The organism is Mesorhizobium sp. BR1-1-6, from assembly GCF_020165355.1.
In the GTDB taxonomy this organism is placed as follows: domain Bacteria; phylum Pseudomonadota; class Alphaproteobacteria; order Rhizobiales; family Rhizobiaceae; genus Mesorhizobium.
Genome location: NZ_JAIUHZ010000001.1, coordinates 1,007,829 through 1,064,722 on the forward strand (window position 1 = coordinate 1,007,829; position 56,894 = coordinate 1,064,722).

General features: G+C 64.2%; 51 protein-coding genes and 2 pseudogenes (1 of these 53 only partly in view). 32 read left to right on the plus strand and 21 right to left on the minus strand.

The features are described 5' to 3' along the window. Positions 1-302, minus strand: the start of a protein-coding gene (locus LB545_RS04960) for a phosphoenolpyruvate carboxykinase (RefSeq protein ID WP_224704548.1). It extends 1,309 nt beyond the left edge of the window; the window shows 302 of its 1,611 coding nt (coding positions 1-302); the start codon lies at positions 300-302; its stop codon lies beyond the left edge, outside the window. Positions 303-645: 343 nt separating this feature from the next. On the opposite strand from LB545_RS04960, the gene LB545_RS04965 reads away from it, so the two are divergent. From LB545_RS04965 to LB545_RS05035, 15 genes and pseudogenes are all read left to right on the plus strand, one after another. Further along, entirely contained in the window at positions 646-1,347 is a 702-nt protein-coding gene (locus tag LB545_RS04965) for a response regulator transcription factor (protein WP_010912942.1), read from the plus strand. A gap of 143 nt (positions 1,348-1,490) precedes the next feature. After that, positions 1,491-3,275, plus strand: coding sequence for a sensor histidine kinase (locus tag LB545_RS04970; protein ID WP_140491185.1), 1,785 nt, complete (start codon positions 1,491-1,493; stop codon positions 3,273-3,275). Between the two features lie 210 nt (positions 3,276-3,485). Beyond that, positions 3,486-3,932 (plus strand): HPr kinase/phosphorylase, encoded by a 447-nt coding sequence (locus LB545_RS04975; RefSeq protein ID WP_140524428.1) that lies wholly within the window; start codon positions 3,486-3,488, stop codon positions 3,930-3,932. A gap of 163 nt (positions 3,933-4,095) precedes the next feature. Continuing rightward, positions 4,096-4,497, plus strand: coding sequence for a PTS sugar transporter subunit IIA (locus LB545_RS04980; protein WP_140628767.1), 402 nt, complete (start codon positions 4,096-4,098; stop codon positions 4,495-4,497). Continuing rightward, positions 4,494-4,790: an HPr family phosphocarrier protein gene (locus LB545_RS04985; RefSeq protein WP_140491179.1), complete on the plus strand. Its 297-nt coding sequence runs from the start codon at positions 4,494-4,496 to the stop codon at positions 4,788-4,790. Before LB545_RS04980 ends, LB545_RS04985 begins: the two co-directional genes overlap by 4 nt. A gap of 173 nt (positions 4,791-4,963) precedes the next feature. Further along, on the plus strand, positions 4,964-6,364 hold the full coding sequence (gene ahcY, locus LB545_RS04990; protein ID WP_140491177.1) for an adenosylhomocysteinase: 1,401 nt from the start codon (positions 4,964-4,966) through the stop codon (positions 6,362-6,364). A gap of 187 nt (positions 6,365-6,551) precedes the next feature. Next, on the plus strand, positions 6,552-9,107 hold the full coding sequence (locus LB545_RS04995) for a sensor histidine kinase (RefSeq protein ID WP_140491175.1): 2,556 nt from the start codon (positions 6,552-6,554) through the stop codon (positions 9,105-9,107). 8 nt (positions 9,108-9,115) lie between these two features. Next, positions 9,116-10,627 carry a tRNA (adenosine(37)-N6)-threonylcarbamoyltransferase complex ATPase subunit type 1 TsaE gene (tsaE, locus tag LB545_RS05000; RefSeq protein WP_140625502.1) on the plus strand — a complete coding sequence of 504 codons (1,512 nt, stop codon included), beginning with the start codon at positions 9,116-9,118 and terminating at the stop codon, positions 10,625-10,627. Beyond that, positions 10,624-11,370, plus strand: a complete 747-nt coding sequence (locus tag LB545_RS05005) for a nucleotidyltransferase family protein (protein WP_281406004.1) — start codon at positions 10,624-10,626, stop codon at positions 11,368-11,370. The genes tsaE and LB545_RS05005 overlap by 4 nt, the downstream gene beginning before the upstream one ends. Further along, on the plus strand, positions 11,367-14,501 hold the full coding sequence (addB, locus tag LB545_RS05010; RefSeq protein WP_224704549.1) for a double-strand break repair protein AddB: 3,135 nt from the start codon (positions 11,367-11,369) through the stop codon (positions 14,499-14,501). The genes LB545_RS05005 and addB overlap by 4 nt, the downstream gene beginning before the upstream one ends. After that, positions 14,498-18,019 carry a double-strand break repair helicase AddA gene (gene addA / locus LB545_RS05015; protein ID WP_224704550.1) on the plus strand — a complete coding sequence of 1,174 codons (3,522 nt, stop codon included), beginning with the start codon at positions 14,498-14,500 and terminating at the stop codon, positions 18,017-18,019. The genes addB and addA overlap by 4 nt, the downstream gene beginning before the upstream one ends. Positions 18,020-18,093: 74 nt before the next feature. After that, on the plus strand, positions 18,094-18,417 hold the full coding sequence (gene trxA, locus LB545_RS05020; RefSeq protein WP_140491167.1) for a thioredoxin: 324 nt from the start codon (positions 18,094-18,096) through the stop codon (positions 18,415-18,417). A 134-nt stretch (positions 18,418-18,551) separates the two neighbouring features. Continuing rightward, on the plus strand, positions 18,552-18,833 hold the full coding sequence (locus tag LB545_RS05025) for a cupin domain-containing protein (protein ID WP_140524093.1): 282 nt from the start codon (positions 18,552-18,554) through the stop codon (positions 18,831-18,833). Positions 18,834-18,897: 64 nt separating this feature from the next. Then, a complete protein-coding gene (locus tag LB545_RS05030) occupies positions 18,898-19,146 on the plus strand; it encodes a type II toxin-antitoxin system VapB family antitoxin (protein WP_224704551.1) in 249 nt (82 codons plus the stop codon). After that, positions 19,143-19,551 (plus strand): annotated as a pseudogene (locus tag LB545_RS05035) (PIN domain-containing protein). The gene LB545_RS05030 and the pseudogene LB545_RS05035 overlap by 4 nt, the downstream one beginning before the upstream one ends. 110 nt (positions 19,552-19,661) lie before the next feature. On the opposite strand, the gene LB545_RS05040 reads toward LB545_RS05035, so the two are convergent. The 5 genes from LB545_RS05040 to LB545_RS05060 form a co-directional block, all read right to left on the minus strand. Continuing rightward, the gene (locus LB545_RS05040; protein ID WP_140517758.1) at positions 19,662-20,987 is read right to left on the minus strand and encodes a bifunctional folylpolyglutamate synthase/dihydrofolate synthase; all 1,326 of its coding nucleotides are present in this window, start codon (positions 20,985-20,987) and stop codon (positions 19,662-19,664) included. Between the two features lie 62 nt (positions 20,988-21,049). Further along, on the minus strand, positions 21,050-21,976 hold the full coding sequence (gene accD, locus LB545_RS05045; protein ID WP_140491161.1) for an acetyl-CoA carboxylase, carboxyltransferase subunit beta: 927 nt from the start codon (positions 21,974-21,976) through the stop codon (positions 21,050-21,052). A gap of 181 nt (positions 21,977-22,157) precedes the next feature. Further along, positions 22,158-22,997, minus strand: coding sequence for a tryptophan synthase subunit alpha (gene trpA / locus LB545_RS05050; RefSeq protein WP_140554555.1), 840 nt, complete (start codon positions 22,995-22,997; stop codon positions 22,158-22,160). Between the two features lie 2 nt (positions 22,998-22,999). Next, positions 23,000-24,250 carry a tryptophan synthase subunit beta gene (gene trpB, locus LB545_RS05055; RefSeq protein ID WP_224681955.1) on the minus strand — a complete coding sequence of 417 codons (1,251 nt, stop codon included), beginning with the start codon at positions 24,248-24,250 and terminating at the stop codon, positions 23,000-23,002. A gap of 89 nt (positions 24,251-24,339) precedes the next feature. After that, positions 24,340-24,999 carry a phosphoribosylanthranilate isomerase gene (locus tag LB545_RS05060; RefSeq protein WP_140554553.1) on the minus strand — a complete coding sequence of 220 codons (660 nt, stop codon included), beginning with the start codon at positions 24,997-24,999 and terminating at the stop codon, positions 24,340-24,342. A gap of 111 nt (positions 25,000-25,110) precedes the next feature. Here LB545_RS05060 and LB545_RS05065 point away from each other — a divergent pair, with 111 nt between their 5' ends. Further along, positions 25,111-25,329: a hypothetical protein gene (locus LB545_RS05065; protein ID WP_140491152.1), complete on the plus strand. Its 219-nt coding sequence runs from the start codon at positions 25,111-25,113 to the stop codon at positions 25,327-25,329. A 100-nt stretch (positions 25,330-25,429) separates the two neighbouring features. On the opposite strand, the gene LB545_RS05070 is transcribed toward LB545_RS05065, so the two are convergent. The 4 genes from LB545_RS05070 to LB545_RS05085 all read right to left on the minus strand — a co-directional run bounded on the left by LB545_RS05070 (position 25,430) and on the right by LB545_RS05085 (position 28,798). After that, the gene (locus tag LB545_RS05070) at positions 25,430-26,188 is read right to left on the minus strand and encodes a M48 family metallopeptidase (protein WP_224704553.1); all 759 of its coding nucleotides are present in this window, start codon (positions 26,186-26,188) and stop codon (positions 25,430-25,432) included. Positions 26,189-26,288: 100 nt separating this feature from the next. After that, positions 26,289-26,771, minus strand: coding sequence for a DUF2852 domain-containing protein (locus LB545_RS05075; RefSeq protein ID WP_140491148.1), 483 nt, complete (start codon positions 26,769-26,771; stop codon positions 26,289-26,291). A 117-nt stretch (positions 26,772-26,888) separates the two neighbouring features. Next, positions 26,889-28,031 (minus strand): benzoate/H(+) symporter BenE family transporter, encoded by a 1,143-nt coding sequence (locus tag LB545_RS05080; protein ID WP_140517760.1) that lies wholly within the window; start codon positions 28,029-28,031, stop codon positions 26,889-26,891. A gap of 2 nt (positions 28,032-28,033) precedes the next feature. Then, positions 28,034-28,798 (minus strand): alpha/beta hydrolase, encoded by a 765-nt coding sequence (locus LB545_RS05085; protein WP_140491144.1) that lies wholly within the window; start codon positions 28,796-28,798, stop codon positions 28,034-28,036. A gap of 218 nt (positions 28,799-29,016) precedes the next feature. Here LB545_RS05085 and infC point away from each other — a divergent pair, with 218 nt between their 5' ends. From infC to LB545_RS05125, 8 genes are all read left to right on the plus strand, one after another. Next, on the plus strand, positions 29,017-29,553 hold the full coding sequence (gene infC / locus LB545_RS05090) for a translation initiation factor IF-3 (protein ID WP_140491142.1): 537 nt from the start codon (positions 29,017-29,019) through the stop codon (positions 29,551-29,553). A gap of 140 nt (positions 29,554-29,693) precedes the next feature. Then, positions 29,694-30,320: a methyltransferase family protein gene (locus tag LB545_RS05095; protein ID WP_140517762.1), complete on the plus strand. Its 627-nt coding sequence runs from the start codon at positions 29,694-29,696 to the stop codon at positions 30,318-30,320. 206 nt (positions 30,321-30,526) lie between these two features. Then, positions 30,527-30,730 (plus strand): 50S ribosomal protein L35, encoded by a 204-nt coding sequence (gene rpmI / locus LB545_RS05100; protein WP_006201248.1) that lies wholly within the window; start codon positions 30,527-30,529, stop codon positions 30,728-30,730. Between the two features lie 91 nt (positions 30,731-30,821). Further along, positions 30,822-31,223, plus strand: a complete 402-nt coding sequence (rplT, locus tag LB545_RS05105) for a 50S ribosomal protein L20 (RefSeq protein WP_006201247.1) — start codon at positions 30,822-30,824, stop codon at positions 31,221-31,223. Between the two features lie 142 nt (positions 31,224-31,365). After that, positions 31,366-32,463: a phenylalanine--tRNA ligase subunit alpha gene (gene pheS / locus LB545_RS05110; RefSeq protein ID WP_140491135.1), complete on the plus strand. Its 1,098-nt coding sequence runs from the start codon at positions 31,366-31,368 to the stop codon at positions 32,461-32,463. Next, positions 32,460-32,882, plus strand: coding sequence for a GFA family protein (locus LB545_RS05115; protein ID WP_140517763.1), 423 nt, complete (start codon positions 32,460-32,462; stop codon positions 32,880-32,882). The genes pheS and LB545_RS05115 overlap by 4 nt, the downstream gene beginning before the upstream one ends. Continuing rightward, positions 32,879-35,287 carry a phenylalanine--tRNA ligase subunit beta gene (pheT, locus tag LB545_RS05120; protein ID WP_224704555.1) on the plus strand — a complete coding sequence of 803 codons (2,409 nt, stop codon included), beginning with the start codon at positions 32,879-32,881 and terminating at the stop codon, positions 35,285-35,287. Before LB545_RS05115 ends, pheT begins: the two co-directional genes overlap by 4 nt. A 48-nt stretch (positions 35,288-35,335) precedes the next feature. Continuing rightward, the gene (locus LB545_RS05125) at positions 35,336-35,932 is read left to right on the plus strand and encodes a nucleotidyltransferase family protein (RefSeq protein ID WP_140554549.1); all 597 of its coding nucleotides are present in this window, start codon (positions 35,336-35,338) and stop codon (positions 35,930-35,932) included. A 280-nt stretch (positions 35,933-36,212) separates the two neighbouring features. Here the strand turns inward: LB545_RS05125 and LB545_RS05130 are convergent, their stop codons facing one another. Then, on the minus strand, positions 36,213-37,208 hold the full coding sequence (locus tag LB545_RS05130; RefSeq protein WP_140525803.1) for an aldo/keto reductase: 996 nt from the start codon (positions 37,206-37,208) through the stop codon (positions 36,213-36,215). Positions 37,209-37,304: 96 nt separating this feature from the next. On the opposite strand from LB545_RS05130, the gene LB545_RS05135 reads away from it, so the two are divergent. The 5 genes from LB545_RS05135 (at position 37,305) to LB545_RS05155 (ending at position 42,279) form a co-directional block, all read left to right on the plus strand. Beyond that, the gene (locus LB545_RS05135) at positions 37,305-38,195 is read left to right on the plus strand and encodes a LysR family transcriptional regulator (protein WP_224704557.1); all 891 of its coding nucleotides are present in this window, start codon (positions 37,305-37,307) and stop codon (positions 38,193-38,195) included. Positions 38,196-38,254: 59 nt separating this feature from the next. Then, positions 38,255-38,827 carry a cytochrome b gene (locus tag LB545_RS05140; protein ID WP_224704558.1) on the plus strand — a complete coding sequence of 191 codons (573 nt, stop codon included), beginning with the start codon at positions 38,255-38,257 and terminating at the stop codon, positions 38,825-38,827. A gap of 67 nt (positions 38,828-38,894) precedes the next feature. Next, on the plus strand, positions 38,895-39,470 hold the full coding sequence (locus LB545_RS05145; RefSeq protein WP_140491123.1) for a YceI family protein: 576 nt from the start codon (positions 38,895-38,897) through the stop codon (positions 39,468-39,470). Positions 39,471-39,573: 103 nt separating this feature from the next. Next, positions 39,574-40,560 (plus strand): Gfo/Idh/MocA family protein, encoded by a 987-nt coding sequence (locus LB545_RS05150; RefSeq protein WP_140561808.1) that lies wholly within the window; start codon positions 39,574-39,576, stop codon positions 40,558-40,560. A gap of 60 nt (positions 40,561-40,620) precedes the next feature. Then, on the plus strand, positions 40,621-42,279 hold the full coding sequence (locus LB545_RS05155; protein ID WP_224704560.1) for an FAD-binding dehydrogenase: 1,659 nt from the start codon (positions 40,621-40,623) through the stop codon (positions 42,277-42,279). Positions 42,280-42,343: 64 nt separating this feature from the next. On the opposite strand, the gene LB545_RS05160 is transcribed toward LB545_RS05155, so the two are convergent. From LB545_RS05160 to LB545_RS05190, 7 genes are all read right to left on the minus strand, one after another. After that, positions 42,344-43,282, minus strand: a complete 939-nt coding sequence (locus LB545_RS05160) for an alpha/beta hydrolase (protein ID WP_224704562.1) — start codon at positions 43,280-43,282, stop codon at positions 42,344-42,346. A gap of 213 nt (positions 43,283-43,495) precedes the next feature. After that, positions 43,496-44,278 carry a carnitinyl-CoA dehydratase gene (locus LB545_RS05165; RefSeq protein WP_224704564.1) on the minus strand — a complete coding sequence of 261 codons (783 nt, stop codon included), beginning with the start codon at positions 44,276-44,278 and terminating at the stop codon, positions 43,496-43,498. Then, positions 44,271-46,349, minus strand: a complete 2,079-nt coding sequence (locus LB545_RS05170) for an acetate--CoA ligase family protein (RefSeq protein ID WP_224704565.1) — start codon at positions 46,347-46,349, stop codon at positions 44,271-44,273. Before LB545_RS05170 ends, LB545_RS05165 begins: the two co-directional genes overlap by 8 nt. Positions 46,350-46,352: 3 nt before the next feature. Continuing rightward, entirely contained in the window at positions 46,353-47,516 is a 1,164-nt protein-coding gene (locus LB545_RS05175) for an acyl-CoA dehydrogenase family protein (protein ID WP_140491110.1), read from the minus strand. Between the two features lie 4 nt (positions 47,517-47,520). Next, positions 47,521-48,615, minus strand: a complete 1,095-nt coding sequence (locus LB545_RS05180) for a carnitine 3-dehydrogenase (RefSeq protein WP_140561815.1) — start codon at positions 48,613-48,615, stop codon at positions 47,521-47,523. A 2-nt stretch (positions 48,616-48,617) separates the two neighbouring features. After that, positions 48,618-49,241: an HD domain-containing protein gene (locus tag LB545_RS05185; protein ID WP_224704566.1), complete on the minus strand. Its 624-nt coding sequence runs from the start codon at positions 49,239-49,241 to the stop codon at positions 48,618-48,620. A gap of 15 nt (positions 49,242-49,256) precedes the next feature. Further along, entirely contained in the window at positions 49,257-50,174 is a 918-nt protein-coding gene (locus LB545_RS05190) for a 3-keto-5-aminohexanoate cleavage protein (protein WP_140491102.1), read from the minus strand. Positions 50,175-50,253: 79 nt separating this feature from the next. Here LB545_RS05190 and LB545_RS05195 point away from each other — a divergent pair, with 79 nt between their 5' ends. Beyond that, complete coding sequence (locus tag LB545_RS05195; RefSeq protein ID WP_140491100.1) at positions 50,254-51,234, plus strand: GlxA family transcriptional regulator; 981 nt, start codon at positions 50,254-50,256, stop codon at positions 51,232-51,234. Between the two features lie 32 nt (positions 51,235-51,266). Here LB545_RS05195 and LB545_RS05200 read toward each other — a convergent pair whose 3' ends face one another. Both LB545_RS05200 and xylA read right to left on the minus strand, forming a co-directional pair. Next, positions 51,267-51,476: a hypothetical protein gene (locus LB545_RS05200; RefSeq protein WP_140491096.1), complete on the minus strand. Its 210-nt coding sequence runs from the start codon at positions 51,474-51,476 to the stop codon at positions 51,267-51,269. A gap of 308 nt (positions 51,477-51,784) precedes the next feature. Further along, positions 51,785-53,110, minus strand: coding sequence for a xylose isomerase (gene xylA, locus LB545_RS05205; protein ID WP_140491093.1), 1,326 nt, complete (start codon positions 53,108-53,110; stop codon positions 51,785-51,787). 110 nt (positions 53,111-53,220) lie between these two features. Here xylA and LB545_RS05210 point away from each other — a divergent pair, with 110 nt between their 5' ends. Next, on the plus strand, positions 53,221-53,583 hold the full coding sequence (locus LB545_RS05210) for a nuclear transport factor 2 family protein (RefSeq protein WP_140525794.1): 363 nt from the start codon (positions 53,221-53,223) through the stop codon (positions 53,581-53,583). A gap of 197 nt (positions 53,584-53,780) precedes the next feature. Here the strand turns inward: LB545_RS05210 and xylB are convergent, their stop codons facing one another. Next, the gene (gene xylB / locus LB545_RS05215) at positions 53,781-55,235 is read right to left on the minus strand and encodes a xylulokinase (protein WP_224704581.1); all 1,455 of its coding nucleotides are present in this window, start codon (positions 55,233-55,235) and stop codon (positions 53,781-53,783) included. 440 nt (positions 55,236-55,675) lie between these two features. Between xylB and LB545_RS05220 the strand changes: the two are divergent. After that, a pseudogene (locus LB545_RS05220) lies at positions 55,676-56,894 on the plus strand (autotransporter outer membrane beta-barrel domain-containing protein); the annotation flags it as partial.

Sequence of the window (56,894 nt, forward strand, 5' to 3'; positions counted from 1 at the left end):
TGCGCCCGGAACTCTTCGAACAGCGTCTCGAACTGCTCCGGCGAGATCGCCTTGTTGTTGTCCCACCAGATGTCATGCTCGGTGGCGCCGTCGCGGACGACGAACTTGTCCTTGGGCGAACGGCCGGTGTGCTGGCCTGTTTCGGCGACCAGCGCGCCGTGCGCGGTCAGCCGCGCTTCGCCGCGCCTGATCGATTCCTCGTAGAGGGCGGCCGCCCCGAAATTGTAGCGCACCAGGCCAGAGATTCTGAGACCGATACGATCGATCGCGCAGGCAGGATTGCGTTTGCCGACTTCCGACATGGGTGACCCTTCTCCGATTTGCCGCATCTTTGCCGGCGCCTTTCCGGCACGCCCACTACGCGAGCTTAGATGGTCAGAACCAGAAAAGCCGAATGATATCAAATCATTAATCGATTTAAATATTTTGAAAGTTGTTTAAATCGTTTATATGTGCAAAAAGTTTCGTGGTTGCCCAAAGGATTGGCGGCGCTGGTTCGTCCAATCCATATCGAGGTGCGATCGTGGCCGCCGGCATGCCGCCCGTGACAGCGGCGAAGGCCTATGCCACATTTTGTACCTAATTTGTCCTGCAAAAGCCCCTTCTCTACCAAAGAAGGGACAGCTCATGAGGGAGCCGCTTGAAATGGCAACAATCGCGCTTGTCGATGACGACCGCAACATTCTGACCTCGGTGTCGATCGCCCTCGAATCGGAAGGCTATCGCGTCGAAACCTACACGGATGGTGCGTCCGCGCTGGAAGGCCTGGCGGCGCGCCCGCCGAATCTCGCCATCCTCGACATCAAGATGCCGCGCATGGACGGCATGGAACTCTTGCGCCGGATGCGCCAGAAATCCGACCTGCCGGTCATCTTCCTGACCTCCAAGGACGACGAGATCGACGAGCTGTTCGGCCTCAAGATGGGCGCCGACGACTTCATCCGCAAACCCTTCTCGCAGCGTTTGCTGGTCGAGCGGGTGCGCGCGGTGTTGCGTCGTGCCAGCGCCCGTGAGGCCGCGGCAAAAGCGCCCAGCCAGCAGGCGCGCTCGCTCGAGCGCGGCCAGCTCGTCATGGACCAGGAACGCCACACCTGCACCTGGAAGGGGGAACCGGTGACGCTCACCGTCACCGAATTCCTGATCCTGCATTCGCTGGCACAGCGCCCCGGCGTCGTAAAAAGTCGTGATGCGCTGATGGATTCGGCTTATGATGAGCAGGTCTATGTTGACGACCGTACCATCGACAGCCACATCAAGCGGCTGCGCAAGAAGTTCAAGGCCGTCGACGACGACTTCGAGATGATCGAAACCCTTTACGGAGTCGGATACCGGTTCCGCGAGGCGTGAATAGGCGGGTAGGCAATAGAGAATAGTCGGTAGTCAGTTTTGAATGGTGCGAGCGGCCACCCGTGCATCGCCGCGATCTCAGCCAACCATTTCTCTATTCGCTACCCGCTACTCACTAATACTAAGCAGGGAACTGCTGTTCGATGGCAGTGGAAGCACAGCGGAGCAGATCGGCGGGCGTTGCAAGGCGGCCGGCGCGCATCATGCCCGCGTTCCTGTCGAAGCTCACCGTGCCCATGCGCCGCTTCCTCGGCCATCACATCTTTTCCAGCCTGACGCGGCGTATCCTCTTCCTCAATCTCGCCGGCCTCGCAGTCCTGGTCACCGGCATTCTCTATCTCAACACCTTCCGCGACGGGCTGATCGACGCCCGCGTCGAAAGCCTCATGACCCAGGGCGAGATCATCGCCGGCGCGATCGCTGCCTCGGCGACGGTCGAGACCGATTCGATCAGCATCGATCCGGAAAAGCTGCTTGAGCTGCAGGCCGGCGAAAGCCTGGGACCGGGCTCCGACCAGCTCGACAATCTGGATTTCCCGATCAATCCTGAACGCGTCGCCCCGGTGCTGCGCCGGCTGATCTCGCCGACCCGCACCCGCGCCCGCATCTACGACCGCGACGCCAATTTGCTGCTCGATTCGCGCCATCTCTATTCGCGCGGCCAGATCCTTCGGTACGATCTGCCCCCGGTCGACGAGGAAGAGCCCGACCTTGTCGAACGCATCCAGAAGTTCATCTTCGACTTCTTCCGCAACACCGATCTGCCGGTCTATCACGAGCAGCCGGGCGGCAATGGCGCCGCCTTCCCGGAAGTGGTCAAGGCGCTGACCGGCAGCCCGTCGACCATCGTCCGGATCAGCGAACAGGGCGAGCAGATCGTTTCCGTCGCGGTGCCGATCCAGCGCTTCCGCGCCGTTCTCGGCGTGTTGATGCTGTCGACCGAAGGCGGCGACATCGACAAGATCGTCGCCGCCGAACGCAAGGCGATCCTGCGCGTCTTTGGCATCGCGGCGCTCGTCACCGCCATCCTGTCGATGCTTCTGGCCTCCACCATCGCCAATCCGCTGCGCCGGCTGTCGGCGGCGGCCGTGCGGGTACGGCGCGGCGTCAAGAGCCGCGAGGAAATTCCTGATTTCTCCGACCGTCAGGACGAGATCGGCAATCTGTCGATTGCCGTGCGCGACATGACGAACGCGCTCTATGCGCGCATCGAGGCGATCGAGAGCTTCGCCGCCGATGTTTCCCATGAATTGAAGAACCCGCTGACCTCGCTGCGCAGCGCGGTGGAGACCTTGCCGCTGGCCAAGAACGACAATTCGCGCAGCCGGCTGATGGAGATCATCCAGCACGACGTCAGGCGGCTGGACCGTCTCATCACCGACATTTCGGATGCCTCCCGTCTCGACGCCGAGCTGGCGCGGGATGACGCGGGGACCGTGGACCTGAAGAAGTTCATCACCGACCTCGTCGCCGTCTCGCGTGAAACGACGCGCAACAAGAAGGCGGTCGAGATCGAGCTCAGGGTCGCCAAGCTGCCGCAGGGCGTCAAAGGCTATTTCGTCGTCGGCCACGACCTGCGCATCGGCCAGGTCATCACCAACCTGATCGAGAACGCCCGCTCCTTCGTGCCAGAGGAGCGCGGCCACATCATCCTGTCGCTGGCGCGCACCGGCAAGTTCAACATCCTCACCGTCGATGACAATGGTCCCGGCATCCGCGCCGACAACATCGATCGCATCTTCGAACGCTTCTACACCGACCGGCCCGCCGGCGAGGCGTTCGGCCAGAATTCAGGCCTTGGCCTGTCGATATCCAGGCAGATCGTCGAGGCCCATGGCGGCACGCTGACCGCCGAGAACATCCCCGGCACCAAGCCAGGCGAGATCAAGGGCGCCCGCTTCGTGGTTACGCTGCCGGCCGAAGCATGATCCCGAAAAGTGGGAACCGGTTTTCGGATCAGATCATGCCTCATGCAAAAATGATCCCGGATATCGCGGCCTTACGGCCGTCATCCTCGGGCTTGTCTCGAGGACCCGCCGCACAGCGTGGCTATGGTGCGAACACTATTGGAAGGCCTGCAGATCCTCGGGATGACGGCGTTGGATCAGGATTTCCGAAATACACAAGCGGGCACGCTCATGCAGCCTGAAAACATCCACGCAACGGCCATCCTGATCGGCGAGCGCGGCGTTCTCGTCAGCGGCGCATCCGGTTCGGGCAAGACGACGCTGGCGCTGGCGCTCATTGACCATTGCCACCCGCGAGGCTTGTTCTCACGGCTCGTCGGCGACGACCAGCTTTTCGTCATGGCACATGCGGGACGGCTGGTGTGCCGCGCGCCCGCCGCGATCGAGGGCCTGGTCGAGGTGCCCGGGCTTGGTCCGCGATCCGTGCCGTTTGAAGCGGGTGCCGTCATCGATCTGCATGTCAGGCTTTTGCCGGCCGGCGAAGTAGCACGCTTTCAGGAGGATGCCGACGACACCATCGCCGGCTGCCTGGTGCCGCGGATTGACGTTGCGGAACGCAATATTGCCGCTGCCTTGCCCGCCGTGATGGCGCATCTGTCGATCGCGCCTTTTCTATGATGCGACCGGGTTTTTTGCTGCAATGCGTCAAAATGGCATGGGCCGGCGCAATTTTGGGCTTGTCAACGAGCCGCGCGTCGACAAGATAGCGCTCCCGCCGCCTGGAATGGCTGGCGAGCATAAAATGCGCCTGTGAAGCGGCGATGACGGGAGCCACCAAAGAATGATCGGACTCGTGCTTGTAACGCACGGTCAACTGGCCACCGAGTTCCGACATGCCGTGGAACATGTCGTCGGGCCACAAGACAATTTCGAAACCGTGGCGATCGGGGCTGACGACGATATGGAGCAGCGCCGGCGCGACATCGTCGACGCCGTTGCCCGTGTCGACACCGGGGCGGGCGTGATCGTGTTGACCGACATGTTCGGCGGCACGCCTTCGAACCTTGCCATTTCCGTGATGGAGTCCGGCCGCACCGAGGTGATCGCCGGCATGAATTTGCCGATGCTGATCAAGCTCTCCTCGATCCGCAAGAGCGACAACATGGCGGCGGCCCTCGACGAGGCGCAGGCGGCGGGGCGCAAATACATCAATGTCGCCAGCCAGCTCCTGAGCAGCAAATGAGCACGATGTCGTCGGAAAAGGACCAGATCGTCCGTGAATTTCCGATCGTCAACCAGCGCGGCCTGCACGCGCGCGCCTCGGCCAAGTTCGTACAGCTCGCCAGCGGCTACAACGCATCGGTCCATGTCGAGAAGGACGGCGTCAAGGTCGGCGGCACCTCGATCATGGGCCTGATGATGCTGGCGGCAAGTCCGGGCTATTCGATTCGCGTCACCGCCAGCGGTCCCGAAGCGCTTGAGGTCATGAATGCGCTGGAGCAGCTGGTCGCGTCCCGCTTCGGCGAGGAATGCTGATCCTTTACCTCCGCATGAAAGACATGCAGGGATAAAGATTTCTTTATATCCCATTGTCGTCTTGACGCCGATCTGCTAGTCAGGCGGGCAATTCGCGCCCTTCGACGCGCCTGCCGGCGCGGGCGCATCCGCAAACAATTCAATAGCGTAACAATTCGCATCGGAGCACTGCCATGACGGGTAGCAAGGACTATGTGGTCGCCGACATCTCGCTTGCCGGCTGGGGCCGCAAGGAAATCGAGATCGCCGAAACCGAAATGCCGGGCCTGATGGCCTGCCGCGAGGAATTCGGCTCCAAGAAGCCGCTCAAGGGCGCGCGCATCACCGGCTCGCTGCACATGACCATCCAGACCGCGGTGTTGATCGAGACGCTGAAGGCGCTCGGTGCCGATATACGCTGGGCTTCCTGCAACATCTTCTCGACCCAGGACCATGCGGCTGCTGCCATCGCCGAGGCCGGCATCCCGGTCTTCGCCGTTAAGGGCGAGACGCTTGAGCAGTACTGGGACTACACCGACAGGATTTTCCAGTGGGCCGACGGCGGCACCTCCAACATGATCCTCGATGATGGCGGCGACGCCACCATGTACATCCTGATCGGCGCGCGCGCCGAGGCCGGCGAGGACGTGCTGTCCAATCCGCACAGCGAGGAGGAGGAATATTTCTATGCCCAGGTCAAGAAGCGCATGAAGGCTTCGCCCGGCTTCTTCACCAAGCAGAAGGAAGCGATCCGGGGCGTCACCGAAGAGACGACCACCGGCGTCAACAGGCTCTACCAGCTGCAGAAGAAGGGCTTCCTGCCTTTCCCGGCCATCAATGTCAACGACTCCGTCACCAAGTCGAAATTCGACAATAAATATGGCTGTAAGGAATCGCTGGTCGACGGCATCCGCCGCGGCACCGACACCATGATGGCCGGCAAGGTCGCCGTCGTCTGCGGCTATGGCGACGTCGGCAAGGGCTCGTCCGCCTCGCTGAAGGGCGCCGGCGCCCGCGTCAAGGTCACCGAGGTCGATCCGATCTGCGCCCTGCAGGCGGCGATGGACGGCTTCGAGGTCGTCACGCTCGAAGATGCCGCACCCACCGCCGACATCGTCATCACCACCACCGGCAACAAGGATGTCGTCACCCTCGACCACATGCGTTCGATGAAGGACATGGTGATCGTCGGCAACATCGGTCACTTCGACAACGAGATCCAGGTGGCATCGCTGCGCAACCTGAAATGGACCAACGTCAAGCCTCAGGTCGACATGATCACCTTCCCCGATGGCAAGCGCATGATCTTGCTGTCGGAAGGCCGCCTGCTCAACCTCGGCAACGCCACCGGCCATCCGAGCTTCGTCATGTCGGCATCCTTCACCAACCAGGTGCTGGCGCAGATCGAGCTGTTCACCAAGGGCGAGCAGTACCAGAACCAGGTCTACGTGCTGCCCAAGCATCTCGACGAGAAGGTCGCGCGCCTGCATCTCGACAAGCTCGGCGCTCGCCTGACCGAACTGTCGGGCGAACAGGCAGCCTATATCGGCGTGACCCCGCAGGGTCCGTTCAAGCCGGAACACTACCGCTATTAACCAAAGCTGAATTTACTACCAGATATTGACGCCGGGCGATTGACTTTTCGCCCGGCTTTATTTTTGCGCCGAATGATTCTTCACGCCGATTCCAGCAGGCGCTATTGTTGTGATTCGCGGTCCGGGGACGAGGACCGGCGTACGCATCAGGGCGGTCTTGCATTCAGGCGGCGAAGAGGACCAAGACATGCCGGGGGATAACCCGCTTTACGCGGGACGGGCCGTTTCCGGCGGCCATGACGATTCGAGGACTACCGGCACCGCCACGCGAGGCGGGCGCCCTTCATGGCGCGCGCGCGCCGGACTGTTCCTTGCCGGCTCCGCACTTGGCTGGCCTTTGGCCGGCACGGTGGCCCATGCCCAGGCTGCTGGTGCGGAGGCCGCCGGCGTATCGGTGAGCACGGTCGAGGTCGTGCAGCTTGCCGTCTTTGTCGGAGTGATGGGAGCGGCATTCCTGTCGGCGATCGTTCTGATCCGGGAGAGAGCGCGCACCTCGGCCGAAAATGTCGAGCTCAGGAGCCGCATCGCGGACATCAACGCGGCGCTGCGCCGTTCGGAGGCGCTGCTCAACTTGCGCGACCAGCGTGTCGTCGTCTGGGCCTCGGAGAACAAGAAACCCGAGCTCATCGGCACGCTGCCGGTCGAAAGCGGCGCGCCCGAGGAGCGGGCCGCCTTCCTTGCCTTCGGCCGCTGGCTGATGCCGCGCTCGGCTGCGGCACTCGAGCATGCCGTCGCGGGGCTGCGCGAAAGAGCCGTGTCCTTCGACCTCGTCATCGAAACGCAGACCGGCGCTCCGCTGGAAGTGCATGGCCGCAAGAGCGCGGCGCATGTGCTGGTGCGGTTCGTTTCTCTTTCCGAGACGCAACGCAGCCAAGCCCGGCTGAAGATCGAAAACCAGCGGCTGGCCGCCGACCATGATACGATGATCGGCCTGCTCGAGGCGCTGAAGATGCCGGCATGGCTGCGCGGCGAGGACGGCCGCCTGAGATGGGTGAACCGGGCCTATGCCGAAGCGGTCGAGGCCGAAAGCGCGGAGATGGCCGTCCGCGACGCCAAGGAATTCCTCGGCGGCCAAGCGCGCGACGCGATCGCTGCCCAGCACAAGTCGCACCCGGTCTTCGAACAGACGCTTTCCACGGTGATCGAAGGCGACCGCCGCGTTTTCGCGGTGACCGATTTCGCCGGCGCCGACGGTTCGGCCGGGCTTGCCTGCGACACCAGCGCCATCGAAACGATCCGCAGCGAATATGAGCGCACCGTGCGCAGCCACGCCGACACGCTCGACCAGCTCAACACGGCGGTCGCGATCTTCGACACCGACGAGAAGCTGCGCTTCTTCAACCAGGCTTTCCAGAAGCTCTGGGGCCTCGATGCAGGCTTCCTGCACAGCGCGCCCGATAACGCTTTGCTGCTGGATCGGCTGCGCAGCGAGGGCAAGATCGCCGAGCAGCCGGAGTGGCGTCGCTGGAAGGAAGGCCTGCTCGGCGCCTACCGCGCGGTGGAATCGCAGGAGCATTGGTGGCACCTGCCCGACGGCAAGACCATCCGCGTCGTCGCCAACCCGCAGCCCAAGGGCGGCGTCACCTGGGTGTTCGAGAACCTGACCGAGAAGATGGACCTCGAAAGCCGCTACCGCACCGCGGTGCGGGTCCAGGGCGAAACACTCGACAACCTCGCCGAAGGCGTGGCGGTGTTCGGTCCCGACGGCAGGCTGCGTCTGTCGAACCCGGCATTTGCTACTTTGTGGGGCCTGGACGCCGAAACCGCCCGGCCCAATGTCCATGTTTCCGCAATCCGTGAGCTTTGCGACCTGCAAGCGATCGACAGCCCGTGGGGCGGCTTCGTCGCCGCCATCACCGGCTTCGACGACGAGCGCCGCGACCGCCACGGTCAGACCGAGCTCAACAACGGCACCGTGCTGCGCTACGCCGTGATCCCCCTGCCCAACGGGCAGGTGATGATGACCTTCGTCGACGTTACCGACAGCGTCCGTGTCGAACGCGCGCTCAAGGACAAGAACGAGGCGCTGGAGAAATCCGACCAGCTCAAGAACGAATTCGTCCAGCACGTGTCCTACGAACTGCGCTCGCCGCTGACCAACATCATCGGCTTCACCGAACTGCTGTCGCTGCCGGTCACCGGTCCGCTGACGCAGAAGCAGCGCGAATATGTCGAGCATGTCGGCTCGTCGTCCTCGGTGCTTTTGACCATCGTCAACGACATACTCGACCTTGCCACGGTCGATGCCGGCATCATGCAGCTCGACATTTCCGAGGTCCATGTCGACCGCACGATCGCCGCCGCCGCCGAGCTGGTTGCCGACCGGCTGGAAGAGCATTCAATCAGGCTCGAGGTCGATGCCGCGGCGGCGCCGAAGACCTTCCACGGCGACGAAATCCGCATCCGCCAGATCCTCTACAACCTGCTCAGCAACGCCGCCAACTACGCGCCGGAGGCCAGCGCCATCCGGCTCGCCTGCCGTCAGTTGGCGGACGGTGTGGAATTCTCGGTCCATGACGATGGACCCGGCATGCCGCCCGACGTGCTTGACTCGGTGTTCCGCCGCTTCGAGCCGCGCGCCAATGGCGGCCGCCGGCGCGGCGCCGGGCTCGGACTGTCGATCGTCAAGAGCTTCGTCGAGCTGCATGGCGGCAGCGTCCGCATCGAAACCGGCAAGGACAAGGGCACGACCGTCATCTGCACCTTTCCCGACATGCCGGGCATCCGCGCCGCGGCCGAGTAGCGCACTCGATGGCCGCATTGATGCTCGAGCGTTTACTCGCCGACGAAACACAGACAGCGCGGCTGGGTGAGGATCTGGCGCTGGCGTTGCGCGCCGGCGACGTCCTGGCGCTGAAGGGCGATCTCGGCGCGGGCAAATCGACGCTGGCGCGGGCTCTGATCAGGGCCTTGGCCGACGATGCCGGTCTCGACGTGCCGAGTCCTACCTTCACCCTTGTGCAAAGCTACGATACGCGCATCCCGGTCCATCATTTCGACCTCTACCGCCTGTCCTCGGCAGCCGAGCTCGATGAACTGGGCTTCGACGAGGCGTTGGCGCAAGGCGCGGCCCTTGTCGAATGGCCGGAACGGGCCGAGGGTTATTTGCCTGGGACCGCCGTGCTGATCGAACTCGTCCAGCATGGCGATGGCCGATTGGCGAGACTGTCCGGGCAAGGCGCTGCCTACGATCGGGTGGCGCGGTCGCTCGCCATGCGTGATTTCCTCGAAGGCGCTGGATGGGGCGAGGCCAGCCGCCGCCATTTCATCGGCGATGCCTCTGCCCGCTCCTACGAAATTGTCTCGCTTCCAGGCCATGCCGCGAGGGTGCTGATGAACTCGCCGCGGCTGGTGCTGGGCCCGCCGGTGCGCGACGGCAAGCCCTATGGCGTCATCGCCCACACCGCCCAGTCGGTGTCAGCCTTCGCCGCCATCGACCGCGCGCTGCTCGCCGCCGGGGTCAGCGTTCCCGAAATCCATGCGCAGGATCTCGACCAGGGATTCCTGCTGCTCGAACATCTGGGCTCCGAAGGTTTCCTGGACGGGCATGGCAGGCCGGTCGCCGGGCGCTATGAGGCGGCGGCCGAACTGCTCGCCATGATGCATGGCAAGACCTGGCCCCACCGGATGGAGGCCGCGCCCGGCCTGTTTCACGATGTGCCGCCCTTCGACCGCGACGCCATGCTGATCGAGGCGGACCTGCTGGTCGATTGGTACGTGCCGATGCTGACGGGCGCTCCGGCGGGCGATGCCTTGCGCGTCGGCTACCACAAGGAGTGGAACGCGGTTCTCGACCGCCTCGCTGACAGCCAATACACGCTGATGCTGCGTGACTTTCATTCGCCGAACATCATCTGGCGCGCTGAGCGCTCCGGCCATGACCGGCTCGGTATCGTCGATATCCAGGACGCGTTGATCGGCCCCGCCGCTTACGACGTGGCCTCGCTGGCCATGGACGCGCGCGTCACCATCCCGCCAGGCATCGAGAAACGCACGCTCGATGCCTATGTCGCCGCCCGCCACGCGGCCGGCCCATTTGACGAGGCGGCATTCCTCGAGGCCTATGCGATCATGGCGGCGCAGCGCAATTCCAAGATCCTCGGCATCTTCGTCCGGCTCGAAAAACGCGACGGCAAGCCCTATTATCTGAAGCACTTGCCGCGTATCCGCGACTATCTGCGCCGGGCGCTGTCTCATCCTGCCTTGGCCGGCCTTCGCGAGTTCTATACCGCTCACGGTCTGCTGGAGGAGCAAACGCCGTGACATCGATACCGGACGCAGCGATCGTGCCCAAAACTGCGATAGTGCTTGCCGCAGGGCTCGGCAAGCGCATGCGGCCGATCACCGACACGATCCCCAAGCCGCTGGTCAGGATCGCCGGCAAGACGCTGCTCGACTGGGGCCTCGACAGTCTCGCCGCGGCCGGCATCGGCAAGGCCGTCGTCAACGTGCACTATCTTCCCGAACAGATCGTCGCCCATCTCGGCGCGCGCCATGCTCCGCGGATCGTCATTTCGGACGAGAGCGAGCGGTTGCTCGATTCCGCCGGCGGCATCGTCAAGGCGCTGCCGGAGCTCGGCCAACAGCCCTTCTACATCCTCAACGCCGACACCTTCTGGATCGACCAAGGAACGCTCAATCTCAACCGTCTCGCCCTTGCATGGGATGCCGCGAAAATGGATATTCTGCTGATGCTGGCGGATCTCCATCAGGCGACCGGACACTGCGGCAGCACCGACTTCCTGGTGGCGCCGGACGGCACCCTGCGGCGTTCCAAAGGCGATCCGGCGGGCCTGATCTATGCCGGGGCGGCGATCGTCCATCCGCGCATCTTCAAGGGTGCCTTGCCGGAACCTCATTCGCTTAACACCTACTTCGACAAGGCGATCGCCGCCGGCCGGCTGTTCGGCATGCCGATGCATGGCCATTGGATCACCGTCGGCACGCCTGACGCCATTGCGAGCGCGGAAGCGGCGGTCGCCGACGCGCTAGCCGAGTCGCAATGAGCGGCCCGGGCCGCGTTTTCTCCATTCCCCCCGGTGCGCCGTTTCTGCCGACGCTTGCCGAGGCGCTGCTGGCCGGGCGTCTTGTTCCGGGCTTTCGCTTCGATGGCGACCCGCTCGCCTTGGCCGATGTCACCATCTATGTGCCGACGCGGCGCGCCGCGCGCGCCTTGCGCGGCGTCTTCGTCGACAGCCTGTCGGCGAGGGGCGGCGGCGGTTCGGCGATTCTGCCGGTCATCCGGCCGCTCGGCGAGTTCGATGAGGACGAGGCCGCGTTCGAGACGGAAGCGTCGGCCGCCATCGACCTCGCGCCGCCGATCGCGGCAACCGAACGCCTGTTGCTGCTGGCGCCGCTGGTGCGTGCCTGGAAACGCCGGCTGCCGGCGCATGTGGCGGCGCTTTTCGATGAGGAGATCGTCATTCCGGCCTCCGCCGCCGATGCGATCTGGCTGGCGCGCGATCTCGCCCGGCTTATGGATGAGATCGAGACGGAAGGCACGGACTGGACGCGGCTCGCCGATCTGGTGAGCGGCAATCTCGCGGGATGGTGGCAGGTCACGCTCGATTTCCTCGGCATCGTCACCGAAGCCTGGCCGAAATTCCTTGGGGAACGGAACCTCTCCAACCCGGCCGCGCATCGCAGCGCCCTGATCCGGCTGGAAGCGGCGCGGCTGCGGCGCAATCCGCCCGCCGGGCCGGTTATCGCCGCCGGTTCCACCGGCTCCATCCCCGCCACGGCAGAGCTGCTGGCCGCAATCGCCCGCTTGGCGGGAGGAGCCATCGTGCTGCCAGGCCTCGACCGGACGATGGATGAACCGTCTTTCCAGGCCATCACGGCGCCGGGCGCACGTCCGGCCGTGCTCGGCCATCCGCAATACGGCCTCGCCAAGCTGATCGGCACCATCGGTGTGCTGCGCGGCGATGTCGAGGAGATCGGCGCGGCCGGACATGAACTCGCGCTTCGCGCCGCCCTCGTCGGCGAAGCGCTGCGGCCGGCCGAGACCACCGAATTGTGGGCCGAGACGCGCAGCGGCTTTTCCCCCTCCGACATCGAGCAGGCATTCTCCGGCGTGAGCCTGCTGGAAGCGGCCGGCGAACGCGATGAGGCCGTGGCGATCGCCGTTGCGCTCAAGCGCGCCGTCGAGCAGCCCGGCCAAAGGGCGGCTCTCGTTACCGGCGACCGGGCGCTGGCGCGCCGCGTCTCGGTCGAACTCGCCCGCTTCGGCGTCGTCGCCGACGATTCCGGCGGTGTGCCGCTTTCCAACACGCCCGCCGCCGGCCTGCTTGGGCTGGCGTTGCAGGCGGTGTTCCGCCCCGGTGACCCGGTCGGCCTGTTGTCGCTGCTCAAGCATCCCCTGCTTGCCCTTGGCCTGGACCGGGCGAGCGTTCGCCATGCGGCGGAACTGATCGAGCTGGTGGCGCTGCGCGGCGGCACCGGCCGCCCCGACATCGCGTCGCTGCCGGATCTGTTCGAGGCCCGCTTGGTTGATCTCGGCGGCGACAGCAGGCGGCCTTTCTGGTTTGCCCGGCTGACCGTGCGCGCCATCGAAGGCGCGCGGAATTTGCTTGGACATCTCAACGAAGCGCTGGCGCCGCTTGCCGCCTTTCGCGGCCAGGCCGACGCCGGTCTTGTGGCGCTGGTCGAGGCCAGCGTCGTGGTGCTGGAAAATCTAGGCCGTGCGGCCGATGGCGGGCTTGGCGCACTCTATGCCGGCGATGCCGGAGAGAAACTGGCCGACCTGTTGCGTGGACTGGTCGCGGCGTCCGTGCCGCTGTCGTTTGCCGCCGACGAATGGCCAGATGTCATGGCGGCGCTGATCGCGCCCGAGACGGTCAAGCCGGCGCAAGGCACAGACAGGAACGTTGCCATCTGGGGGGCGCTGGAAGCCCGCTTGCAGAATGTCGACACGTTGGTCATCGGCGGCATGAACGAAGGCGTGTGGCCGCGCAAACCCGAAAGCGACCGCTTCATGTCGCGGCTGATGAAGACCGGCATCGACCTGGAGCCGCCCGAACGGCGCATTGGGCTTGCCGCGCATGATTTCCAGATGGCCATGGGGGCGGCGAAGGTGGTGCTGTCGCGCTCCGCACGCGCCGGTGACGCGCCCGCCGTGCCCTCGCGCTGGCTGCAGCGCATTCTCACTTATATCGGCAAGGACCAGGCAGCCAAGCTTGCCGAACGCGGCGACGAGCTCATCGCCTGGGCGCGCGCGCTCGATACCGGCCCGCGGCGGGACTTCGCGCCGCGCCCGCAGCCGAAGCCGCCGGTCGCGCTGCGTCCAACCCATTTCTCGGTCACCGAGATCGAGACGCTGCGTCGCGATCCCTACGCCATCTATGCCAGGCGCATCCTCGGCCTGCTGCCGCTCGACCCGGTCATCCGCGACCCGGGTGCGGCCGAGCGCGGCACGCTGTTCCACGCCATCCTGCATCTGTTCTCGGGCAGCGTGGCCGATCCGCGTGCTCCCGATGCGCTGGCCGGCCTGCTCGCCGCCGGCCGAACCTGCTTCGCCGAGGCAGCACTTCCCACCGATGTCGAGGCGGTCTGGTGGCCGCGTTTCGAAAAGCTCGCCGCCAGCATCATCGAATGGGAACGCGGCCGCGCTGGAGCCGTGGCCCGGCGCCACGCCGAGGCGCGAGCGGGCAAGACCATGGTCGGCCAATCCGGGATCACCCTGTCGGGCTATGCCGACCGGGTCGATCTTCTCCATGGCGGCATGGCCGACATATTGGACTACAAGACCGGCTCCTCGCCTTCCAAGGCGCAGGCGCACACGCTGCTGTCGCCGCAACTGGCCCTGGAGGGCGCGTTGCTCAGGCGCGGCGCTTTCCAGGAACTCGGCGCGCGCGAGCCCTCGCAATTGGCTTTTGTCAGGCTGAAGCCGAATGGCGAGGTTTTCGAGGAATCGATCCTCGAATACAACCGGCAGCCACGCACCGCCACGGACCTCGCCGAGGAGGCCTGGGCGCGGCTGGAGAAATTGCTCATCCACTATGCCGATCCGGCGGCCGGCTACCTGTCGCGGGCACTGCCGTTCCGCGAAGGCGAGACCGACGGCAACTACGACCATCTCGCCCGCGTGCTCGAATGGTCGGCGGGCGGCGATGCGGATGACGAGGGAGGGGAGGCATGAAGAAAGCCTATCCCATCCCCGGCGAAACCGCCTCCAGGCAGGCCAGCGCCTCGGATCCGAGGAATTCCGCCTGGGTGTCGGCCAATGCCGGGTCCGGCAAGACCCATGTGCTGGCCCAGCGCGTCATCCGCCTCCTGCTTCGCGGCACCGATCCGTCGAAGATACTGTGCCTGACCTATACGCGCGCCGCCGCCGCCAACATGTCGAACCGGGTTTTCTCGACATTGTCGGAATGGACCGCGCTCGGCGATGCCGAATTGGCGGTGAGGGTCGAGGCGCTCGATGGCCGCCGGCCCGACCGCGAAACCATGCGCCGCGCCCGCCGCCTGTTTGCCGAGGCGCTGGAAACGCCCGGCGGCCTGAAGATCCAGACCATTCATGCCTTCTGCGAATCGGTGCTGCACCAGTTCCCGCTGGAAGCCAACATCCCCGCGCATTTCGAGATGCTCGACCCGCAGATGGAGGCATCGTTGTTCGCCGCCGCGCGCCGTGAAATGATTTCGGGCAGCGCGGCGGATCGGCCGAACCTCGCCGAAGCTTTCGCCGCCGTGCTCGAGCGCGGTGGCGAGGCCGGGCTCGACGCTTTGCTGGGTGAGATCGTCCGCAAGCGCGACGAACTGGGCGCCTTCATCGGTGAAATCGATCGAGGCGGCCCGAACTTCCAGACGCTGTTCGACGAATTCCAATTCCGCCCCGGCCAGACCGCCGAAGGCATAGCGGCCGCCATCTGGCCGCTGCCCGGCTTCCTGCCGGATTATTTTGCCGGCTTCGCCCAGGCGGCGGAGGCCGCCGACGCCAGGACGGTGCTCAACAACATCTTGCCTCATGCGCGCCTGGCTTTCGCGGAAACCGACCCCGTGCGCCGCCTGCAGCTGCTTTCGCGGGCTTTCCTGAAGGCCGACGGCGACGTCTACGATCCAGCCAAGGCCTTCAAGAAGGCGCTGCTCGACCGGCTGCCGGACCTGGCGGAGCGCTATCTCTCGGCGACCACCGCAATCGTCGAGACGGTCGACCGGCTCGCCCTGTTCCGGATGCTGGAGGGCACGCGCGCCGCGCTGACGCTGGCCGACTGGCTGGTCGCCCGCTACGAGCAGTTGAAGCGTGGCCGCGGGTTCCTCGACTTCAACGACCTGATCACCCGCACCGTCAGTCTCCTGGCCAGGCCCGATGCCGGCCCGTGGGTGCAATACAAGCTCGACCAGGGCATCGACCACATTCTGCTCGACGAGGCGCAGGACACCAGCCCCGACCAATGGGAGGTGGTGAAGCGGCTGGCCGAGGAATTCTTTGCCGGCATCGGCGCCCGAGACACCGCGCATCGGACGATCTTCGCTGTCGGCGACGAAAAACAGTCGATCTATTCCTTCCAGGGAGCGGCGCCGGATTCCTTCGCCGACAGCAGGCTCCTGTTTGCAAGCAAGGTGCGCGACGCCGATGCGCCCTTCGCCGATCTGAAGCTCACCTGGTCGTTCCGCTCGACCGACGATGTTCTGGCCGCTGTCGACCGTGTCTTCGCCGATCCGGTCGTGCGGCGCGGCATCAGCCATGACCCCGACCCGCTGAGCCACAAGGCGATACGCACCGATGCGCCGGGCTATGTCGAGGTCTGGCCATCCATCGGCGCCGATGTCGTCGACGAGCCGGACGACTGGACGCAGGCGGTCGACCATGCCCGCGCGCCGGCGGTTAGGGTTGCCGAAAACGTCGCCGCCACCATTGCCGGCTGGATCGGCAATGGCGAGGTCATCGAAGGCCGCGGCAAGAGGCTGCGCCCTGGCGACGTGCTGGTGCTGGTGCGCAAGCGCGATCGCTTCGTTCATGCACTGACGCGTGCCCTGAAACGTCGTGACATCCCGGTCGCCGGCGCGGACCGGTTGAGCCTGCCCGGCCACATCGCGGTCAAGGACCTGATCGCGCTCGGCCATTTCCTGATCCAGCCGCAGGACGATCTGTCGCTCGCCGCCGTGCTGCGGAGCCCGATCTTCGATCTGTCGGAAGAGATGCTTTTCACACTGGCCGCGCAAAGACCACCCGGCCTGTCGCTGGCCGGGTCCCTGCGCCAGCATGCCAGCCAAAGCGAAGCGCTCGCGGCGGTCGCCGCTCAACTCGACATCTGGGCCAACGAGGCCGTCTTCAAGCCGGTGTTCGAATTCTATGCCGGCCTGCTGGCACGCGGTGGCGTGCGCCGCAAGATGGTTGCGCGGCTCGGGCCGGAGGCCGGCGACATTCTCGACGAATTCCTGAGTTTCTGCCTTGCCGAGGAGCGGGCCGGCTTACCCGGGCTGGCAGCCTTCCTGTCGACGCTGGAGAGCGCCGGCCCAGAAATCAAGCGCGAGATGGACCAGACCCGCGACGAGGTCCGCGTCATGACCGTGCATGCAGCCAAGGGGCTCGAAGCGCCTGTCGTCTTCCTGGTCGATGGCGGTTCGGCTCCGTTCAGCGATCAGCACCTGCCGCGCCTGATGCCGTTCGAGGGTTCGGGGCTGAACTGGAGCGGCAAGGGCTTTCTCTGGCGCTCGGCCAGCGACGTCGCCAACGGCATTTCGAAGGCTGCCGCGGCAAGGGCGCGCGATCTCGCCGATGACGAGTACCGGCGGCTGCTCTATGTCGGCATGACCCGGGCCGAGGACAGGCTGATCGTCTGCGGTTATCACGGCAAGCGCGCGCCGAACACCGGCACCTGGCATTCGCTCGTCAGCCGTGCCCTGGTCGGGGCGCCGGAGAGTGCCGAGTATCCGCATCCGGCCGGCGGCGGCGTCTCAGTGCATCGCTTCCAGGTGACCGGATTGCCGCCGTTTGCACCGGTCGCCGAGAGCGAAGCCAGGCAGACGCGGGACTTCGGGCCGCCGCCCGAAATCTTGTTCAAGCCGCTGCCGCCATACGAGGACCTGCCGCGCCCGCTGTCGCCATCCGGAGCCTCCGCCCTGATCGACGAGGGCAAGGAAAGCGTCATCGACACCGGCTCGCCAGTGCTGGACGGCGACGCCGAACCCGGCTTCGCCGTCATGCGAGGCCTGGCGCTGCACAAACTGCTGCAGATGCTGCCCGGCGTGGCGCAAGACGAACGCCAGGGCGCAGCCGAACGTTATCTCGCCCGCGCCGGCGCGCAATGGCCGGCCGGCGAGTGCGAAAAGGCGGTCGCCTCGGTGATGGCGATCCTTGCCGATCCGCGTTTCGCGCCGCTTTTCGGACCCTCTTCGCGCGCCGAAGTGGCGGTCATGGGCAGCCTCGACGTCAAGGGCACGAAACGCTCGATTTCCGGCAAGATCGACAGGGTGGCGGTGACGCCGGACCGCGTATCCATCATCGACTACAAGACCAATCGGCCGGCGCCCGCCTCGCTGGGCGAGGTTCCGCCCGCCTATCTGCTGCAGCTCGCGCTCTATCGCGCCTTGCTGCGGCCGCTCTATCCCGGCCGCGAAGTCACGGCGGCCTTGCTGTTCACGGAGGCGCCGCGGCTGATCGAACTGCCGGCTCGGGCCATGGATGACGCTCTTGCCCGACTCACGCGAGCGTGACACAAGAACTGCTTGAAGAAGGGCGCGGCAACCACCACATTTGGTGCGAGGAAAAATTTCGAAAGGATTTCCGCATGGCTACCGTCAAGGTCGACAAGAACAATTTCCAGACCGCTGTGCTCGACGCCAAGGAGCCGGTCGTGGTGGATTTCTGGGCGGAATGGTGCGGTCCCTGCAAGATGATCGCGCCGGCGCTGGAAGACATCGCCAATGAGCTCGGCAGCAAGGTGAAGATCGCCAAGCTCAACATCGACGAGAATCCCGAACTGGCAGCGGAATTCGGCGTGCGCTCGATCCCGACGCTGATGATCTTCAAGGGCGGCGAAAGAGCCGATGTGAAGGTTGGCGCCGCGCCCAAGACCGCGCTGTCGCACTGGATCAACGGTAATCTCGCCTGATCAATCCGAAATTCCTGACATCAAGCCCGGCCGATCGCGCCGGGCTTTTTGTTGGCGTCATTGGTCGCCCGCTCTGGCCCTGACGTCCGGGGCCTCCATGTCTTCTGCTGGCAGCAGATGCAGGGAGAGGAAAAATGACCGGATCCGCCAAGGCCACCGTCTTCATCGACAATGAGCGCGTCATCGTCACGGAATACCGCTTTCAGCCGGGCGACAACACCGGCTGGCACCGCCATGGCCACGACTATGTTGTCGTGCCGCTGATGGACGGCAAGGTAAAGCTTCTGACCAAGGACGGCGAATCCTTCGCCGAAATGAAGAAAGGCGCGCCCTATTTCCGCAGGGAAGGCGTCGAGCACGACGTCATCAGCGCCAATGAGGGCGAATATGCCTTCATTGAGATCGAGCTGAAATAGCGGCGTTCGCCTCGAATACCGCAGCGGAAACCGGTATATATGTCTTCCAACAACGGAGTTTGAGATGGCCGAACCTCAGCTCTCGGTCCGTAGCGCAAAAGCACGCGACCTGGCTCATAGACTTGCTCGTCGCGAAAATCGCTCGATAGCAGATGTCGTCAAGCGAGCGCTTGAATCGTACGAGATCCGTGAGGCGGGACGCGAGCCCGCCACCACCTTCTACGCCCGCCTCACGGCCAGTTGTGGCGTCGATATCGATCTGAAGGAAATCATCCGCGACGGCCGCCTGGTTCATGCTGGACCCGAGCTTTGATTTTCGTCGACACCGATGTGATTTCGGAGACACTCAAGAAGGCACCGGACGAAGCCGTTCTCGCCTGGCTTGTCCGCAACGATGCTGAATTGGCCCACGGTGACGATTGCTGAAGTCGCTTTCGGCATTCACAAAATCCGACCTGATGAGCGTGCGGATCGCCTGGAGCAGGGGCTTTCTCAATGGCGCCGTCGCTTCGCCGACCGGATTTTTGGGCTGACGGAAGAGGCTGCGCTGGCTTACGGGGAGATTATGGGAACCGCCAGCCGCCTGGGCCGTGGAATGTCGGCTCCCGATGGCATGATCGCCGCGATCGTGCGTGTAAATGGTGGTCGGCTGGCGACGCGCAACCTCAATGATTTTGGCGCGGCCAACCTCGACCTGATCTCACCGTGGGATTTCTAGCGTTGAAACGGATTCACGCGAAGCGTCTTTGATACGTTGTGCCATGACGTTTTCCCAAGCCGAGATCGTTTTCCGGCGGCGGGTAGGATAGATTTCCGATTATCGCCACGTCACGTCGGCGGCGTGCCGTTCTCCGCCAACACCGCGCCAGCCAGATAGAGCGAGCCGCCGATCAGGATTCGCGGCGGCGGGCCGTCCCAGGTGTCGCGCAGCAACATCAGCGCGCTGGCGACGGAACTCACCGGCTCGGCCGTAAGCCCGGCCTCCGTGGCGCGGGCCGCCAGTTCGTCGTTCGGCACGCTGGCGTCGCTCAGGCTCACCGGCACCGTATAGACGTGCCGGGCGAGGCCATTGAAGGCGCGGAAATAGCCGCTCTGGTCCTTGGTGTTGATCATGCCGGAGATGAGAAAAAGCGGCCTGGGGTTCTTCTCTTCCTGTTCGGCCAGCGCCTCGGCGACGACCACGCCGGCGCCCGGATTGTGGCCGCCGTCGAGCCAGATGTCGGCGCCCTTGGGCGCCAGTTCCGTCAGCCTGCCTTGCGACAGCTTCTGCATCCGCCCCGGCCAGGCGACAGTGGTCATCGCCTTCTCGGCGGCACGGTGGCTGATCTCGAAGCCGGCTGCCTTGACGGCGGCGATCGCGGCGGCCGCGTTGGCGAACTGGTGGCGCCCGGGCAGCCGCGGCGGAGGCAGATCCATCAAGCCATCATCGTCTTGATAGACCATGCGGCCGTTCTCCTCGAAGGCGAGGAAATCCTGTCCATAGATCAGGGTCGGGCAGCCGAGCCGCTCGGCGGTTTCGATCAGCACCTGCTGCGCCGCCTCGGTTTCCTGCGCCCCGATGACCACCGGGCAGCCGCGCTTGATGATGCCGGCCTTCTCGGCCGCGATCAGTTCGACGCGGTCGCCGAGATAGGCTTCGTGGTCCATCGACACCGGCATGATCACCGAGACAGCCGGCCTGGCGATGACATTGGTGGCGTCGAAGCGGCCGCCGAGACCGACCTCGACGATGGCGGCATCGGCCGGATGCTCCGAAAACAGGATGAAGGTGACGGCGGTGAGGATCTCGAAAACGGTGATCTTCTCGCCGCCATTGGCCTTGGCGACGCGGGCGATGGCCTCGGCGAAGATATCGTCCTCGACCAACCTGCCGCCGCCATCGGCCGCCAGCCGGTAGCGCTCGTGCCAGCTGACCAGATGCGGCGAGGTGTGCACGTGCACGAGCCGGCCGGACGCTTCCAGAAGCGCCCGCGAGAAGGCGGCGCAGGAGCCCTTGCCGTTGGTACCGGCGATGTGGATCACCGGCGGCAGCAAGTCCTGAGGATTGCCCAGCCGCTCCAGCAGCCGTGAAATGCGGTCGAGCGAAAGGTCGAAGCCTTTCGGGTGAAGCGCCATCAGCGCTTCGATTTCACGGTCGGCGGCAAGCGTGGTCATGTAAGAGTCCTAAGCGCGCGATGGATCGCGCGCAATCGCGGTTCGCGGCAAAGAGTGTCGCGTCAGGCCTGCGGCCGTGCTTCCGTCGCGACCACCGCCGGCGGCAGGATTTCCGGCTCCAGGGGCTTGTGCTCTTCCGGCATCTTGAGCAGCATCTTCAAGAGCCGCGCGATGGTCCGGCGCATCTCCAGTCGCGACACCACCATGTCGACCATGCCGTGCTCCATCAGATATTCGGAGCGCTGGAAGCCGTCCGGCAGTTTTTCCCGGATGGTCTGCTCGATGACACGCGGTCCGGCGAAGCCGATCAGTGCGCCGGGCTCGGCTATATGCACGTCGCCCAGCATGGCGTAGGAGGCAGTGACGCCGCCGGTCGTCGGATTGGTCAGCACGACGATGTAGGGAAGGCCGGCTTCCTTCAGCCGGTCGACGCCGACCGTGGTGCGCGGCAATTGCATCAGCGACAGGATGCCTTCCTGCATGCGCGCGCCGCCGGAAGCGGCAAACAGGATCAGCGGCCGCTTGCGCTGCACGGCCACCTCGAAGGCATGAACGATGGCGTCGCCCGCGGCCATGCCGAGCGAACCGCCCATGAAGGCAAAATCCTGAACCGTCACCACCACCGGCAGGCCTTCTACGGTGCCCAGCGCGTTGACGATGGCATCTTCCAGGCCGGTCTTGGCCTTGGCGTCCTTCAACCGGTCGGTGTAGCGCTTCTCGTCGCGGAATTTCAGCGGGTCCAGCATGACCTTGGGATTTTCGAGCTGTTCGTACTTGCCGTCGTCGAGGAAGTATTTCAGCCGCTCCTTGGCCGAGATCTTCATGTGATGGCCCGAAGACGGGATGACGAACTGGTTGGATTCCAGATCCTTGTGGAACACCATCTCCCCGGTCTCGGGATCCTTGATCCACAGGTTCTCGGGCATGTCGGTGCGCCGGCCGAGCATCGAATTGATCTTCGGGCGAACGTAGTTGGTGATCCAGTTCATCGCTTCGGCTCCTGTCCTGACGAAGAGTTAGAGCAATTCCAGGAAAAGTGTGAACCGGTTTTCCGTCCGGAATTGCGATAAAACAAAAAGATAGAGCGGTTCGGCGTTTCCGTGAAACGGCAAACCGATCCAGCGCATGCCGCCCGGGATGGCGACGTGCACAAGATCTGAGGTAGGAAAACTATTCGGCGGCAGCAAGGCGGGCCGAGCGCACGCCCTGCGCGAGGCCGCTGACAAGCGTGGCGACGGCCTCGGCCGGGTCGGCGGTCTTTTCACCCTTCGGCCCCAGCACATTGGCGACCGCATTGACGATCGCGGTGCCGACGACGACACCGTCGGCATTGGCGCCGATGACGCGCGCCTGTTCGGCGGTCTTGACGCCGAAGCCGACGCAGACCGGCAGATCGGTATGGCCCTTGATGCGCTTGACCGCCGCAGCCACCTTGCCGGTGTCGGCCAGCGCGGAACCGGTGATGCCGGTCATCGACACGTAATAGACGAAGCCGGACGTGTTCTGCAGCACCTTGGGCAGGCGCTTGTCGTCGGTGGTCGGTGTCGCCAGCCGGATGAAGTTAATGCCGGCTTTCAGCGCCGGGATGCACAGTTCCTCGTCCATCTCAGGCGGCAGGTCGACGACGATCAGCCCGTCTATGCCGCTGGCCAGTGCGTCCTTGAGAAAGCGGTCGACGCCGTAGATGTAGATGGGATTGTAGTAGCCCATCAAAACGATCGGCGTCTCATTGTCGCCGGTGCGGAAGTCAGCCGCCATCTTGAGCGTCTTGACCAGCGTCTGGCCGCCTCTAAGCGCCCGCAAGCCCGCGGCCTGGATCGCCGGGCCATCGGCCATCGGATCGGAGAACGGCATGCCGAGTTCGATGATGTCCGCGCCGGCCATTGGCAGCGCCTTCATGATCGACAGCGAGGTCTGATAGTCCGGGTCGCCGCCCATGAAATAGGTGACGAGCGCCGGGCGGCCTTCGTTCTTGAGCTTTGCCATGCGGCGATCGATGCGGGTCACCATGATCAGATCTCCATGCCCAGCATCGAAGCCACCGTATGCACGTCCTTGTCGCCGCGGCCGGACAGGTTGACGATGACGATCTGGTCCTTGTCCATGGCGGGCACGATCTTCACCGCATGTGCGATGGCGTGCGCCGATTCGAGCGCCGGGATGATGCCTTCGACGCGTGTGGTCAGCTTGAAGGCCTCCAGCGCCTCGTCGTCGAGGATCGGCACATATTCGACGCGGCCAGAGTCGCGCAGCCAGGAATGCTCCGGGCCGACGCCGGGGTAATCGAGGCCGGCCGAGATCGAATGGCCGTCCATGATCTGGCCGTCGGCATTTTGCAGGAGATAGGTGCGGTTGCCATGCAGCACCCCCGGCGCGCCGGCGTTCATCGAGGCGCAGTGCTCGACGCCGTCGAGGCCACGCCCGCCAGCCTCGATGCCGATGATGCGGACATCCTTGTCGTCGAGGAACGGATGGAACAGGCCGATGGCATTGGAGCCGCCGCCGACGGCGGCGATGATGGTGTCGGGCAACCGGCCTTCCTGCTCGAGGATCTGAGCGCGCGCCTCCGAACCGATCACCGACTGGAAGTCGCGCACCAGCTCCGGATAGGGGTGCGGGCCGGCGGCGGTGCCGATCAGGTAATAAGTGTCCTCGACATTGGTCACCCAGTCGCGCAGCGCCTCGTTCATGGCGTCCTTCAGCGTGCCGTGGCCAGCGGTCACCGGCCGCACTTCGGCGCCGAGCAGTTTCATGCGGAAGACATTGGGGCTTTGGCGGGCAACGTCCGTGGCACCCATGTAGACGACGCAGGGAAAGCCGAAACGGGCCGCGACGGTGGCCGACGCCACGCCGTGCTGGCCGGCCCCGGTCTCGGCGATGATGCGCGTCTTGCCCATGCGCTTGGCCAGCAGGATCTGGCCGAGGCAATTGTTGATCTTGTGCGAACCGGTATGGTTCAGGTCCTCGCGCTTGAAATAAACCTTTGCGCCGCCCCCGATGCCCTTCGCCAAGGAAACCTCACGAAGATGCCTGGTCAGTCCTTCGGCGAAATAAAGCTTCGACGGCCGCCCCGCATAATGGGTCGAAAGATCGGTGAGCTCGGCCCTGAAATCCGGATCGTTCTTGACCTCGTTCCAGTGCCGTTCGAGGTCGAGGATCAGCGGCATCAGCGTTTCGGCCACGAAACGACCGCCGAAAATGCCAAACATGCCCTGTTCGTCGGGTCCGGTGCGGAAGGAATTGGGTGTCGCCGGCTTGTTCATCGCCGATCTCCTGGCATCTCGATTTTCTTGAGCATGTCCTGTCGAAAACCGGTTTCCACTTTTCCGGGACATGCTCGGGTTTGAGGCGGTCAGGCGGCGCGGTCGTCTCGCACTGCCTTGACGGCCCGGAAAAACTGCTCGATCAGCGCCGGATCCTTGACGCCCGGCGCGCTTTCCACGCCTGAGGAAATATCTATTCCGGGCGGGCTGGCAAGCCGAAGGGCATCGCCGATATTGGCGGCGTTGAGCCCACCGGAAAGCATGTAATCGAGCCCGGCGTCAAGGCCGGTCAGGATGCGCCAGTCGAACGCAACGCCATTGCCGCCCGGCAACTCGGAGCCCTTCGGCGGCTTGGCGTCGAACAGGAACCGGTCCGCGACCCCGACGAACGGTTTGATGCGCTCGAGATCGGCGGCTTCGCTGAGCGGCAGCGCCTTCATGACCGGCAGGTCATAGCGGGCTTTCAGTTCGGCCACCCGTTCGGGCGTTTCCGAGCCGTGCAGCTGCAGCATGTCCGGGCGCATGCTGTCGATGATGTCGTCCAGGAAAGTGTCGTTGGCGTCGACGGTAACGGCAACCGCCAAAGCCTTGCCGCGCGCCGCTTCGCGCAACCGCCCGGCTGCAGCCGGTTCGATGTAACGCGGGCTCTTGGCAAAGAAAATGAAGCCGACATGGCTGGCGCCGCCGGCCAGCGCCGCGGCCATTGCCTGGTCGGTCTTCAAGCCGCAGATTTTGACGTCGAGTGCCATGGCGCGGGAATTGACATGAAATCGAGGCAGAGTCGAGAAAAAGCATGTTGTTTGCCGGCAGGGCCAAAGGCGCTACCTATCATGGGAAAGCATGCAAGGCGGGAGAACATCATGACTGACAGAACCGTTGCCGAACTCAGGCAGAAGATCGCGCAAGCGCGCGAGGTGATCGCGCATTTGATGGACAAGGCCGCCTTCAACGGCGCCGAGGCGCATCGGGCGCTCGATTATTTCGACACCGACGCCTTCGATCGGAATTTTTTACCGTGGCCGCATCATAGCGAAGAGGGGCTGCGGCCTGAAGAGCTGAACGCCGCGAATGACGATTGAGTTCGTGCGGCCAGTAAGAACGTAAACGCTGGCGCGACAGGAGGTGTGAAGGATCACCACGCAACAGCTATCCTCAGGCACCGTACGACGCTTCATTGCGCTACTCGAAAACGATCGCCTGCAAGGCCCCGCCATTGCGCTTCAGCCAGTCCTTGCAGCGGTCGGTGTCGGGGCAGAGCTTTTCGCACAATTTCCAGAATTTCGGGCCGTGGTTCATCTCTTTCAGATGCGCTACTTCATGCGCGACGAGGTAGTTGATGACGGGCGGCGGCGCCATCATGATGCGCCAGGAAAAGGACAAATTGCCTTCGGAGGTGCACGAGCCCCAGCGGCTGGACGTATCCTTGTAGCGGATCGCCTTGGCGCGCTTGCCAAGCGCTTCGGTGTGCCTGGCCACCAGCTTCTCGATCTCCTTCTTGGCCTCGCGCTTCAAAAAATCGGCGATGCGGCGCGGCAGGTGGATGCGCTCGCCATGCACGATCAGCAGCGGGCCGCGTTCGTCGCGCGACACGGTGACGGTGCCGCGCCTTGACGGCTCATGCACGATGCGGTGCGGCACGCCGCGGATTGGTATCTTGATGCCTGGCCGTACCTGCGGCCGTGTCGGCACCTTGGCCAGCCGCTGCTCCAGCCAGTCCTGATGACGATCGAGGAACCGCTCCACCTCGCCGCGGTGCAGGCCCGGCGGCACGGTGATACGCAGGCCCTGGCCGCTGGAATCGATGCGCAGCGTCAGACGCCGCGCCCTGGCGCTCTCGACGATCTTGAGCGGCAGCGTGCGGCCGGCAACGCAGTATTCTCTCTCCACGACAGGCGTGGGCTTGGGCTTCGTCAGATTGCGGAAGAATCCGAGGGTCATGGCCGGACGATACGCGATTCGAGAAAAACGAATAGAACAAAAAAGAAACGGCGCCGCTCGCGCGACGCCGTTTTTTCACGATCGGGCCTGTCGCTCAGCCTCAGTCGTCAAGCAGGTTCGAGCCTTTGCCACGCTTGGTGGGGGTCGTGCCTGTGCTCGGGTCGCTCTTTGCCGGAGCGGTCGACTTGTTGCGGTTCGCCATGAAGCGATCGAACTCGTCCTGGTCCTTGGCGCGACGCAATTCGCGGGCGTAGTCGTCGAACTCGGTCAACATGTCGTCGAGCTTGCGGCGTTCCTCGGCCAGGCGTTCAAGCTCCTTTTCGCGCCAGTCGTCAAACGCGACGTTGCCGGTCCGGGCGGAGCCGTGGCCCCAGCGCGCGGCTTTGTCGGAACCGCGGCGGCAGCCGGCGAAGATGCCGTCGGTCGCGCGGTTGACATCACGCTTGAAGCCCTCGAGCCGGTCGCCCCAGATGATGTAGGCGAGCATGGCGAAGCCGAGCGGCCAGAACACCATGAAGCCGATCACCATCAACGCGATGGTTGCCGGCGTCCAGGCCGGGCGGATCAATGCAGATGTGTTCATTTTCTCCCATTCCTTCGGTTGGAGACAGCCAGGACCGGCTGCGTGGAATCGAAATGGGAAGGCAAAAACGGCGATTCAAGACAATGTCGGCTAAAACCGGACAAGCTGCTGAAATGATTATCGCTTTTTGAGCATATCGAGGAAAAGCACGACCAGCCCGGCAATCAGTCCCCAGAATGCGGCGCCGACGCCGAACAAGGTCAGCCCGGAGGCGGTGACGACAAAAGTGACGGTGGCGGCCATGCGCTCGCTTTCGTCCTTGAGCGCGATCGCCAGCGCGTTGGCCAGCGAGGCCATCAGCGCAAGACCCGCAACCAGCACGATCAGGCTCTGCGGCAGGACGGCGAAGATCGCCACCAGGGAGGCGCCGAAAATCGCGAAGATCAGATAGGCAAGGGCATAGAACGGCCCTGTCTTCCAGCGCTCCGTTGGGTCTGGATGAACGTCGGGTCCGGTGCAGATAGCCGCCGAAATTGCCGCCAGATTGGTGGTCGAGCCGCCGAACGGCGCCGAAAGTAGCGAAAACAGGCCGGTGATGCCGATCAGCGGACCGGGTTCCGGATGGTAGCCGGCGGCACGCAGCACGGCGAGGCCCGACAGGTTCTGCGAAGCCATGGTGACCAGGTAGAGCGGTACTGCCAGGCCGATTATCGCCTTGGCGGTGAACACAGGCGCAATCACAGTGAGCGTCGATAGTTCAGGAGTGGGCAAACCGCCGACGCGGCCGGTGAGAAACGCGGCGAGACCGCCGCCGACCAGCACTGCCAGCACCGACAGCGCCGGATTGAACAGGCGGATGACGAAGAAGGCGGCGATCAACGGCAGGATCAGCCAGGGATCGGCGGGAACAGTTTTGACCGCATTGAGCGCGAAGGTGACGACAATGCCGGCCAGCATTCCTGAAGCGACCGAGGGCGGTATCCCCGAGATCAGTTTCGTCAGCGGCCGGAACAGCCCGGTGGCGACCAAAAGAATGCCGGTAACGATGAAGGCGGCGACGGCCTCGCCGATCGAAAAACCACTCGACGCCGCCATCAGCGCCAGGCCCGGCGTCGACCAGGCGGTGATGACTGGCATTTTCGTTCGCCAGGACAGCCACAGGCTTTCGACCGCCATGGCCAGGCAGATCGTGGTCACCCAACTCGCCGTCTGGATTTGCGTCGCGCCAACCGCGTGGGCGGCGGCAATGACAATGGCCAGCGTGCCGCCGAAACCGACGATGGCCGCGACAAAGGCTGAGATCGGGATGGAAAGGCGCATCGTCACTTGCCCCGCGCAGCCATGTCGCCGACCGCCCGCACCAGCATGTCGAGATCCTGCGGCCGCGACAGCCGGTGGTCGCCGTCCGGGATCAGCGACAGCGTGACATCGTCGGCCGGCAGCAGGCTGACCAGCTTCAGCGCATGGCTCGACGGCACGTCCCGATCGGCCAGGCCCTGCAAGACGTGTACGGGGCAGTGCGTGTCGAGCGGGCCTGTCATGACCAGGTTGTCGCGCCCATCCTCGATCAGCGCGCGCGTGTAGATGTAGGGCTCGGTGGAATAGTCCGACGGCTCCTCGAAGAAGCCTTTTTTGGCAAGGTCGCGCTTCTGCGCTTTGGTCAGCACCGGTTCGACCAGTTCTGCGGTAAAATCCGGCGCCGGTGCTAGAAGCACCAGACCGACGACGCTTGCGTCGCCTGCCTTGCGCAATTCCTGCACCATGCGCAGGGCGATCCAGGCGCCCATCGACGAGCCGACCAGGATCTGGCTGCCGCTGGTGAAATGCCGGAACACGGCCAGGCTTTGCGAAAGCCATTTTGAGATCGTGCCGTCGGCAAAGGCGCCGCCGGATTCGCCGTGTCCGGAATAGTCATGACGCAGGAAGGCGCGGCCGTCTTTTGCCGCCCAGTCCGAAAGCGCTTCAGCCTTCGTGCCCAGCATGTCCGACTTGTAGCCGCCGAGCCAGACGACGCCAGGCGTCGCGCCCGCAATATGGCGCACCGCGATGCTCGATCCGTCGACATCCAGAAAGACAGGGGCAGTCATGGCTTTTTCCTCACGCCGACTTTCGGCGCAGGGTCTTGTGACACAGCCAGTGGTGTGGCGAAAAGTGCTCGCCATCTTTCTTTGTTTGCCGCAGGCAGCGATCAGGTGATTTTCTGTCAATGCTGTGCTATTGACTCCGCCCGCGCGCTCACCACATTGGCGCGTCCACATATCAACACCTGCAAATCCAGAACGAAACGGCCAAGGAGACCACGACCATTCGCAGACCTTTCAAAGCAGCGGCGCCGACCAAGGATGGGCCGCGCTCCAATCGTGACATCCGGGTTCCCCGGGTCCAGCTTATCGACGCCGAAGGCCAGAACCGTGGCGATGTTTCCATCAACGACGCATTGCTGCTCGCCGAAGAGGCAGGGCTCGATCTCGTCGAGATATCGCCCAACGCGCAGCCGCCCGTCGTAAAAATCCTCGATCTCGGCAAGTTGAAATACGCCAACCAGAAGAAGGCGGCCGAGGCGCGCAAGAACCAGAAGGTCATCGAGATCAAGGAGATCAAGATGCGCCCGAACATCGACAGCCACGACTACGAGACCAAGATGAAGGCGGTGCGCCGCTTCTTCGAGGAAGGCGACAAGGTCAAGCTGACATTGCGCTTCCGTGGCCGCGAGATGGCGCATATGGAGCTCGGCATGCAGCTTCTGAACAAGGTGCGTGAGGAAGTGGCTACCATCGCCAAGGTGGAAGCGGAGCCGAAGCTCGAAGGCCGCCAGATGATGATGGTGCTGGCGCCGCGCTAGATCACGATAAGGTTAGCGCGACCGACGCGCTCCAATTCCGCCTGAATTGTGCTACAGGGCGTCCCGGCGATCGGCGGGACGCCCATTTCTCGGCCATAGCTGCGGTCGCCGGCTAAGTTCTCGACGATCGGATTCCTCCCTTGGACAAAAAACTCAAATACGGGCTGGGTAGCTACCAGCGCACGCGCAGGCTGGTGCTTGCCGTGCTTGTGGTGGTGCTGTTCGCAGCCCTGCTGTTCGGGCAATCGAGCTTTCCGCCTGATACGGCGATGCATGAAACGATCGAGATGTTCGGCGTGCTGCTGATTTTCCTAGGTATCTGCGGTCGCCTTTGGTCGACGCTCTACATAGGTGGGCGCAAATCTTCCGAAGTTGTGACGGGCGGGCCTTATTCGATCACCCGCAACCCGCTCTATGTGTTCTCGACTGTGGCCGCGGCCGGCGTCGGCGCGCAGATCGGCTCGTTCTCCGGCATCATTCTGTTCGCTGTCCTGTGTGCGGGCGCCTTCCATATCGTCATCCTGCGCGAGGAGAAATTCCTTAAGGAAACGCTCGGCGAGCCCTATCAGGCCTATCTGGCAAGAGTGCCGCGATTCTTTCCGAAGCTTTCCCTCTACCAGGAAGGCGACACCGGCAGCTTCAAGCCGCGCCTGCTGTTGACCACGCTTCTCGACGGCCTGGTGTTCCTCATCGCGCTGCCGGCCTTCGAACTGATCGACGGCGCCCAGCAGTCGGGTATGCTGCCGGTGTTGTTTACGCTCCCTTGAAGAAGGACCGGGCGCCGCATCCCGGCGTTCGGGGAAACGCGCGGCGCGGTGGGTGTTGCACAGTCGCCTGCTTTGACGTATAGGACCGCCGTTCCAAGAAAACCGCCCGGCAGGGCATGCCGTGGCGGTTTCATTTGCTTTTCGGGCTTTGGTCGGCCCGAAGCGAACAAGAAGCGCGATGGTGCGCCACAATACGGAGTAGCAAAATGCCCAAGATGAAGACCAAATCGGCCGCCAAAAAGCGGTTCAAGATCACCGGTACGGGTAAAGTCCTGTCGGCTGCGGCCGGCAAGCGTCACGGCATGATCAAGCGTTCCAACAAGTTCATTCGAAATGCCCGCGGCACGATGGTTCTGGCTGAACCGGACGGCAAGAAGGTCATCAAGAATTTTCTGCCGAACGGCCTCTGAGCATTCGGCCGAACACGAATTTGTTTTACGCAATTCCGAACGGAAAACCGCAAGGCACTTTTCCTGGAATTGCTTTTAAGGAGATCATGACATGGCACGCGTAAAAAGAGGCGTCACCTCGCACGCCAAGCACAAGAAGGTCCTGAAAGCCGCGAAAGGCTTCTACGGCCGCCGCAAGAACACCATCCGCATCGCCAAGCAGGCGGTGGAAAAGTCGCTGCAATACGCCTATCGCGACCGCAAGAACCGCAAGCGCTCGTTCCGCGCGCTGTGGATCCAGCGCATCAACGCCGCGACGCACGAGCACGGCCTGACCTATGGCCGTTTCATCGACGGCCTCAACAAGGCTGGCATCGAGATCGATCGCAAGATCCTGTCGGATATGGCCATCCACGAGCCGCAGGCTTTCGCCGCGCTCGTGGCCAAGGCCAAGGTTGCTCTTGAGTACCTCAAGAACACCACCCCGAATGCTTTTGAAAGCGCTGTCGCCTAAGACCAGCGCTTCCCAAGCATTCGAAATTCTGATTTGGGGAACCCGCGCTGGCACGGCTGGCGCGGGTTTTTCTTATGCCTGATGTAACCAAATTGGTGACACGCCCGGTGATGGTGGGTTGCCCGATCGAGAGAGTTTCGCCGTGAACGCCACCGCTGGAAATCTTGAAAGCCTGGAAGCTTCGCTGCTCGCCGACATAGCGTCGGCTGCTGACGAGGCCGCGATAGAAGCCGTGCGCGTGGCAGCCCTTGGCAAGAAGGGGTCGATCTCGGAAATGCTGAAGACGCTCGGCTCGATGAGCGCTGAGGAGCGCCAGGTCAAAGGCCCCGCCATCAACGGCCTCAAGAACCGCGTCACCGATGCGCTCACCGCGCGCAAGGCGGAACTCAGGGATGTTGCCATCACTGCCCGCCTCGCCGCGGAGAAGGTCGACGTGACGCTGCCGGTGCGGCAGTCGCCGGCCGAGCGCGGCCGCATTCATCCGATCAGCCAGGTCATCGACGAGATCGCGGCGATCTTCGGCGATCTCGGCTTCGCCATCGCCGAAGGGCCCGACATCGAGACCGACTATTACAATTTCACCGCGCTGAATTTCCCGGAAGGCCATCCGGCGCGCGAGATGCATGACACCTTCTTCTTCCAGCCGGACGAGAAGGGCGAGCGCAAGCTTCTGCGCACCCACACCTCGCCGGTGCAGATCCGCACCATGGAGAAGCAGAAGCCGCCGATCCGCATCGTCATTCCGGGCAAGACCTACCGGCAGGATTCCGACGCCACCCACTCGCCGATGTTCCATCAGGTCGAAGGGCTGGTGATCGACAAATCGGCCAACGTCGCCAACATGAAGTGGGTGCTGGAAGAGTTCTGCAAGGCCTTTTTCGAGGTGCCGTCGGTCAAGATGCGCTTCCGGCCGTCCTTCTTCCCGTTCACCGAGCCAAGCCTCGAGGTCGATATCCAGTGCGACCGCTCGCGGCCAGGCGAGGTGCGCTTCGGCGAAGGCTCGGACTGGATGGAGATCCTTGGCTGCGGCATGGTGCACCCCAACGTTCTGCGCGCTGGCGGGCTCGATCCCGATGAATATCAGGGCTTTGCCTGGGGCATGGGCATCGACCGCATCGCCATGCTGAAATACGGCATGCCGGACCTGCGCGCCTTCTTCGACGCCGATGTGCGCTGGCTGTCGCATTACGGCTTCCGGCCGCTCGACATGCCGACGCTGTTCGGAGGCCTGAGCGCATGACAGCGCCCCACGCCGGCGGCTGCCGCTGCGGCGCCGTGCGGTTCGAGGCGTCAGTCGAACCGCACCACGTCAGTTATTGTCATTGCGGCGATTGCCGGCGGGCGACCGGCGCGCCGGTGTCGGCCTTTGTCGGCTTCCCTGCCGGCCAGGTCGCGTTCACCGGCAAGGCGCTGAAGATGTTCGAGAACGGGCCGGTGACGCGCTCGTTCTGCGGCGTCTGCGGCTCACCCATCGCCTATGTCGACGAGCGGCTGGAGGACGACATCTATTTCATGCTCGGCGCCATGGACATTCCGGCCGATTTCAAGCCGACGCTGCATGCCTATCTCAGCGAGCAGCTTCCCTTCCTGCACATGTCCGACGACCTGCCGAGACATCTGAAAACAAGCGTCAAAAGACCAGACGGAACAGCATCATGAAATTCACCCTCTCCTGGCTCAAGGATCATCTCGAGACCGACGCCTCGCTCGGCGAGATCGTCGAGCGGCTGACCTCGATCGGCCTCGAGGTCGAGCATGTCGACGACAAGGCGAGCCTGAAGCCCTTCGTCATCGCCAGGGTGCTGACGGCGGTGCAGCATCCCGACGCCGACCGGCTGCGGGTGCTGACCGTCGACACCGGCGACGGCAAGCCGCCGGTGCAGGTCGTCTGTGGCGCACCCAATGCGCGGGCGGGCATGATCGGCGCCTTCGCCGCGCCCGGCACTTATGTGCCCGGCATCGATGTGACGCTGACGGTTGGCAAGATCAGGGGCGTCGAAAGCCACGGCATGATGTGTTCCGAGCGCGAGCTGGAACTTTCCGACGAGCACAACGGCATCATCGACCTGCCCGAAGATGCGCCGGTCGGCACCAGCTTCGCCGCTTACGCGCATCTCGACGATCCGGTCATCGAGATCAATCTGACGCCAAACCGGCCTGATGCCACCAGCGTTTACGGCATCGCCCGGGATCTCGCGGCGAGCGGTCTCGGCCGCCTCGTCGGCGGCGCGATCATGCCGCATGTCGGCAATGGAATGTGCCCCGTCAAGGTGACGATCGACGCGCCGGAACTCTGCCCCGGCTTCGCGCTCAATCTGGTCAGCGGCGTCAGGAACGGCCCGTCCCCGAAATGGCTCCAGCAGCGGCTGATCGCCATTGGGCTGAGGCCCATCAGCGCGCTGGTCGATATCACCAACTACGTCACCTTCGATCGTGGCAGGCCGCTGCATGTCTTCGATGCCGGCAAGGTCGCCGGCAATCTTGTCGTGCGTCGCGCCAGGGATGGCGAAAAGGTACTGGCGCTCGACGGCCGCGAATACACGTTGACGCCGGAGATGTGCGTCATCGCCGATGACAATGGCGTGGAATCGATCGCCGGCATCATGGGCGGCGAGCGTTCCGGCTGCGACGAGAACACGACCGACGTGCTGATCGAATCCGCACTCTGGGACCCGATCACCACGGCCCGCACCGGGCGCGCGCTCGGCATCATCACCGATGCCCGCTATCGTTTCGAGCGCGGGGTCGACCCCGAATTCATGGTGCCGGGCGTTGAGCTTGCGACCCGGCTGGTGCTTGATTTCTGCGGCGGCACGCCGACGGAAATCGAGGTGGCCGGCTATGCCGGCCATCAGCCCAAGATCGTCTCCTTCCCGCTGTCGGAAGTGAAGCGGCTGACCGGCATAGAAGTGCCGACGGCGGAAAGCCTCGATATTCTCACGCGCCTCGGCTTCAAGCCTGAGGGTTCGGGCGATGTCGTCGAAATCGCCGTGCCGTCCTGGCGTCCCGATGTCGACGGCAAGGCCGACCTGGTCGAGGAGGTGATGCGCATCCACGGCGTCGACAACATCGCTTCGCAGCCGCTCGGCGCGCATGACGCGGTCAACGGCAAGATCCTGACGACGCTGCAGATCCGCACCCGCGCGGCCAAGCGGGCGCTGGCCGTGCGCGGCATGATGGAGGCAGTCACCTGGTCGTTCATCCCCGCCAGGCACGCCGAACTATTCGGCGGCGGGCAGGCTTCGCTCAAGCTCGCCAACCCGATCGCCGCCGACATGTCCGACATGCGGCCCTCGCTGCTGCCCGGCCTGATCGCAGCCGCCCAGCGCAATGCCGACAAGGGCATTGGCGACGTGGCGTTGTTCGAGGTCTCCGGCACCTATGAGGGCGACGGCGCCGACCAGCAACGGCGCGTTGCCGCCGGCGTGCGGCGCGGCACCGCCAAGCTCGACGGTTCCGGCCGCAACTGGGCTGGCAATTCCGGTCCGGTCGGCGTGTTCGACGCCAAGGCTGATGCCATCGCCGCACTCGAAGCCTGCGGCGCGCCGGTCGAGCGGCTGCAGATCGAGGCCGGCGGCCCGTCCTGGTACCATCCTGGTCGTTCCGGAACGATCAAGCTCGGACCGAAGACGGTGCTCGGCACGTTCGGTGAATTTCATCCAAAAACGCTGGAAGGGCTCGACGTCTCCGGCCCGCTCTGCGGCTTCGAAGTGTATGTCGATGCCGTGCCCGAGCCCAAGGCAAAGCCGACGAAAACCAAGCCCAGGCTGGATCTCTCCGCCTTCCAGGCGGTGAAGCGCGACTTCGCCTTCGTCGTCGACAAGGCGGTCGAGGCCGGCACGCTGGTACGCGCGGCGCTCGCCGCGGACAAGAAGCTGGTCACCGGCGTCTCGGTCTTTGATGTTTTCGAAGGTGCGGCGCTCGGCGAGGGCAAGAAGTCCATCGCCATCGAAGTGTCGATCCAGCCGGTCGAGAAGACGCTGACCGACGAGGATTTCGAGGCGTTGGCCAGGCGCGTCGTCGAGAATGTCGGCAAGCAGACTGGAGGCGTGCTCAGGGCATAGCCTCTTTCCGGGATTGCGGGAGCACGGCGAATCGCCCTCCAAAGAGCGATGGACCATTTGCACTATTCCGGGCTCCCGTTCGAAGCACAACGCGCTGCGTTTCTCGACATCCTGCTGTCGGATGCGCTCGTGCGCCAGGCGCTGGTATGTGCCCGCACGCTCGATCTTCCGGACTGGCTGGTGGTCTCCGGCGTGCTCTATAACTCGGTCTGGAACCATCTGACGGGGAAGCCGTCGGGTTATGGCATCAAGGATGTCGACCTGTTCTATTTCGACGATAGCGACCTGTCCTACGAGGCCGAGGACGCCGTCATCCGCCGGGCGGCGAAGCATTTCCAGGGGCTGCCCGTCGAGGTGCGCAACCAAGCGCGGGTGCATTTGTGGTACCCGCAGAAGTTCGGGCGGCCCTGTCCGCGCTACACGAGTTCGAGCGAGTCGGTCCGGTTTTTTGCGTCGAAGACACATGCGGTCGGGGTGCGATACGACGCGGATTGTCAACTGGAACTGCTGGCGCCGTTCGGTCTCGACGACGTCTTCTCATTCCGCGTCACGCCGAACCGGGCGATGGACAATCAGCGGACGCATGAGGCGAAGGGCCAGCGGGCGCGGGAGAACTGGCCGGAGGTTACGGTCGTGCCATGGTAGGAAATGCGGGTGCGAGACACCCCCCTCTGGCCTGCCGGCCATCTCCCCCGCAAGGGGGGAGATCGGCTCTGATCCGCTTTCGCGAATTACAGACGGCATAAGGTAGACGAGACAGCGAAGCTGCCAATCTCCCCCCTTGCGGGGGAGATGTCCGGCAGGACAGAGGGGGGTGCCTCGCGCGGACATCCGTGATCTTCTGTATCGCGCATCGCCACCCCACCCCTGTCTTCGCTTCGCTGCGACAGCGAGCCGACCTCCGCACAGGGGGGAGGGTGAAAGCTCACCCATTCACCAGCGCCAGCAGCTCCTCTGTGTAGCGCTTGCCCATGACCTTATCAGGCGACAGTGCATCGCCGATGGTCTGTACCTCTGCGGCACTCAGCTCGATATCAGCCGCCGCCGTGTTCTGCTCGAGATGGCGGATTTTTCGGGCGCCCGGGATGGGGACAATGAAATCGCCCTGGTGCAGTACCCAGGCGAGCGCCAGCTGTGCCGAGGTCACTCCCTTTTCGGTCGCCAGTTTTTCCAGCGTGGCCACGACTTTGGCATTGGCTTCCATGGCGTCGGCCTGGAAGCGCGGCAAGGTGCGGCGCCAGTCGTCGTCATCAAGCGTCTCGGGCTTGGCGATCGTGCCGGTCAAGAGGCCACGGCCGAGCGGGCTATAGGGAACGAAACCGATGCCGAGTTCGCGGCAGACGGCGAACACCTCGTCTTCCGGGTCACGGCTCCACAGCGAATATTCGCTCTGGACCGCCGCGATCGGATGTACGGCATGTGCCCGGCGGATGGTGGCGACACTCGCTTCCGAAAGGCCGAGCGCGCGCACCTTGCCCTCGCGCACCAGCTCGGCCATGGCGCCGACCGTGTCCTCGATCGGCACGTTCGGGTCGACGCGGTGCTGGTAATAGAGATCGATCACGTCGGTGCCCAGCCGCTTCAGTGACGCCTCTGCGACGGCCTTGACGTGTTCGGGGCGGCTGTCGACGCCCGCCATGCGGTCGGTGCCGGTGCCTTCCTCCAGGATCTTGAAGCCGAACTTGGTTGCGATCGTCACCTGATCGCGCACCGGCTTCAGCGCCTTGCCGAGCAGGATCTCGTTCTCGTAGGGCCCGTAGACCTCTGCCGTGTCGAAGAAATTGACGCCGATCTCGACGGCGCGGCGCAAGGTGGCGATCGCCTCGGCTTCCGGCTGGCCCCCATAGCCAAAGCTCATGCCCATGCAGCCGAGGCCGACCGGGAAAACTTCCAGTTCAGTACCGAGTTTGCGGGTTTTCATCACGCGTCTCCTTGTTGCGATGCCCAGGAAATAGCGCCTTGCCTTATGTTCGATAATCGGCTCATCTGTGCACGGGGCGTTCTAGAAAATAGATCAATGAACCGAGCACATCTTTCACAGCTTGCGGTGCTGGCAACTGTTGCCCAATGCGGCAGCTTTCGCGGCGCGGCCAGGGAACTGGCGATCGCGCCGTCGGCGGTCAGCCATGCCGTGTCCAGCCTTGAGGCGCGGCTTGGCGTGCGGCTGTTGGCACGCAGCACCCGCAGCGTTGCCCCGACCGAAGAGGGCGCGCGGTTGCTGGAACGATTGCGGCCGGCGCTGTCGGAGATCGACCTGGCACTGGAGACGGCGGTCGAGGCGCGCGACCGGCCGGCCGGCAATTTGCGGCTCAGCGTGCCGCGCACGGCAGCCCATCTGGTGCTGACCCCGCGGCTCGGCGCCTTTGCCGCGGCTTACCCCGATATCGTGCTGGAGATCGTCATCGAGGACCGCTTCACCGACGTCGTGGAAGGCGGTTTCGACGCCGGCATGCGGCTTGGCGAAAGCCTGCAGCGCGACATGATCGCGCTGCGCATCGGGCCCGATATCCGCGGCGCCGTGGTCGGCTCGCCCTCCTATTTCGACACCATGCCGAGGCCTCGCCACCCGCGTGACCTGTCCGACCATCGCTGCATCCGCTTCCGCTTCTCCAGCGGCATCCTCTACCGCTGGGAATTCGCCAGGGATGGCGAGGAGATCGAGATTGCCGCGCAAGGACCATTGATCCTCGACGAAGACCATCTGATCGCCCAGGCGGCGGTCGACGGCGCGGGGCTTGCCTTCGTCTTCGAGGACTATGTCCGCGAGCCGCTCCGCGATGGCCGGCTGGTTCGCGTGCTGGAGGATTGGTGTCCGTCCTTCGAGGGTTTCTTCGTCTACTATCCGAGTCGCCGCCAGATGCGGCCTGCGCTCAGGGCCTTCATCGATTTCTTCAGGGTGAGCGGATAGGCTGCCCTCTCCCTTGTGGGAGGGTGGAAGAAAGCCGACGCGGCATTCGTTCGCCTTCCATGCGAGCTTCGATCATAAATACCCCGACCCGCTACGGCTGGGCGGCAATCCTGCTTCATTGGCTGATCGGCCTGGTCTTCATCGGCCAGTTCGCACTCGGTTTCGCGATGGTCCGCATCAGCAGCCAGCGCACGGCTTTCGAGCTCATCCAGCTGCACAAATCGCTGGGCTTCCTGCTGCTCGGCCTGATCATCCTGCGCGTCGCCTGGCGGCTCGGCAATGCCGCGCCGGCCTTGCCATCCTCGGTCGGATCCCTGGAGCGCCTGGCGGCGCCGCTCGCTCACCTGGCGCTCTATGCCTTCCAGATCGCTTTGCCTCTGTCCGGCTGGGCGCTGGTTTCGGTCTCGACGCTGGAAATTCCAAGCATGCCGTTCAACCTGTTCGTGATGCCCAACCTGCCGCTCGCGGAATCCGATGCCGCCGAGAGTTTTTGGGCGGCAGCCCACTGGTACCTTGCCTATGCCGGCGCAGCACTTGTGGCGCTGCATGTCACGGCGGCACTGCGCCATCATTTCCGACTGAGGGACAATGTGCTCACACGCATCGTCACGCCTTCCGCAGGCGGGGAATAGAACGGGCTTCGGCCTCGTTTGTAAGCGAGGCGCGAAGAGCGTTGCCTCCGAAGAAGGAAATAATCTCATGTATGCGCGACTCCTCGGATCGGCGGCCCTTGCCGCTTGCCTTGCCGTGCCTGTCTGGGCAGCAGTTGTCCTCGACGATGCCGCCGGCAGTTACACGATCAGCCAGGCTGACTCCTCGATCCGCTTCACCATCGGCAAGGCCGGCGGCGGCGGTTTCGATGGTGCGTTTGCCCACTTCAAAGGCACGATCCGCATCGACAATGACGACGTCAGCCGCTCGAAGGTCAACCTTACCATTTTTCCCGAAAGCGTCGGCACCGGCCAGGGCCGCATCGACGCTTTCCTGCGTTCAGACGCCGTGTTCGATGCGGCCAACAGCCCCGAAATCCAGTTCCGCTCGACCAGCGTGACCCGCACCGGCGATACGACGGCGCTTGTCACCGGCCGGCTGACGGCGCGCGGCAAGACGTTTGCGGAAAAGTTCACCGCCGAGCTCGATGGCCTGAAGTCCGGCACGATCGGGTTCCACGTCACCGGCAAGGTGCTGCGGTCGCGCTACGGAATGGATGTCGGCACGCCGATCTATTCCAACGTCGTGGGTTTCGACATGAGGCTGACGGGGAAGAGGGGTTGAGCCATCGCTCCCCGCTCCGTGGGGCGAGGAACTTGGCCCCCGCATTGGCTTTTGCCCCGATTTCAGGCAAACCTCCTCGCCTGTAATCGAGAGGAGAAGCCTGATGTTCCGATGGGGTGTGTTATCGACGGCCAAGATCGGTCGCGAGCAGCTTTTGCCTGCGATCGTGGAGGCGGAAAATGGCGTGCTGTCGGCAATCGCCAGCCGCGATCAGTCGAAGGCCCGTGCGCTGGCCGATCGCTTCGGCGCGCCGCATGCTTTCGGTTCCTATGAGGAGTTGCTCGCCTCGAACGAGGTCGACGGCGTCTATATCCCGCTGCCGACATCGCAGCATGTCGAATGGACGGCCAAGGCCATTCAGGCGGGAAAACATGTGCTGGTCGAAAAGCCGTTGGCGCTCGACGCCAAGGACATTCCGCCGCTGATCAAGCTGCGCGATGCCAGCAAGGTGTTGGTCTGCGAAGCCTTCATGGTCGTCTACCATCCGCAATGGATCAAGGTGCGCGACCTGATCGCCAGCGGCGTCATCGGCCGGCTGCGCCATGTGCAGGGCGCGTTCTCCTATTACAATGTCGATCCCAACAACATGCGCAACCAGCTCGACCTTGGCGGCGGCGCGCTGCCCGACATCGGCGTCTACCCGACCGTGTCGACGCGCTTTTCCACCGGCAAGGAGCCGCTGCGCGTGCAGGCGACGATCGAGCGCGACAAAAAATTCGGCACCGACATCTATTCCTCGATCCGCGCCGATTTCGGCGACTTCGAACTGTCCTTCTATCTCTCGACCCAGATGGCCGCGCGCCAGGTGATGGTGTTCCATGGCGAGAACGGGTTCATCGAGGTGTTTTCGCCGTTCAATGCCGGGCTCTACGATCACCACCGCGTCGAGCTGCACAATCAGAACCACACGGAGGCGCAGGTGTTCCGCTTTCCCGGCACGCAGCAGTACCGGCTCGAGGTCGAGACCTTCGCGCGGGCGGCCCAGGGCGGCAAGGAGCGCGTCTTCACGCTGGAGGAATCCGTGCTCAACCAAAAGGTCATCGATGCCATCTTCCGCGCCGGCGGCAAGGACGGCTGGGAGGCGGTCTGACCATCATTGATATAATTCCGGTTCGAGATTCATACGGTAGCCAGCTAACGGGAGGGGAAATTGGCTGACGACGCGGATGTCATCATCGTCGGCGCCGGCCTTGCCGGGCTGGTCGCCGCCGCCGAACTGGCCGAGGCCGGCAAGAAGATCGTCATCGTCGACCAGGAACCGGAGCAGTCGCTGGGCGGCCAGGCCTTCTGGTCGTTCGGCGGTCTGTTCCTCGTCGATTCGCCCGAGCAGCGGCGCATGCGCATCCGCGATTCGCACGAGCTGGCGCTCGAGGACTGGCTGGGCACCGCCGCTTTCGACCGGCCGGAGGATCACTGGCCGCGCAAATGGGCCGAGGCCTACGTCGGCTTCGCCGCCGGCGAGAAGCGCTCCTGGCTGCTGGAGCGCGGGATGAAATTCTTTCCCGTGGTCGGCTGGGCCGAGCGCGGCGGCGGCAATGCCATTGGCCATGGCAATTCCGTGCCGCGCTTCCACATCACCTGGGGCACCGGTCCCGGGGTGCTCGAGCCCTTCGTGCTGCGCGTGCGCGAGGCCGAGAAGAAGGAACTGATCCGCTTCAAGTTCCGTCACCGCGTCAACGAATTGATCCGCACCGGCACGAGGATCGACGGGGTGCGCGGCGACATCCTGCAACCAAGCACCGTCGAGCGCGGCCACAAGAGTTCGCGTGAGATATCAGGTGATTTCGAGGTTCATGCGCAGGCCGTGATCGTCGCCTCCGGCGGCATCGGCGGCAACCACCAGCTGGTCCGGGAAAACTGGCCGAAGCGTCTGGGCGCGGCGCCGAAGTGCATGATCACCGGCGTGCCCGACCATGTCGACGGCCGCATGCTGGCGATCACGGAACAGGCCGGCGGCAGCGTCATCAACCGCGACCGCATGTGGCACTATGTCGAGGGCATCAGGAACTGGGCGCCGATCTGGACCGATCATGCCATCCGCATCCTGCCCGGTCCGTCGTCGCTGTGGCTCGACGCCAGGGGCAAGCGCCTGCCGGTGCCGCTTTACCCCGGTTTCGACACGCTCGGCACGCTCAGCCACATCATGAGCACCGGCTTCGACTATTCCTGGTTCATCCTGACCAAAAAAATCATCCAGAAGGAGTTCGCGCTCTCGGGCTCCGAGCAGAACCCGGACCTGACCGGCAAGAGCTGGCGCCAGGTGCTCGGCCGCGCCACGTCGGGCATTCCGGGCCCGGTCAAGGCGTTCATGGAGAAGGGCGAGGATTTCATCATCGAGGCCGAACTGCCCGATCTGGTGGCGCGCATGAACAAGCTGGCCGGCGGCGAACCGCTGCTCGACGTCGCCCATGTCGAGCGCGAGATCCGCGCCCGCGACCGGCAACTCGACAATCCCTTCTCCAAGGACATGCAGGTCACCGCGCTGCGCGGAGCGCGGGCCTATCTCGGCGACCGGCTGATCCGCACGGCCAGGCCGCACAAGATGCTCGATCCCGCGAACGGCCCGCTGATCGCGGTTCGCCTCAACATCCTGACCCGCAAGACGCTGGGTGGCCTGCAGACCGATCTCGAAAGCCGCGTGCTGGGGAGCGATGGCGAGCCGGTTCAGGGCCTCTATGCGGTCGGCGAAGCCGCCGGTTTCGGCGGCGGCGGCGTGCATGGCTATGCGGCGCTCGAAGGCACGTTCCTGGGCGGCTGTATCTTCTCCGGCCGCAGCGCCGGCCGGGCGGCGGCTCGTTCGGTAGGCTGAGCGCCGAACGGCTTGGCAGTCGCTGGGTTGATCATCTTCTGTCGATTGTCATGCGAGGAGGCCCTCACCAGATCCACTCGCTTTTGCCGAGCGCCGACACCGCCTCGACGATGCGGGTAAAGCTGGCGCGGGCGCGGCCGACCGTGTGCCTCGCCCTGAGATAGCCGTGCACAAGCCCTTTTTCCTCGAACCAAGTGGCTCGCCCGCCGCCCGCCACGATGCGGTCGCGATAGGCCTCGCCGTCCGACGACAGCGGGTCGCACTCGGCGGTGATCAGCACGGTCGGCGGCAGGTTGGCGAAATCGGCGTCGGCCAGCGGCTGAAGCGTGATGTCGCCGGTCTGGTCCACGCCGCCGGTACGGATGTGCTTGTAGAATTCGAGGTCGCGCGTGGTCAGCATAGGCGCTTCGGCATGCTTCAGATAGGAGCCACGCGAACGGTCGCCGCCGAGCCCGGGATAGATCAGCACCTGCCCGATCGGTTTCTTCGCATGGCCGCGCGTCGCATGGCTGACCGCGGCGCAGAGATTGCCACCGGCGCTGTCGCCGCAGAGCAGGACGGGATGATCGCGGGTGGCTGCCGCCCACTCGAAGGCGTTCATCGCATCGTCAAACGCAGCCGGATGCAGATGCTCCGGCGCCAGCCGGTAGTCGACCGAGACGACGTCATAGCCGGTGCGGCCGCAAAGCTCGGCGCAAACGTCGTCATGGCTGTCGAGCCCGCCAAGGATGAACCCGCCGCCGTGGCAATAGAGCACCGTTGCCAATGCCTGCGGGGCGCTGCGATAGATGCGGATCGGGATATTGCACGCCTGTGCGGCAATAGCGGTGGTCTCCGCTGTCACCCCCTCGGGATAGCCGGCAAAGAACTCCCGGCACATGCGGTCGTAGATCTCGCGCTGCTCGGCAATCGTGTAGTCGATCGTATCCGGCGGGTAATAGGAATTGGTCCGCTCGATGAAGGCCCGGGTCTCGGCATCGATGAGTTTGCTGTAGTCGGTCATGGCCGCGCCGACTGTGAACGGCGAGCCCAGGCACCCCCCTCTGTCCTGCCGGACATCTCCCCCGCAAGGGGGGAGATTGGCAGTTCAATCGGTATCGCCCTTCTTGCAGCGTTGACGATTAGCGAAAGCGGAAATGACATCCAATCTCCCCCCTTGCGGGGGAGATGGCCGGCAGGCCAGAGGGGGGTGCCTCGCGCTGTCATTTCCGCAGAGTCACTTCCCCTTCCAAACCGGGTCGCGCTTCTCCGCAAAAGCCCGGAACCCTTCCATATTGTCCTCGGAACCGTACAGCGCATCGACCGTCGGCAACTGCCGGCGCGTCACCCTGTTCATCGCGTCCTGGAAAGTCAGCGCTTCGGCCACCCGCGCGGTTTCCTTGATCGCGGCGAAGACAAGCGGCGGGCCGCTGGCGAGCAGGCGGGCGATCTCCCAGACGCGGTCCTCCAGCTTCTCCTTCGGCAGCACCTCGTTGACCAGGCCCCAGCGATGCGCCTCGGCAACGTCCATCCAGCGGCCAGTGAGCAAAAGGTCCATGGCGACATGATAAGGAATGCGCTTCGGCAGCTTGATGGTCGCGGCGTCGGCAAGCGTGCCGGCGCGGATCTCGGGCAATGCGAAGGAGGAGTGATCGGAGGCGTAGATGAGATCGCAGGACAGCGCCAGCTCGAAGCCGCCCCCCACCGCCATGCCGTTTACGCAGGCGATGACAGGCTTGTTCAAGTCGCGCAGTTCCTGCAGCCCGGCAAAGCCGCCGACGCCATAGTCGCCGTCGACGGCGTCGCCGCCGGCGGCGGCCTTCAGGTCCCATCCGGCGCAGAAGAACTTGTCGCCGGCGGTCTTGACGATGGCGACGCGCAAGCCGGGGTCGTCGCGAAACGCCTTGAAGGTCTCGCCCATCAGCCGAGAGGTCTTCAGGTCGATGGCGTTGGCCTTGGGCCGATCGAGCGTGACCTCGAGGATCGAGCCTTCACGGCGGGTCGAAACGACGTCAGGCATTCTTGTTCTCTCCCAGCACCAAAAGCGCATCGGCGATCCAGGCGCCCTTGCCCTCGCTGCAGACGATCAGCGGATTGATGTCGAGTTCCTCGATCTCGCCGGCATTCGTCTGCACGAAGGCAGCAATGCCCGCGATGGCGTCGATGGCAGCTTGGACGTCGGCCTTCGGCCGACCGCGATAGCCTTCGAGCAGCGGGAACAGTTTGAGACCGCGAAGTGCTGCCTCGATGTCGTCGCGGGTCGCCGGCAGCATCAAGGTGACGCTGTCGCGCAGCAATTCGACCAGTACGCCGCCGGTGCCCAGCGTCATGACAGCGCCGAACATCGGATCGCGGGTGAAGCCGACGATCAGCTCGGCGACGCCGTCGCGCACCATGCGCTCGACATAAAGGCCGGTGCCGAGCGGCAAAAGGTCGTGCGCGGCGGTGCTGACGGATTCGGCGTCCCTGAGGTTGAGCCTGACAGCGCCGACCTCGGATTTGTGGGTGACACCCAGGGCCTTCAGCGCCACCGGGAAGCCGAGCGCCATGGACGAGATCACCGCCTCGACGGCACTGTCGGCGCGCTCGCCCTTGGGCACCGGCAGCCCGGCCTTGATCAGCCGCGCCTTGGCTTGCGCCTCGTCAGGCGTGACATGCTCGCCGCCGGCAGCGCCGGAAGCGGAGGTGTCGACCGGCTGCGCCTGCGGCTCGCGCCAGGCCCAGCCGATGAAGGCGGCCGCCTGGGCGGCATCCATCGCTTCGGAAATGCCGAACAGCGGCACCATGCCCCGCGCCATCAGCTCGGCGGTGTATTCCTCGGGCAGGTTCTCGGGCAGCGACGAGACGATCGCGCCATGCGCCTTGTTGGTCTTGAGCGCCGATTCGAAGGCGCGCAGCGTCGCCCACCAGTCGGTCACCGAGCAGCGGTCCGGGCGCGGGAAGTCGAGCACCAGCATATTGAGGTCGAAGCCGCCCGACACCATGGCGGTGAAGGTGGCGGTCATCGCCGGCTCGTTGTTCCAGATGAAGGTGTGGTAGTCCAATGGATTGGCGACCGCGACCAGCGGCCCGAGCGTCGACTTGACATGGGCACGGTGTTCTTCCGTCAGCACCGGGAAGTTGACCCAGCGGCCTTCGGCGCTGTCGGCCATGACCGAAGCCTCGCCGCCCGAACAGCTCATCGATGACAGGCTGTAGCCGGGCAGCGGACCGGTGACATGCAGCAGCTTCAGCGCCTCGATGAAGGCGGGGATGGAATCGACGCGCGCGATGCCGAGCCGTTTCAGGAAGGCCCCGGACGCTGCGTCCGAGCCGGCGAGCGACGCGGTGTGCGAGACGGTCGCTTGCCTGGCCTGTTCGGAGCGGCCGACCTTCATGGCGATGATCGGCTTTTTCAATTCCCTCGCCCGTGCCGCCAGCCGCTCGAAGCCGGCTACCGAATCGAAAGCCTCGATGTGCAGGCCGAGCGAGGTGACGCGCTCGTCCTCGATCAGGCCGAGCGCCATTTCGGAGAGGCCGGTCTGCGCCTGGTTGCCGGCGGTCATCAGGAAGGCGATCGGCAGGCCGCGCTTCTGCATCGTCATGTTGATGGCGATGTTGGACGACTGGGTAATAATGGCCACCCCTTTGCCGCCGTCGGCCAATCTTATGCCGCCATGCTGGTCGGGCCACAAAAGCGCGCCGTCGGCATAGTTGATCAGGCCGTAACAGTTCGGCCCGATGATCGGCATCTCGCCGGCGGCGGCGACGAGTTCGGCCTGCAGGCGCTCGCCATCCGCGTCATAGGCTTCGGTTTCGAGGAAACCGGCGGCAAAGCAGACGGCCCCGCCGGCGCCGCGTTCGGCCAGGGCCTTGATCACGTCGATGGTCAGGTGTCGGTTGACGCCGACAAAGGCGGCGTCCGGCGCGCCGGGCAGATCGGCGACCGAACGATAGGCCTTGCGGCCGGCGACCTCTTCCTTGCTCGGGTGCACCGGCCAGATCTCGCCGGCAAAGCCCATCTTGATCGACTGTGCCACGACCGCGGCGGCCTGCGCGCCGCCGAACACGGCGATCGATTTAGGGCGCAGAAGGCGTTCAAGTTTGTGCATGGATCAGGCCCCGAACGGGCGCAGCAGCGCCCGCGAAATGATGTGGCGCTGGATTTCCGACGTGCCTTCCCAGATGCGCTCGACCCGGGCGTCGCGCCAGATGCGCTCCAGCGGCAGGTCGTCCATCAGCCCCATGCCGCCATGGATCTGGATCGCTTCGTCGGCGACGTAAGCCAGCATTTCTGTGGCCTTCAGCTTGGCCATGGCCATGTCCTGGTCGGTGACGGTGCCCTGATCGTACTTCCAGCCGGCTTCGAACACCATCAGGTCCGCGGCCTTGAGTTCGGTTGCCATGTCGGCGAGCTTGAACGACACGCCCTGGAACTTGCCGATCTGCTGGCCGAATTGCTGACGCTGCGCGGCGTACTCGACCGCATGGCCAAGCGCCCGCTCGGCACGGCCGAGGCAGGTGGCGCCGACCTGCAGGCGGGTGGCGCCGAGCCAGGAATTGGCGACGTCGAAACCCTTGTGGACTTCACCCAACACCTGGCTTGCCGGAAGGCGGCAATCGTCGAATTCGAGGATGGCGTTGGTGTAGCCGCGATGCGAGACGTTGCGGTAGCCGTCGCGCACCGTGAAGCCCTTGGTGCCCTTGTCGACGAAGAAGGCGGTGATCTTCTTGCGTTTGCCGCGCGGCGAATCCTCTTCGCCCGAGGCCATGAAGACGATGGCAAAGTCGGCGAGGTCGGCGTGGGAGATAAAGTGCTTGGTGCCGTTCAATACCCAGTCGTCGCCGTCCTGCACGGCGGTCGCCTTCATGCCGCGCAGATCGGAGCCGGCGCCCGGCTCGGTCATCGCCAGGCAATCCCATTTCTCGCCGCGGATGCACGGGAACAGATATTTTTCGCGCTGCTCCGGCGTGCCGGCCAAAAGGATGTTGGAGGGGCGCGCGACGCAGGTCCAGTGCAGCGCGTAGTTGGCGCGGCCGAGTTCCTTCTCGTAGAGCAGCCAGGTCACCGTATCGAGCCCCGCGCCGCCGACATCGGCCGGCATGTTGGCGGCATAGAGACCGGCTTCGATCGCCTTGGCCTTTAGCTCCTCGATCAGTTCGCGGCGCAGCACGCCGGTGCGCTCGACCTCGCGCTCATGCGGGTAAAGCTCATTCTCGACGAAGGCGCGCGTCGTCTCGACAATGAGCTTCTGTTCCTCCGACAGACCGAAATCCATGGTCTCAGCCTTTCTTCTTTTTCTTCGGTTTTTCGGCTTTCTTCACCGGCTTCGATGCCTTCGCCTTCTCGGCCGCCTTGGAGGCGGCCGGCTTTTTCGCCGCCAGCTTGGCCAACTGCCTGGTATAGTCCTTGTGCAGGGCGCCGGCGCCCCAGCCCTTGCCCTTGTTCTGCTTCGAGAGCGCATCCATGATGGCGACCAGATTATCGTCGCGGATCTTTTCCAGTTCGCGGATCGACAGGCCATGCGCCTGGTCGTCCGACTGCGTGGCGATCAGGTCGACCAGCTCGTCGTTGAACTCCGGTACGTCCATCAGCTTGGTCCACGGCCATTTCAGGCAGGGGCCGAACTGCGCCATGAAGTGGCGCATGCCGGCTTCGCCGCCGGCGACGCGATAGACCTGGAACATGCCCATCTGTGCCCAGCGCAGGCCGAAGCCATAGCGCATGATGTCGTCCAGTTCCTCGACGGTGCAGATGCCGTCCTTGATCAGCCACAGCGCCTCGCGCCAGGCGGCTTCCAGCAGTCGGTCGCCGACGAAGGCTTCAATCTCCTTGCGGATGACGACAGGCTTCATGCCGATCGAGGCATAGATCTCCTTGGCGACTTCGACCGCCTCGGGGAATGTCTGGTCGCCGCCGACGATTTCCACCAGCGGCAAGAGATAGACCGGGTTGAACGGGTGACCGACGACAAGCCGCTCCGGGTGTTTTTTCATCGCCACCTGCATGTCGGTCGGCTTGATGCCGGAGGTCGACGAGCCGACGATGGCGTTGGCCGGCGCGTGGATATCGATCTCGGACAGGACCTTATGCTTGAGGTCGAGCCGTTCCGGCACGCTCTCCTGGATGAAATCGGCATCGGCCACCGCCTCGGCGATGGTCTTGGCGAAGGTCAGCCTGCCTTCTTTCGGCAGGCCGCCCGGAACCATCTGCTTGTAGGCGCGGCGCGCGCCCTTCATCACTTCTGAGACCTTGCGCGAGGCCTCGGGATCAGGGTCGAAGATCGACACGTCGATGCCATTCAAGAGCAGGCGCGCCACCCAGCCTGCGCCGATGACACCGCCGCCGATGGCGGCCGCCTTGTTGATGATGCTCATGGTCAGGCTCCGGTTCTTGTCTTGGCTGTTTCGGGATCGGTGAGCGGCACGCGCTCGCCGGCGCGGATAATGGCGGGGTCGTAGGCCCTGCGGACAAAGACTTCGAGCACGAATGGCCTGAAGAACTCGATCGGCAGCGTCTCGTAGTCGGGGTCGAAGCTCGACTGGTCCCAGCGCTCGCAGAACTGGTCGCAATCGTCGAAATAGGCATGACCGGCGAAGCGGTCACGCGCATGGCGGTTGCCGCCAAGATGATGGGCATAGTAGAGGCGCTGGAAATCGCCGTGCTTCTCCACCACCCAGGTGCATTGTTCGCGCACGAAAGGCTTCAGGATCGACGCGGCGTATTCGTCGTGGTTGTAGGGTGCGTAGATGTCGCCGATGTCGTGCAGCAACGCGCAGGCGATCCAGTCGGTGTCGGCGCCGTCGCGCCAGGCGCGTGTTGCCGCCTGCAGCGAATGGCCGAGCCGGGTGATCTTGTAGCCGGAAAGGCTCTCGTCGAGTTGAACCAGGGCTTCCAGCAACCGATCACCGGTTTTGGCGGCATAGTCGATTTCATGGGCGGTCAGGAATTCGTAGTCGTCCTTGTCGCCATCCTTCATTGCGGTGAATTTGACGGTGGCCATCTGAAGCTCCCCTCTCTATGCCGCGATCGGCGGCCGCTTGGTGAGGTTGAGCTTCCTGCGCACTTCCTCCGGCCCCAGAATCCTGGCGCCGAGATTGGTGACGATGCTGGCGGCACGTTCGACCAGCTGCGCGTTGGTGGCAAGCACGCCCTTGTCGAGCCAGAGATTGTCTTCGAGACCGACGCGGACATTGCCGCCGGCCAGCACTGCGGCGGCGGCATAGGCCATCTGGTTGCGGCCGATCGAAAAGGCCGACCAGCTCCAGGTCGACGGCACGTTGTTGACCATGGCCATGAAAGTGTTGAGGTCGTCAGGCGCCCCCCATGGCACGCCCATGCAGAGCTGCACAAGCGCATCCGGCTTCAGAACCTGTTCCTCGACCAACTGCTTGGCGAACCACAGATGGCCTGTGTCGAAGGCCTCGATCTCCGGCTTGACGCCGAGCGCGGTCATCATGCCGCCCATGGCGCGCAGCATGCCGGGTGTGTTGGTCATGACATAGTCGGCCTCTGCGAAGTTCATTGTGCCGCAGTCCAACGTGCAGATCTCCGGCAGGCACTGGCGTACATGCTCCATGCGGTTGGTGGCGCCGCCCATGTCGGTGCCCTTCTCATTGAGCGGCAGCGGCGCTTCGGGCGAGCCGAACACCATGTCTCCACCCATGCCGGCGGTAAGGTTCAGCACCACGTCGACGTCTGCCTCGCGGATGCGCTCGGTCACCTCGCGGTAGAGATGAACGTCGCGCCTGGGCTTGCCGGTTTCGGGGTCGCGCACATGGCAATGCACGATCGCCGCCCCCGCCTTGGCCGCGTCGATGGCCGAATCAGCGATCTCTTTGGGCGAGCGCGGCACATGCGGGCTGCGGTCCTGCGTGCCGCCGGACCCGGTCACGGCACAGGTAATGAAAACCTCACGGTTCATCGCAAGCGGCATGGAACTCTCCTCCCAGTCGAAACAGGCGCCAAGCATCGCCCGACTTGCCGAAAACTGCTTTGCGTTTTACGAAGCTTCCATGACTAAAGGCGAAAAACTGACGATCTTTCGCGCCGAGCGTCTGCCGCTCAAGGTGACGATGCTGGTGTTTTCCGGCTCGTCCATCATGTGCGTGGCCTCGGCGGTCGACCCGCTGCGCGCCGCCAACCGCATCTCCGGCGAGACATTGTTCGATTTCAAGCTGGTTTCCGTAACCGGCGAGGCGCCGGTCACCACTTGCGGCCTTCCAGTGGCGGTCAGCGGCCGCTTCGACGCGGCCGAACCGACCGACGTTCTTGTCGTCGTCGCCGGTTTCGGCACGCAGAATTATGCGACGTCGGCTCTGCTCTCGGGCCTGCGCCGCGCCGCCCGTTCGGCGCGCGCCTGCGGCGGCGTCGAGGCCGGTACATGGCTGGTCGCGCGGGCCGGCTTGCTCGAAGGCCGCAGCGCCACGACCCATTGGGAAGACATGGAAGATTTCTCGTCGGCCTTTCCGGGCGTCGACGTCCGCCCGGACCGTTACGTCATCGACGGGCCGGTCTTCACCTCCGGTGGCGCCTCGCCCACCTTCGACCTGATGCTGCACCTCGTTCGCACCCGCCTCGGCATGGCCGTGGCGCTCGATGTGGCCAGCGTCTTCATCTACGATCAGGCCCGTGCGGCCACCGACGCTCAGCCCCTGGTCTCGCTTGGCCGGCTCGACGGCTATGATCCGCGCCTGGCGCAAGCCATCCGGCTGATGGAAGCGCATGTCGACCAGCCGTTGACGGTCGCCGCCGTAGCAAAGCGCGCCGGGGTGACGGCACGGACACTGGAGAGCATCTTCCGCAAGTCGATCGGCGAGACGCCCGGCGCCTACTATCTCAGGCTGCGCCTGGGCGCTGCGCGGCGGCTGGTGATCGACACCAGAGTGGCCATGGCCGACATTGCCGGGCGGACCGGATTTTCATCCGCCGCGGCATTTTCGAGGGCGTTTTCAAGAGCTTTCGGTGAAGCCCCGGTCAGGCTACGCCGGGGTTGATGTACATGTCGTCCAAAGTGGGAAGCGGTTGATCAGGCAGCGTTCTGCCGGTCGCCGCCACTATCGATCTGCGAGCGCATCTGTCTTGCCAGATGGGTCTCGAAACGGCTGGCAACGGCGCGGTCCCATTCGTTGGAGCGGCGCGCACCATCCTTCGGATGCGGCATTGCCATCAGCCGGTCGATAATCGACCCGGCCTCGCCATTTGAGAGCAGGGCGTCGATTTCACGTTCGTTCTGCATATCGGTTCGCCTCCTTCTTCCTCTCCCGCCACGAGCACCTTCTTATAGGAGATTCGTGACGGCAGTTTGAAGGCAAGAGAGAGGCGATTGAGGGGCGTCAGTGGGCAAAACCTTGTCGTCGATTCCGCACTGGCGCAAAGCCCTTTCACCCGGTCTCGGCGCCACCCTCGTCCGCCCGCCGGCACCTTTTCCGTTCAATGGCGAACAGGGCGGCAGGCAAATAAGCGCGACGCCGGGAACTTCTCCCCGCGAAGCGGCGTGGGTAAGCGGAGCGGCGGCTGAACGAGCCGCCGCCCGCCTTTCATCCCTTACACGTAGCGGTTGACGATGTTTTCGAGCAGTTCCTGACGGCCGGAGCGCGGCTGCGGTTCGATCTTCTTCTTCACCACGCGCTCGGCGATGTCCTCCAGCGTGCGCTTGCCGGCAAGCATCGCCTTGGCCTCGCCGCTGTTCCAGCCTGCGTAGCGCTCGGCGAGTGGAGCCGACAGCGCCTTGTCTTCGACCATCTTGGCGGCTGCCTTCAGGCCGCGCGCGCAGGCATCCATGCCGCCGATATGGCCGATCAGCAGGTCCTGCGGATCGAGCGACTGGCGGCGCAGCTTGGCGTCGAAATTGGTGCCGCCGGTCTTGAAGCCGCCCGCCTGCAGGACCTGGTAATAGGCCAGGGCCATCTCCGGCACATTGTTGGGGAACTGGTCGGTGTCCCAGCCCGACTGGTAGTCGTTGCGGTTCATGTCGATCGAGCCGAAGATGCCGAGCGCATTGGCCAACGCCAGCTCGTGCTCGAAGGAATGGCCGGCGAGGATGGCGTGGCCCTGCTCGATGTTGAGCTTGACCTCCTTCTCCAGGCCGAAGCGCTTGAGGAAGCCATAGACGGTCGCGACATCGTAGTCGTACTGGTGTTTTGTGGGTTCCTGCGGCTTCGGCTCGATCAGGATCGTGCCTTTGAAGCCGATTTTGTGCTTGTAGTCGACGACGAGGTTGAGGAAACGGCCGGCCTGCTCCTGCTCGCGGGCAAGGTCGGTGTTGAGCAGCGTCTCATAGCCCTCGCGTCCGCCCCAAAGCACATAATTCTCGCCCTTCAGCCGCTTGGTGACGTCGATGCAGCTCTTCACCGTCGCCGCCGCATAGGCAAACACATCCGGATCGGGGTTTGTCGCGGCACCCGACATGAAACGGCGGTGCGAGAACAGGTTCGCCGTGCCCCACAAGAGCTTGACGCCAGTCTGCTTCATCTTGGTGGCGAAATAGTCCGCGATCTCGTCGAGGCGCGCGGAACTTTCCGAAAAATCCTTGCCTTCGGGCCGCACGTCGGCATCGTGGAAGCAGAAATAAGGCGCGCCGAGCAGCGAGAACATCTCGAAGGCGACGTCTGCTTTCAGTTTTGCCAGTTCCATCGTGTCGATGCCGCCGGCCTTGGGGAACCACGGCCGATCGAAGGTCTGGCCGCCGAACGGATCGCCGCCCGGCCAGGCGAAGGAATGCCAGTAGGCGACGGCGAAGCGCAGATGGTCTTCCAGCCGCTTGCCGGCCACCAGCTCGTCCGGGTTGTAGAACCGGTAAGCCAGCGGATTGGCCGAGTCCGGCCCCTCATATTTGATCTTCTGGATGTCGCCGAAAAAGCCGCTGCTCATGGATTTCCTTCCTCTCCGAAATGGCTCCGCCTGATTACCTCAGGCGTAATTGGTTCCGTTCGTCCGTTGGGTGAAAAGGGTCATGTCAAAGCCAACGAAGGAGACAGATCATGACCGATCTCAACAAGATCGCCGAAAGCTACATCACCGCCTGGAACGAGAGCGACGCCGCGCGCCGTCAGGCGCTGCTCAAGGCGACTTTCACCGAAGACGTCAGCTATCGCGATCCCATCATGCAGGGCGACGGCCATGAAGGCGTCGCGGCGCTGATCGACGGCGTGCAGCAGCGCTTTGCCGGCTTCCGCTTCTCGCTGAAAGGCACACCGGACGGGTTTGCCGACAAAATCCGCTTTTCCTGGAACCTCGGCCCGGAGGGCACACCGTCCATCATCGAAGGCACCGATATCGGCGTCATCGAGAACGGCCGCCTGAAGAGCATCACCGGCTTCCTCGACAAGGTGCCGGCGCAGTGAGGCTTCACGGCTAAGGTAGGCGCCAGGCGCCCCCCTCTGGCCTGCCGGCCATCTCCCCCTCAAGGGGGGAGATTGGCTGATTTTTATACCTTCGCCAACCTCCGGCCTTGCAAGGCTAGCGTAGCCGCCAAAGCTGCCGATCTTCCCCCTAGAGGGAGAGATGCCCGGCAGGGCAGAGGGGGGCGCGTGGCGCCTGCTCACGCCGTTGCCGCCCTGATCGCCGGATAAAGCCCGCGGTAGCGCTGGTAGGCATCGGCAAATGCACCATCCAAGCCGGCATCCGGTTCGATCGTTGCATCGGTCCTCGGCGCCGTGCAGACATCGAGCGGATCAGTGTCCGTCGCTGCGATCAGGCCGAGCCGGGCGGCGCCGAAGGCGGCGCCGAAATCGCCGTCGGCGGGAATGTCGACAGGCAGCTGAAGCGCGGTGGCGATGGCCTTCAGCCAGTAGCGCGAGCGCGAGCCGCCGCCGATCGCCGTCACACGCATCAAGCTCGTGCCCGCAGTCTTCAACGCCTCGAGGCTGTCGCGAAAGGCGAAGGCCACGCCTTCCAGCACGGCCTGGGTCAGGACGGCGCGGCTCGATTCATGCGCCAGTCCGGTAAAGGAGCCGCGAATGACGGAATCATTGTGCGGTGTGCGCTCGCCCGAGAGATAGGGCAGGAAGGACACGCCGGTCGGCGCCTTCAGTGTATCGCCCAGTTCCGATGTCAACTCGCCTGCGCCCTTGCCGGTAATCTCGGACAGCCAATTGAGCGAATCGGTGGCCGACAGGATGACGCCCATCTGATGCCAGGTGTCAGGCAGCGCATGGCAGAAAGTGTGGACCGCGCTTGCCGGGTTGGGCAGATAGGAGGCATTGGCGGCAAACAGCACGCCTGACGTGCCCAGAGACACGAACGCATGGCCGGCACGGACCGTGCCCATGCCGCAAGCGGAAGCCGCATTGTCGCCGGCGCCGCCGGCAATCGGGATGCCGGCTTCGACGCCCCATTTCGACGCCAGCTCGCCGCGCAGCCCACCGGCCTTCTGCGTACCCTCGACCAGGGATGGCATGTGCTTTTCGTCGAGCGACGTGGCCGCGAGCAGGTCGGCGGACCAGCGCCGCTTCCCAACGTCGAGCCAGGAAGTGCCAGCCGAGTCCGACATTTCCGAAATATGTTCGCCGGTCAGCCACAGCCGCAGGAAATCCTTGGGCAGCAGCACCTTGGCCACTTTGGCGAAAATGGCGGGTTCGTTGTTCTTCACCCAGGCGAGCTTCGGCGCGGCGAAACCGGGAAAGACGATGTTGCCGGTCAGCTCGCGAAACCGCGGATCGGCGTCGAGCGCGGCTGCCTCGGCATGGCTGCGCGTATCGTTCCACAGAATGCAGGGGCGCAGCACCTTGTCAGAGGCATCGAGCAAGGTGGCGCCATGCATCTGACCGGATAGGCCAATGCCTTTCACCGCCGCGAACTGCCAGGGATGGGAGGCCTTCAGTTCGGCAATCGCGTCTTCGCAGGCGCGTAGCCAGTGGGCTGGATCCTGTTCGGACCAGCCGGGATGCGGCCGCGAAACGTCGAGCGCGCCATGGCCGGAACCGATGACGGTCTGTTCGGCATCGATCAGCAGCGCCTTGACGCCGGACGTGCCAAGGTCGAGGCCGAGATACATGTTTTCCTCCCTTGCCATTATTTTTTTCGGATCTCGAAAAAATCTGGCCGAGGCAGTTTTTAAGCCAAGATCCGCCGCGGGTCAATTCTCTGACAATCGGCCGCGCATCACGAAAACAACGCCGACGGCGGGCTGTGTGGCCGCGCCAGCGTACGCGCCGCCACCAACACGCTTTGGAGGGTTGGCGAGACGCACGCCAAGCACCAATTCTGGCTCAATCAAAGCACAGCTCTGTCCGGCCCGTTTTCCAGTTCATCAACCATGACGGGCAGATTAGGCTTTGTAAAACGGAACGAATTGTGTCTTCATTGCGGCGTAGGGTGGGGGCTTGCAATCGCGAATCTTGGAGGGACGCGGTGCGGCGCTTTGAAAACAGGCTTCCGAATGGCGATTCGGAAGACATCGCTAAATTAGTTGTTCTGAAACGGCATATGCCGGTGATGTTTCTTCCTCGAATGCTTGGCGTTTTTGCCGCGACGTTGCTGGCGTTGCTGCCCAATTCCGCCGCCTTCGCCGCATGCCTGCTCGTTCCGACCGCCGGAAACGACACCTTCATCTGCGACAGCGGCGATTCGGGCGGCAGCCTCAACGATCTGAACGGCGACAACACGCTCACCTTTCCCGCCGGCGGCACCGGCCAGGTGAGCGGCAATGTCACCTTCGGCGTTGGTTCGGACCGCATCAACATGCAATCCGGTACCATCACCGGCACGGTCGACCAGGGCGGTGGCGCCGATTTCTTCACCATCGGCGCTGGCACCGTCATCGGCAATGTGCAGCAAGGCTCGGGCATAGACGACTTCAACATAAGCGGCGGCCAGATCGGTTCACTTAACCAGGGTGATGGCCTCGACACCTTCACCATGACGGACGGACGCATTGTCGATTTCTTCGACGACGGCGACCATGCGGTGATGACGGGCGGCCGCATCGGCCGCGTCAACATGAAGCTCGACCAGAACTATTTCAACATGTCCGGCGGCGCCATCGACCGCAACCTCGTCACCGGCTTCGACAAGGACACGATCATCCTTTCGGGCGGCACGATCGGCGGCAACATCAGCGTCAGCGGCGGCAATGACAGCGTGACGATTACCGGCGGCACGGTCGGCGGCGACGTGCTGATGAGCTTCGGAGCCGACAATTTCGTCTGGGATGGCGGCGGCATCATCTATGGCGCCGTCGACCTCGGCGCCGACAACGACACGGCAAAGCTGAGCAACCTGACCAATTCCAATCTGGGCGGCGCCGACGCGCTGAATGGCGGCCTCGGCACCGACACGTTGAGTTTCGACAACGTCAAGCTCAAAGGCATCAGCCGGGTGCAGAACTGGGAGAGCATCGACGCCACCAATGACACCGAACTAACGCTGGACGGCAATCTGGTGCTGGGAGACAGCGGCACCGGCACAGGCTCGCTCAGCGTCGATGCCGCAAGCACGCTCTATGGCGGCGGCTTCAACGCGTCGATACAGGCCTTTACGGCGGGCCAGCTTGCGGACGTCGTCAATGCCGGCCGCATCGACCTGACCAATGGCAGTACAGGCGCGACGGATCGGCTGACGATTTCGGGCAATTACACCGGGCTTGGCGGCCTGCTGCTCATCCAGACAGAACTCGGCGATGATTCCTCGGCCTCGGACAGGCTGGTGCTGTCGG

What these genes read in the sequence shown, in the direction of transcription:
- accD (WP_140491161.1), bottom strand. Translation starts at nt 21,976, where the DNA reads ATGAACTGGATCACCAACTACGTTCGCCCGAAGATCAATTCGATGCTC.
- LB545_RS05165 (WP_224704564.1), bottom strand. Translation starts at nt 44,278, where the DNA reads ATGCCTGACGTCGTTTCGACCCGCCGTGAAGGCTCGATCCTCGAGGTC.
- xylB (WP_224704581.1), bottom strand. Translation starts at nt 55,235, where the DNA reads ATGTATCTCGGCCTCGACCTTGGCACGTCCGGCGTCAAGGCGCTGCTG.
- LB545_RS05065 (WP_140491152.1), top strand. Translation starts at nt 25,111, where the DNA reads ATGACTGACAGAACCGTTGCCGAACTCAGGCAGAAGATCGCGCAAGCG.
- LB545_RS04995 (WP_140491175.1), top strand. Translation starts at nt 6,552, where the DNA reads ATGCCGGGGGATAACCCGCTTTACGCGGGACGGGCCGTTTCCGGCGGC.
- LB545_RS05190 (WP_140491102.1), bottom strand. Translation starts at nt 50,174, where the DNA reads ATGCCGCTTGCGATGAACCGTGAGGTTTTCATTACCTGTGCCGTGACC.
- rplT (WP_006201247.1), top strand. Translation starts at nt 30,822, where the DNA reads ATGGCACGCGTAAAAAGAGGCGTCACCTCGCACGCCAAGCACAAGAAG.
- trpA (WP_140554555.1), bottom strand. Translation starts at nt 22,997, where the DNA reads ATGGTGACCCGCATCGATCGCCGCATGGCAAAGCTCAAGAACGAAGGC.
- addA (WP_224704550.1), top strand. Translation starts at nt 14,498, where the DNA reads ATGAAGAAAGCCTATCCCATCCCCGGCGAAACCGCCTCCAGGCAGGCC.
- LB545_RS05140 (WP_224704558.1), top strand. Translation starts at nt 38,255, where the DNA reads ATGCGAGCTTCGATCATAAATACCCCGACCCGCTACGGCTGGGCGGCA.
- rpmI (WP_006201248.1), top strand. Translation starts at nt 30,527, where the DNA reads ATGCCCAAGATGAAGACCAAATCGGCCGCCAAAAAGCGGTTCAAGATC.
- LB545_RS04970 (WP_140491185.1), top strand. Translation starts at nt 1,491, where the DNA reads ATGGCAGTGGAAGCACAGCGGAGCAGATCGGCGGGCGTTGCAAGGCGG.
- LB545_RS05150 (WP_140561808.1), top strand. Translation starts at nt 39,574, where the DNA reads ATGTTCCGATGGGGTGTGTTATCGACGGCCAAGATCGGTCGCGAGCAG.
- LB545_RS05070 (WP_224704553.1), bottom strand. Translation starts at nt 26,188, where the DNA reads ATGACCCTCGGATTCTTCCGCAATCTGACGAAGCCCAAGCCCACGCCT.
- ahcY (WP_140491177.1), top strand. Translation starts at nt 4,964, where the DNA reads ATGACGGGTAGCAAGGACTATGTGGTCGCCGACATCTCGCTTGCCGGC.
- LB545_RS05135 (WP_224704557.1), top strand. Translation starts at nt 37,305, where the DNA reads ATGAACCGAGCACATCTTTCACAGCTTGCGGTGCTGGCAACTGTTGCC.
- trpB (WP_224681955.1), bottom strand. Translation starts at nt 24,250, where the DNA reads ATGAACAAGCCGGCGACACCCAATTCCTTCCGCACCGGACCCGACGAA.
- LB545_RS05160 (WP_224704562.1), bottom strand. Translation starts at nt 43,282, where the DNA reads ATGACCGACTACAGCAAACTCATCGATGCCGAGACCCGGGCCTTCATC.
- LB545_RS05080 (WP_140517760.1), bottom strand. Translation starts at nt 28,031, where the DNA reads ATGCGCCTTTCCATCCCGATCTCAGCCTTTGTCGCGGCCATCGTCGGT.
- LB545_RS05075 (WP_140491148.1), bottom strand. Translation starts at nt 26,771, where the DNA reads ATGAACACATCTGCATTGATCCGCCCGGCCTGGACGCCGGCAACCATC.
- LB545_RS05180 (WP_140561815.1), bottom strand. Translation starts at nt 48,615, where the DNA reads ATGAGCATCATCAACAAGGCGGCCGCCATCGGCGGCGGTGTCATCGGC.
- LB545_RS05030 (WP_224704551.1), top strand. Translation starts at nt 18,898, where the DNA reads ATGGCCGAACCTCAGCTCTCGGTCCGTAGCGCAAAAGCACGCGACCTG.
- LB545_RS04980 (WP_140628767.1), top strand. Translation starts at nt 4,096, where the DNA reads ATGATCGGACTCGTGCTTGTAACGCACGGTCAACTGGCCACCGAGTTC.
- LB545_RS04975 (WP_140524428.1), top strand. Translation starts at nt 3,486, where the DNA reads ATGCAGCCTGAAAACATCCACGCAACGGCCATCCTGATCGGCGAGCGC.
- LB545_RS05195 (WP_140491100.1), top strand. Translation starts at nt 50,254, where the DNA reads ATGACTAAAGGCGAAAAACTGACGATCTTTCGCGCCGAGCGTCTGCCG.
- LB545_RS05200 (WP_140491096.1), bottom strand. Translation starts at nt 51,476, where the DNA reads ATGCAGAACGAACGTGAAATCGACGCCCTGCTCTCAAATGGCGAGGCC.
- LB545_RS05185 (WP_224704566.1), bottom strand. Translation starts at nt 49,241, where the DNA reads ATGGCCACCGTCAAATTCACCGCAATGAAGGATGGCGACAAGGACGAC.
- LB545_RS05145 (WP_140491123.1), top strand. Translation starts at nt 38,895, where the DNA reads ATGTATGCGCGACTCCTCGGATCGGCGGCCCTTGCCGCTTGCCTTGCC.
- LB545_RS05130 (WP_140525803.1), bottom strand. Translation starts at nt 37,208, where the DNA reads ATGAAAACCCGCAAACTCGGTACTGAACTGGAAGTTTTCCCGGTCGGC.
- LB545_RS05175 (WP_140491110.1), bottom strand. Translation starts at nt 47,516, where the DNA reads ATGGATTTCGGTCTGTCGGAGGAACAGAAGCTCATTGTCGAGACGACG.
- LB545_RS04965 (WP_010912942.1), top strand. Translation starts at nt 646, where the DNA reads ATGGCAACAATCGCGCTTGTCGATGACGACCGCAACATTCTGACCTCG.
- xylA (WP_140491093.1), bottom strand. Translation starts at nt 53,110, where the DNA reads ATGAGCAGCGGCTTTTTCGGCGACATCCAGAAGATCAAATATGAGGGG.
- LB545_RS05085 (WP_140491144.1), bottom strand. Translation starts at nt 28,798, where the DNA reads ATGACTGCCCCTGTCTTTCTGGATGTCGACGGATCGAGCATCGCGGTG.
- LB545_RS04985 (WP_140491179.1), top strand. Translation starts at nt 4,494, where the DNA reads ATGAGCACGATGTCGTCGGAAAAGGACCAGATCGTCCGTGAATTTCCG.
- LB545_RS05170 (WP_224704565.1), bottom strand. Translation starts at nt 46,349, where the DNA reads ATGCACAAACTTGAACGCCTTCTGCGCCCTAAATCGATCGCCGTGTTC.
- LB545_RS05115 (WP_140517763.1), top strand. Translation starts at nt 32,460, where the DNA reads ATGACAGCGCCCCACGCCGGCGGCTGCCGCTGCGGCGCCGTGCGGTTC.
- trxA (WP_140491167.1), top strand. Translation starts at nt 18,094, where the DNA reads ATGGCTACCGTCAAGGTCGACAAGAACAATTTCCAGACCGCTGTGCTC.
- pheT (WP_224704555.1), top strand. Translation starts at nt 32,879, where the DNA reads ATGAAATTCACCCTCTCCTGGCTCAAGGATCATCTCGAGACCGACGCC.
- LB545_RS05125 (WP_140554549.1), top strand. Translation starts at nt 35,336, where the DNA reads ATGGACCATTTGCACTATTCCGGGCTCCCGTTCGAAGCACAACGCGCT.
- LB545_RS05210 (WP_140525794.1), top strand. Translation starts at nt 53,221, where the DNA reads ATGACCGATCTCAACAAGATCGCCGAAAGCTACATCACCGCCTGGAAC.
- LB545_RS05025 (WP_140524093.1), top strand. Translation starts at nt 18,552, where the DNA reads ATGACCGGATCCGCCAAGGCCACCGTCTTCATCGACAATGAGCGCGTC.
- LB545_RS05040 (WP_140517758.1), bottom strand. Translation starts at nt 20,987, where the DNA reads ATGACCACGCTTGCCGCCGACCGTGAAATCGAAGCGCTGATGGCGCTT.
- addB (WP_224704549.1), top strand. Translation starts at nt 11,367, where the DNA reads ATGAGCGGCCCGGGCCGCGTTTTCTCCATTCCCCCCGGTGCGCCGTTT.
- tsaE (WP_140625502.1), top strand. Translation starts at nt 9,116, where the DNA reads ATGGCCGCATTGATGCTCGAGCGTTTACTCGCCGACGAAACACAGACA.
- LB545_RS05060 (WP_140554553.1), bottom strand. Translation starts at nt 24,999, where the DNA reads ATGGCACTCGACGTCAAAATCTGCGGCTTGAAGACCGACCAGGCAATG.